At 65.3% G+C, this 57671-nt stretch carries 39 protein-coding genes (1 of these 39 running past the window's edge); 15 read left to right on the top strand and 24 right to left on the bottom strand.

The window, feature by feature from the left end; all coding sequences use genetic code 11:
• The 8 genes from F6X61_RS10540 to F6X61_RS10505 all read right to left on the bottom strand — a co-directional run.
• On the bottom strand, positions 1 to 112 hold the 5' portion of the coding sequence (locus tag F6X61_RS10540; RefSeq protein WP_153786592.1) for a YkgJ family cysteine cluster protein. It extends 143 nt beyond the left edge of the window; only the first 112 of its 255 coding nucleotides appear in the window; the start codon lies at positions 110 to 112; its stop codon lies off the left edge, out of view.
• Positions 113 to 219: 107 nt separating this feature from the next.
• Positions 220 to 714 (bottom strand): hypothetical protein, encoded by a 495-nt coding sequence (locus F6X61_RS10535; RefSeq protein ID WP_153786591.1) that lies wholly within the window; start codon positions 712 to 714, stop codon positions 220 to 222.
• Positions 715 to 775: 61 nt separating this feature from the next.
• A complete protein-coding gene (locus F6X61_RS10530) occupies positions 776 to 2218 on the bottom strand; it encodes a PLP-dependent aminotransferase family protein (RefSeq protein WP_153786590.1) in 1443 nt (480 codons plus the stop codon).
• A 207-nt stretch (positions 2219 to 2425) separates the two neighbouring features.
• Positions 2426 to 3235 (bottom strand): OmpA family protein, encoded by an 810-nt coding sequence (locus F6X61_RS10525; RefSeq protein ID WP_153786589.1) that lies wholly within the window; start codon positions 3233 to 3235, stop codon positions 2426 to 2428.
• Complete coding sequence (locus tag F6X61_RS10520) at positions 3232 to 3585, bottom strand: DUF4398 domain-containing protein (RefSeq protein WP_153786588.1); 354 nt, start codon at positions 3583 to 3585, stop codon at positions 3232 to 3234. The genes F6X61_RS10525 and F6X61_RS10520 overlap by 4 nt, the downstream gene beginning before the upstream one ends.
• A gap of 9 nt (positions 3586 to 3594) precedes the next feature.
• Positions 3595 to 4416, bottom strand: coding sequence for an ABC transporter substrate-binding protein (locus F6X61_RS10515; RefSeq protein ID WP_153786587.1), 822 nt, complete (start codon positions 4414 to 4416; stop codon positions 3595 to 3597).
• Positions 4417 to 4498: 82 nt separating this feature from the next.
• Entirely contained in the window at positions 4499 to 5428 is a 930-nt protein-coding gene (locus F6X61_RS10510; protein WP_153786586.1) for an electron transfer flavoprotein subunit alpha/FixB family protein, read from the bottom strand.
• Entirely contained in the window at positions 5429 to 6178 is a 750-nt protein-coding gene (locus F6X61_RS10505) for an electron transfer flavoprotein subunit beta/FixA family protein (protein WP_153786585.1), read from the bottom strand.
• A gap of 528 nt (positions 6179 to 6706) precedes the next feature.
• Here F6X61_RS10505 and F6X61_RS10500 point away from each other — a divergent pair.
• Positions 6707 to 8389 carry an electron transfer flavoprotein-ubiquinone oxidoreductase gene (locus F6X61_RS10500; RefSeq protein ID WP_153786584.1) on the top strand — a complete coding sequence of 561 codons (1683 nt, stop codon included), beginning with the start codon at positions 6707 to 6709 and terminating at the stop codon, positions 8387 to 8389.
• 59 nt (positions 8390 to 8448) lie between these two features.
• On the opposite strand, the gene F6X61_RS10495 is transcribed toward F6X61_RS10500, so the two are convergent.
• From F6X61_RS10495 to F6X61_RS10475, 5 genes are all read right to left on the bottom strand, one after another.
• Complete coding sequence (locus F6X61_RS10495) at positions 8449 to 8850, bottom strand: type II toxin-antitoxin system MqsA family antitoxin (protein ID WP_153786583.1); 402 nt, start codon at positions 8848 to 8850, stop codon at positions 8449 to 8451.
• Between the two features lie 2 nt (positions 8851 to 8852).
• Positions 8853 to 9149, bottom strand: coding sequence for a type II toxin-antitoxin system MqsR family toxin (locus F6X61_RS10490; RefSeq protein ID WP_153786582.1), 297 nt, complete (start codon positions 9147 to 9149; stop codon positions 8853 to 8855).
• Between the two features lie 94 nt (positions 9150 to 9243).
• Positions 9244 to 10569 carry an MFS transporter gene (locus tag F6X61_RS10485; RefSeq protein WP_153786581.1) on the bottom strand — a complete coding sequence of 442 codons (1326 nt, stop codon included), beginning with the start codon at positions 10567 to 10569 and terminating at the stop codon, positions 9244 to 9246.
• 61 nt (positions 10570 to 10630) lie between these two features.
• Entirely contained in the window at positions 10631 to 11116 is a 486-nt protein-coding gene (locus tag F6X61_RS10480) for a histidine kinase (protein WP_153786580.1), read from the bottom strand.
• A 168-nt stretch (positions 11117 to 11284) separates the two neighbouring features.
• A complete protein-coding gene (locus F6X61_RS10475; RefSeq protein ID WP_153786579.1) occupies positions 11285 to 11761 on the bottom strand; it encodes a sigma-70 family RNA polymerase sigma factor in 477 nt (158 codons plus the stop codon).
• Positions 11762 to 11979: 218 nt separating this feature from the next.
• Here F6X61_RS10475 and F6X61_RS10470 point away from each other — a divergent pair, with 218 nt between their 5' ends.
• From F6X61_RS10470 to F6X61_RS10460, 3 genes are read left to right on the top strand one after another with little or no spacing between them, the layout of a single operon-like run.
• Positions 11980 to 13155: an efflux RND transporter periplasmic adaptor subunit gene (locus F6X61_RS10470; RefSeq protein WP_125859471.1), complete on the top strand. Its 1176-nt coding sequence runs from the start codon at positions 11980 to 11982 to the stop codon at positions 13153 to 13155.
• A 1-nt stretch (position 13156) separates the two neighbouring features.
• The gene (locus F6X61_RS10465; protein ID WP_153786578.1) at positions 13157 to 15121 is read left to right on the top strand and encodes a MacB family efflux pump subunit; all 1965 of its coding nucleotides are present in this window, start codon (positions 13157 to 13159) and stop codon (positions 15119 to 15121) included.
• A gap of 3 nt (positions 15122 to 15124) precedes the next feature.
• Complete coding sequence (locus F6X61_RS10460) at positions 15125 to 16546, top strand: efflux transporter outer membrane subunit (protein ID WP_153786577.1); 1422 nt, start codon at positions 15125 to 15127, stop codon at positions 16544 to 16546.
• Positions 16547 to 16682: 136 nt separating this feature from the next.
• Here the strand turns inward: F6X61_RS10460 and F6X61_RS10455 are convergent, their stop codons facing one another.
• A complete protein-coding gene (locus F6X61_RS10455) occupies positions 16683 to 18305 on the bottom strand; it encodes a twin-arginine translocation signal domain-containing protein (protein WP_153786576.1) in 1623 nt (540 codons plus the stop codon).
• Positions 18306 to 18427: 122 nt separating this feature from the next.
• Between F6X61_RS10455 and F6X61_RS10450 the strand changes: the two genes are divergently transcribed.
• The gene (locus tag F6X61_RS10450) at positions 18428 to 19360 is read left to right on the top strand and encodes a siderophore-interacting protein (protein WP_153786575.1); all 933 of its coding nucleotides are present in this window, start codon (positions 18428 to 18430) and stop codon (positions 19358 to 19360) included.
• 49 nt (positions 19361 to 19409) lie between these two features.
• Here the strand turns inward: F6X61_RS10450 and F6X61_RS10445 are convergent, their stop codons facing one another.
• The 6 genes from F6X61_RS10445 to F6X61_RS10420 all read right to left on the bottom strand — a co-directional run bounded on the left by F6X61_RS10445 (position 19410) and on the right by F6X61_RS10420 (position 33117).
• Entirely contained in the window at positions 19410 to 20810 is a 1401-nt protein-coding gene (locus F6X61_RS10445; protein WP_153786574.1) for an aspartate aminotransferase family protein, read from the bottom strand.
• Between the two features lie 213 nt (positions 20811 to 21023).
• Positions 21024 to 22346, bottom strand: a complete 1323-nt coding sequence (locus F6X61_RS10440; RefSeq protein ID WP_153786573.1) for an ATP-binding protein — start codon at positions 22344 to 22346, stop codon at positions 21024 to 21026.
• Complete coding sequence (locus tag F6X61_RS10435) at positions 22343 to 23026, bottom strand: response regulator transcription factor (RefSeq protein ID WP_153786572.1); 684 nt, start codon at positions 23024 to 23026, stop codon at positions 22343 to 22345. Before F6X61_RS10435 ends, F6X61_RS10440 begins: the two co-directional genes overlap by 4 nt.
• 240 nt (positions 23027 to 23266) lie before the next feature.
• On the bottom strand, positions 23267 to 23635 hold the full coding sequence (locus F6X61_RS10430; RefSeq protein WP_153786571.1) for a hypothetical protein: 369 nt from the start codon (positions 23633 to 23635) through the stop codon (positions 23267 to 23269).
• Positions 23636 to 23644: 9 nt separating this feature from the next.
• Complete coding sequence (locus F6X61_RS10425) at positions 23645 to 31396, bottom strand: DUF637 domain-containing protein (protein ID WP_153786570.1); 7752 nt, start codon at positions 31394 to 31396, stop codon at positions 23645 to 23647.
• Between the two features lie 23 nt (positions 31397 to 31419).
• Positions 31420 to 33117: a ShlB/FhaC/HecB family hemolysin secretion/activation protein gene (locus tag F6X61_RS10420; protein WP_371923685.1), complete on the bottom strand. Its 1698-nt coding sequence runs from the start codon at positions 33115 to 33117 to the stop codon at positions 31420 to 31422.
• 316 nt (positions 33118 to 33433) lie between these two features.
• On the opposite strand from F6X61_RS10420, the gene dsbD reads away from it, so the two are divergent.
• From dsbD to dsbG, 3 genes are read left to right on the top strand one after another with little or no spacing between them, the layout of a single operon-like run.
• The gene (dsbD, locus tag F6X61_RS10415; protein ID WP_153786568.1) at positions 33434 to 35152 is read left to right on the top strand and encodes a protein-disulfide reductase DsbD; all 1719 of its coding nucleotides are present in this window, start codon (positions 33434 to 33436) and stop codon (positions 35150 to 35152) included.
• Positions 35152 to 35982 carry a TlpA family protein disulfide reductase gene (locus F6X61_RS10410; RefSeq protein ID WP_153786567.1) on the top strand — a complete coding sequence of 277 codons (831 nt, stop codon included), beginning with the start codon at positions 35152 to 35154 and terminating at the stop codon, positions 35980 to 35982. The genes dsbD and F6X61_RS10410 overlap by 1 nt, the downstream gene beginning before the upstream one ends.
• A 1-nt stretch (position 35983) precedes the next feature.
• Positions 35984 to 36742, top strand: a complete 759-nt coding sequence (gene dsbG / locus F6X61_RS10405) for a thiol:disulfide interchange protein DsbG (RefSeq protein ID WP_153786566.1) — start codon at positions 35984 to 35986, stop codon at positions 36740 to 36742.
• Between the two features lie 84 nt (positions 36743 to 36826).
• Here dsbG and F6X61_RS10400 read toward each other — a convergent pair whose 3' ends face one another.
• Positions 36827 to 49771 carry a non-ribosomal peptide synthetase gene (locus F6X61_RS10400; RefSeq protein WP_153786565.1) on the bottom strand — a complete coding sequence of 4315 codons (12945 nt, stop codon included), beginning with the start codon at positions 49769 to 49771 and terminating at the stop codon, positions 36827 to 36829.
• A 321-nt stretch (positions 49772 to 50092) separates the two neighbouring features.
• Here F6X61_RS10400 and F6X61_RS10395 point away from each other — a divergent pair, with 321 nt between their 5' ends.
• Entirely contained in the window at positions 50093 to 50620 is a 528-nt protein-coding gene (locus F6X61_RS10395) for an RNA polymerase factor sigma-70 (RefSeq protein ID WP_153786564.1), read from the top strand.
• 78 nt (positions 50621 to 50698) lie between these two features.
• Here F6X61_RS10395 and F6X61_RS10390 read toward each other — a convergent pair whose 3' ends face one another.
• Together F6X61_RS10390 and F6X61_RS10385 are read right to left on the bottom strand one after the other, a co-directional pair.
• Complete coding sequence (locus F6X61_RS10390; RefSeq protein ID WP_153786563.1) at positions 50699 to 51709, bottom strand: GNAT family N-acetyltransferase; 1011 nt, start codon at positions 51707 to 51709, stop codon at positions 50699 to 50701.
• A 63-nt stretch (positions 51710 to 51772) separates the two neighbouring features.
• Positions 51773 to 52573, bottom strand: a complete 801-nt coding sequence (locus F6X61_RS10385) for a transporter substrate-binding domain-containing protein (RefSeq protein WP_153786562.1) — start codon at positions 52571 to 52573, stop codon at positions 51773 to 51775.
• Between the two features lie 178 nt (positions 52574 to 52751).
• On the opposite strand from F6X61_RS10385, the gene F6X61_RS10380 reads away from it, so the two are divergent.
• On the top strand, positions 52752 to 53303 hold the full coding sequence (locus tag F6X61_RS10380; RefSeq protein ID WP_153786561.1) for an exonuclease domain-containing protein: 552 nt from the start codon (positions 52752 to 52754) through the stop codon (positions 53301 to 53303).
• 73 nt (positions 53304 to 53376) lie between these two features.
• A complete protein-coding gene (locus tag F6X61_RS10375; protein WP_153786560.1) occupies positions 53377 to 53661 on the top strand; it encodes a pyrimidine/purine nucleoside phosphorylase in 285 nt (94 codons plus the stop codon).
• Positions 53662 to 53722: 61 nt separating this feature from the next.
• Here the strand turns inward: F6X61_RS10375 and F6X61_RS10370 are convergent, their stop codons facing one another.
• Positions 53723 to 54415 (bottom strand): alpha/beta family hydrolase, encoded by a 693-nt coding sequence (locus F6X61_RS10370; protein ID WP_153786634.1) that lies wholly within the window; start codon positions 54413 to 54415, stop codon positions 53723 to 53725.
• 49 nt (positions 54416 to 54464) lie between these two features.
• Here F6X61_RS10370 and ccoN point away from each other — a divergent pair, with 49 nt between their 5' ends.
• Genes ccoN through ccoP form a run of 4 tightly spaced genes read left to right on the top strand, consistent with a single transcriptional unit; the run spans position 54465 to position 57646 of the window.
• On the top strand, positions 54465 to 55889 hold the full coding sequence (gene ccoN, locus F6X61_RS10365) for a cytochrome-c oxidase, cbb3-type subunit I (RefSeq protein ID WP_153786559.1): 1425 nt from the start codon (positions 54465 to 54467) through the stop codon (positions 55887 to 55889).
• A 13-nt stretch (positions 55890 to 55902) separates the two neighbouring features.
• The gene (gene ccoO / locus F6X61_RS10360; RefSeq protein WP_153786558.1) at positions 55903 to 56511 is read left to right on the top strand and encodes a cytochrome-c oxidase, cbb3-type subunit II; all 609 of its coding nucleotides are present in this window, start codon (positions 55903 to 55905) and stop codon (positions 56509 to 56511) included.
• A 5-nt stretch (positions 56512 to 56516) separates the two neighbouring features.
• Complete coding sequence (locus F6X61_RS10355; RefSeq protein WP_110994031.1) at positions 56517 to 56708, top strand: cbb3-type cytochrome c oxidase subunit 3; 192 nt, start codon at positions 56517 to 56519, stop codon at positions 56706 to 56708.
• Positions 56705 to 57646, top strand: coding sequence for a cytochrome-c oxidase, cbb3-type subunit III (gene ccoP / locus F6X61_RS10350; RefSeq protein ID WP_153786557.1), 942 nt, complete (start codon positions 56705 to 56707; stop codon positions 57644 to 57646). Before F6X61_RS10355 ends, ccoP begins: the two co-directional genes overlap by 4 nt.
• Positions 57647 to 57671: the final 25 nt, after the last annotated feature.

Raw genomic sequence — 57671 nt, 5'->3', positions numbered from 1 at the left:
CGGACAGGTGCAGGCAGCGCTCGCCAGCCGGCTTGCCTTGCGGCATGCCCGGGATGGCTGAACTGATGGACGGGGCGATGCAGCAGGCACCGCAGCCCTCACGGCATTTCATGACAACAGGACTCCCAGGAGCAAAGCGGGACGAACATCCCTGGATACTAACCGCTCAAACATACGTTTGAAATTGCCGAGCCGATGAAATCACCAGTGACCCGGCAGTCAGTTGCGGAATTCGAATTCGATGGCCGCGCCCTCTACATCGCGACGGCTGTCGTTGCGCAGCTGCAGCTGCATTTCATTGCTGATCAGCCGGCCATTGAGCTGGAACGGGCTGTCATCGGTGACCGGTTTTCCGCTGAACATGGAAGGCAGCAATGGCTTGCGGGGCGACGGCGCATCGCCAATGTCCGGCTTGAGGTGCTTGACCATGTCGGTCGGCAGACTGAGGTCAAGCTTCGCGGCGGGCACAGGTTGACTGGCCACCTTGCTCACGCCCTTGCTGCGAGTGACAGACTTCTGCTTGGGCTTGGGCTTGACCGCCGACTTGGCTGGCGCTTTGGCAGCAGGTTTCGCCGCCTCCTTGCTCACCGGCTTGGCAGCCTTGCCCTGCTGTACCTGCTCCTTGGCCGGCGGCTGCGCGGCGTGCGCCAAGCCCCCCGAATACCAGGGTAAGGATAAGGACAGAATCAGTGCCAGAGGGCGAAGCGCGTTCATGAATACCGGGAGCAGGCTGGGAAAACGCGTATGCTCCCTGTTCCCCGCTCTTCTGACAAGCCTACATGAGCGAACCAGCCGACTCCCGGCACAGTTGCTGAGCCAGCAAGCCCAGGGTCATTACCGCTCGCTCGGCTTCCTTGTTCCATGGAATACCGCAGTTGAGGCGGATGCAGTGGTTGAATTGCTCGGTATTGCTGAAGATCAGCCCCGGCGCAATGCTGATGCCCTGCTCCAGCGCACGCACGTGCAACTCTTGCGTATTGACCCGCCCAGGCAGGCTGACCCACAGGATAAAACCGCCTGTCGGCCGGGTCATCTGCGTGCCCTCCGGGAAATGCTGCTGCACCGCCAACTGGTAGGCACTGAGGTTCTTGCGATACTCCTGACGGATGTAACGCAGGTGGCGGTCGTAGCCGCCATTTTCCAGGTAGGCCGCCACCCCCATCTGCGTCACGCTGCAGGCCGAGTGCGTGGTGAAGGTCTGCAGGCGCTGGATCTCGTCCTGATAACGGCCGGCGATCATCCAGCCGACCCGAACCCCCGGCGACAGCGTCTTTGAGAAGCTCGAACAGTAGATCACCCGATCGAGGCGGTCGAAGGCCTTGAGCGCCTTGGTCCGCCCCTGCTCGAACATCAGCTCGCCATAGATGTCATCCTCGACGATCTGAATATCGAAGTCCGAGGCCAGGCGCAGCAACTGCTTCTGTCGCTCTTCGGGGATGGTGCCACCCAACGGGTTGCTCAAGCGCGCAGTCAGCACCAATGCCTTGATCGCCCACTGATTGGCAGCCAGCTGCAACGCTTCAAGGCTGATACCGGTGGAGGGATCGCTGGGAATCTCGATCACCTTCAACCCCAGCAAATCGGCCAGCTGCAGCAAACCATAGTAGGTTGGCGACTCGGCGGCGATCAGGTCACCCGGACGCGTCAGCACCCGCAACGACATCTGCAACGCATCGACACAACCATGGGTCACCACCACTTCGCGCGGGTCAACCAGCACGCCGGCATCACGCATGCGAATGGCAATCTGCCTGCGCAGCGGTTCGAAGCCAGGGCTGAACATGTAGCTGAAGGCACGCGGGCTGTGGAAGCGGGTCACCTTGGCGATCTGCTGGTGCAGGGCACGCACCGGCAGGTAATCGACATGGGGCACCGCCGCACCGAAGGGGAACACGCCGTCGCGCCGCGCTTCGGTCAAGACCTGCTGGATGATGCTGGCGCGAGTAACCAGCCCGGGGCGTTCGACCCGGGCGATATCCGGCGTCAGCGCAGTAAGGGCCGGCGTCTGGTGCACATAGTAGCCCGACTGCGGCCGCGCACGAATGAGACCCTGGTCCTCGAGATTGGCATACGCCTGCAGCACGGTGGCATGACTGACGTTGAGCTGGGCGCTCATCTTGCGCACCGAAGGCACCCGCTCACCAGGCTGATAGACACCACGGCGGATGTCATCGGCCAGTTGCTGGGCGATGCGCTGGTACAACAGCAGGTTGGTCATGGCGTGTTCTCGAAGCGCGGACGGGATCGTTGTTCTTGTGCGACTCACAGCTGAGCCAGAATACCGTAACAGTTGCAAAGTGTACTGGGACAGATCGCAGGATAGTCAACAATACAGTTGCGTGACAGCTACAAGATGAACAACAACAGCCGCGCGTCGACGAACGCAGGGAATACAGGGCCGCATCGCGACCCTGTGGGAGCTGGCTCAGCGCGCTGGAGCGAGCTTGCCCTTGTCATCGGAGAAAACGATCTCGACCCGGCGATTCTGCGCCCTGCCCCGCTCCGAGGCGTTGGCCTCGACCGGATACTGGTCGCCATAACCCTCGACTTCGATTCGCTTCTCGTCGATACCCAGGTCAACCAGCATGTCGGCCACCGACTGAGCACGATCGCGCGACAGCTTGAGGTTGTCCTCGGGTGTGCCGGTGCTGTCGGTGTAGCCCTCGATCCGCACCACACGGCGCGGGTTGAGCTGGAGGAACTGCACCAGCTTGAGCACGGTGCGGCTGGCCGAGCTCTTGAGCTCTGCCTGGCCGGTGTCGAACAGCACATCGCCCAGGGTCATCACCAGGCCTCGGTCGGTCTGCTCAGAGGCCAACGCAGCAATCTGCGCCTCGACGAACTTGCCCTGCTGCTGAACGCTGGCCAGCTTGGCCTCACGCAAGGCCAACTGCAGGCGCTGGCGCTCGAGATCAAGCTTGGTCAAGCGCTCCTGATTCGTGGCCAGCTTGGCGTGCTCGGTAGCGATCTGACTGTAACGCTGGCTCAGATAGGCGTAATGACGCACATCGCTGCCAGTACCGATATAGCCGGCCAGGCGCTCTGCCCGACCCAGCGACTCACCGGCGCGGATCACGTCACGCGGCGCACTGCGCAGTACAGCTGAGTCATCCTTGACCTTCTGGAACGCAACGGTGGCGTCATCCAGCGCCGATTCGCTGCGCTGGCTGGCACACCCCTGCAACCCGACCAGTGCCAGCAAGGTCAGCGCGGCCATTGGCTTGAGGCGGCTCATGGCTGCACCTCCAGCTGCTTGCGCAGGCGCTTGACCCGCATCTGCAACAGCTGCAACTGCTCTTCGCTTTTTTGCGTCAGCACAAGGGCCTCGGCCAGGCGTGCATCAAGCTCGGCCTGCTCGGCACGCATGCGCGCATCACGGTAGCTTTCGCTGGCCATATTGGCCTTGGCACGGGCCAGCTTGTCTTCGGCCAGCTTGAACTCCGGCACCTGCTCGGTGGCGCCGACCGCCTTGGCCTGCTGCAGCGCCTGTTCGGTGAGGCGCAGTTGTTCATGGGGCACCGGATCACTGGCACACCCGGCCAGGCCAAACACGGCCAAGGCAAGAATCAGGGGTTGGCTTCTCACACACTCTTCCTACTGTTTAGGGGCGTCCAGCGGCGCCTGCATCTGCGCTTTCCAGCGCTCGACATTGCGCTGCAACACTGCCTCACTCGCCCCGGAGATCGGCAATTCTGTCAGCTTTTTCGCCAGTTGTCCGCGCAACCAGCTGTCGTTGCACGCCGAGTTGTGCGACACCGCCAGGTACAGGCCAGGCCGGTCCACTGGCAGGCCGCGGGCGATCAGGTCGTTGCCCACCCCCAGACTCTGGGCCATGGCCATGCCGGCGTAGCGCCCTGCAAGCACATAGTCGACCTGGCCAAGCACCAGCTTCTGGAACGCCTGGGTCAGGTTCTGCGCGGGCACCAGCTTGAGCTGGGCCTTGGTAAAGGCTTCGAAGGCCGGGGTCAGGCGCGCCTTCTCCGACACGCCGCCCTGGTAACGGGCAAGGTCTGCCGGGCCGTTGAACTCCAGCACCGCGTCGTGCCGGGTCCACACCAGGTATTCGTTAAGCTGCAAAGGGGGATGAATGTAATCCAGCGCAGTGAGCTGGGTAACCTGCATGGGCGTGTCGAGCAGCAGGTCCATGCGCCCGCTGCGCACTTCCTCAAGTGCCTGCTCGCGCTTGCCGGCGTACAGTACTTCGACCTTTACGCCCAACTCCCCCGCCACTTCGCGCAACAGGTCGACATTGGCGCCGATCAGGTGCTTGGGGTCGCTTGGGTCCTGCCAGGAGTAAGGCGGCGCATCCGGACTACCGGTGACCACCAGGCGTTCACACTTGCCGGCTGCCAGCAGCGGTGCCGACAGCAGCGTCAGCACACCGACCAAGATCCCTTTGCTTGCGCGAAACGCCATGCCACCTCTCCCACAACCTTGAAATCAAAAAAAGCCCGACCCCCATGAGGGGCCGGGCTTCTTTATAGGTGAAGCAGACGGATCAGACCAGCTTTTCCAGCTCCGGAACCGCTTCGAACAGGTCGGCGACCAGGCCGTAGTCGGCGACCTGGAAGATCGGCGCTTCTTCGTCCTTGTTGATCGCAACGATCACTTTCGAGTCTTTCATGCCGGCCAGATGCTGGATCGCGCCGGAGATACCAACGGCGATATACAACTGCGGCGCGACGATCTTGCCGGTCTGGCCGACCTGCATGTCGTTAGGCACAAAGCCTGCGTCGACTGCGGCGCGCGAGGCACCGACGGCGGCGCCGAGCTTGTCGGCCAGGCTGTACAGGTGCTTGAAGTTGTCACCGTTGCCCATGCCACGGCCGCCGGAAACGACGATCTTGGCAGCGGTCAGCTCTGGGCGATCGGACTTGGCCAGCTCTTCGCCGACGAAGGCCGATTTGCCGGCATCGTGAGCGGCGGCGACTGCTTCGACAGCAGCCGAACCGCCTTCAGCGGCCACGGCGTCGAAGCCGGTGGTACGCACGGTGATGACCTTGACCGCAGCGCTCGATTGCACGGTGGCGATGGCGTTACCGGCGTAGATCGGGCGCTTGAAGGTGTCGGCGGATTCAACCGAGATGATCTCGGAAATCTGATCGACGTCCAGCAGCGCGGCAACCCGCGGCAGGATGTTCTTGCCGTTGGTGGTGGCCGGGGCCAGCACGTGGCTGTAACCCTTGGCCAGCTCGACGATCAGCGGCGCGACGTTTTCCGGCAGGGCGTGGGCGTAGGCGGCATTGTCGGCAACCAGTACCTTGGCAACACCGGCGATCTTGGCAGCGGATTCGGCAACGCCACCGACGTTTGCGCCTGCGACCAGCACGTGGATATCACCACCGATCTTGGCAGCGGCGGCAACGGTGTTCAGGGTGGCCGGGGCTACGGCACCGTTTTCGTGTTCAGCGACAACCAGGATAGTCATTTAGATTACCTTCGCTTCGTTCTTCAGCTTCTCGACCAGTTCGGCCACCGACTTGACCTTGATGCCAGCGCTGCGGGCAGCAGGCGCTTCGACTTTCAGGGTTTTGGTGGTGGAGGCGATGGACACGCCCAGCGCGTCTGGAGTAACGGTCTCCAGCGGCTTCTTCTTGGCCTTCATGATGTTCGGCAGCGACGCGTAGCGCGGCTCGTTCAGACGCAGGTCGGTGGTGACGATCGCTGGCAGATTCAGCGCAACGGTCTGCAGGCCGCCGTCGATTTCACGGGTGACGTTGACCTTGTCGCCGGCCAGCTCCACCTTGGAGGCGAAGGTGCCTTGGGCGTAGCCAGTCAGCGCAGCCAGCATCTGGCCGGTCTGGTTGTTGTCGCTGTCGATCGCCTGCTTGCCGAGGATGACCAGCTGTGGCTGCTCTTTATCGACAACGGCCTTGAGCGCCTTGGCCACGGCCAGGGAGTTCAGCTCATCGGCAACTTCGACCAGAATGGCGCGGTCGGCACCCAGGGCCAGGGCGGTACGCAGTTGCTCCTGGGCCGTGGTCGGGCCGACGGAAACGACGACGATCTCGCTCGCCACGCCTTTTTCTTTCAGGCGGACGGCTTCTTCCACGGCGATTTCGCAGAAGGGGTTCATGGACATCTTGACGTTTGCAAGGTCGACGCCGGAGTTGTCCGCCTTGACGCGAACCTTGACGTTGTAGTCGACCACTCGTTTGACAGCTACAAGAACCTTCATGGATTCCTCGTTACTCTCCGGTGAAAAGAATGTCGCCTGGGGGCTGCCCGGCGAATGCGCGTGGGTACAAGGGCACCTCTAAAAACGTTCCGGAGCCGGCAGAATTCAGATGACCGATCAGTCCTGTTTCGACCCTCAAGGGTAAAACCCGCGGGTCATTTTCTGTCGTGGCGTGTAGACTCCACTACAAAACCTGATTCGGCCCGTAAACCCTGCTCCACGCCTGGTCTTTAGGGGTGCACCTGCGCCCGACGGTCAGCCTACGGCGAGCGTAAAAGCGCTCGTATCTTGACCGTAACACCCCATCCGGTCAATACGCCAAATTGGCCAGCCTTCAGCCGCGTACCAGTGATTTTACTGGGTTCCGGCAAATTCAAACAAACGTTTGTATTGGACCCGCCAAGTGGTGTAGATATAATGCGCGGCCAAGACAAAACGGTGTAGTCCGTCATTCCAGCAGCTACAGCACCAGCCGCTACGCATGACCGCCCCAGCACCCAATAAGACCAAGCAACAGCACGAGCCTTGATGAGTAGGAGAGAACCAGTGGAACGCGAATACATGGAATTCGACGTGGTCATCGTCGGCGCCGGCCCGGCAGGCCTGTCCGCCGCCTGCCGCCTGAAGCAGAAGGCCGCCGAAGCCGGTAGCGAGATCAGCGTCTGCGTGGTCGAGAAAGGCTCCGAAGTCGGCGCCCACATCCTCTCTGGCGCGGTATTCGAGCCGCGCGCCCTGAACGAACTGTTCCCCGACTGGAAAGAGCTCGGCGCGCCGCTGAACACCGAAGTGAAGCGCGACGACATCTATGTGCTGAAAAGTGCCGACAGCTCGACCAAGGTCCCCGACCTGTTCGTGCCCAAGACCATGCACAACCAGGGCAACTACATCATCTCGCTGGGCAACCTGTGCCGCTGGCTGGCCCAGCAGGCCGAGAACCTGGGCGTCGAAATTTATCCGGGCTTCGCCGCCCAGGAAGCACTGTTCGACGACAACGGTGTGGTGCGCGGCATCATCACCGGTGACCTCGGTGTCGACCGTGAAGGCAACCCGAAAGAAGGCCTGTACACCCCGGGCATGGAACTGCGCGCCAAGTACACCCTGTTCGCCGAAGGCTGCCGTGGCCATATCGGCAAGCAGCTGATCAAGCGCTTCGACCTGGACAACGAATCCGACGTGCAGCACTACGGCATCGGCCTCAAGGAAATCTGGGAAGTCGACCCGGCCAAGCACGAGCAAGGCCTGGTGGTGCACACCGCTGGCTGGCCGCTGGATGTGGTGAGCGCCGAGAACACTGGCGGCTCGTTCCTCTATCACCTGGAAAACAACCAGGTGGTGGTTGGCCTGATCGTCGACCTGTCCTACGCCAACCCGTACCTCTCGCCGTTCGACGAGTTCCAGCGCCTTAAGCACCATCCGGTGATGGCCCAGTACCTCGAAGGCGGCAAGCGCATCAGCTACGGCGCCCGCGCCATCTGCAAAGGCGGCCTGAACTCGCTGCCGAAAATGGTCTTCAACGGCGGCGCGCTGATCGGCTGCGACCTGGGCACCCTGAACTTCTCCAAGATCAAGGGCAGCCACACCGCGATGAAGTCCGGCATGCTCGCCGCCGAAGCGGTAGCCGATGCATTGATCGCCGGCAGCGAAGGCGGCGACCAGCTCAACGGCTATGTCAGCGCGTTCAAGGCCAGCTGGCTGCATGAAGAACTGTTCGCCAGCCGCAACTTCGGCCCGGCGCTGCACAAGTTCGGCCCGCTGCTCGGTGGCGCGTTCAACTATGTGGACCAGAACTGGTTCGGCGGCAAGCTGCCGTTCACCCTGCACGACACCAAGCCGGACTATGCCTGCCTGAAGCTGGCCGCCGACTCGCAGAAGATCGACTACCCAAAACCAGACGGCAAGCTCAGCTTCGACAAGCTCAGCTCGGTATTCCTCTCCAGCACCAACCATGAAGAGGAACAACCCTGCCACCTGAAGCTGGCCGACCCGAACATCCCGATCGCCAGCAACCTGCCGCTGTACGACGAACCGGCGCAGCGTTACTGCCCGGCCGGCGTGTATGAGGTGATTACCCAGGAAGACGGCAGCAAGCGCTTCCAGATCAACGCGCAGAACTGCGTGCACTGCAAGACCTGCGACATCAAGGACCCGGCCCAGAACATCACCTGGGTCACCCCTGAAGGCGCCGGCGGGCCGACCTACCCGAACATGTAAGGCCTGCCCTCGCAGCAATGAAAAGCCCCCTGGCCGCAAGGCCAGGGGGCTTTTTCGTATCAGGCGGTCCTGACTTCCTCGAACAGCTCGGGGTGGCGGTCGAGCAGCTTGAGCAGCTTGATCAACGCCACTGGCGGCGTGGTTTTACCATTTTCGTAGCGGGAAAAGGCGTTGACCCCACCACCGAAAATTTCACCTGCCTCACGCTGGTCGAGGTCGAATTTCTTACGCACGGCGCTGATGAAAGCTGGATCGACCAGGGCGGTATTGATCCGACGCTCAAAGGCCGACATCTGCTCACTGACACGCATGGCTTCGTCGTGGCTCAGCACCGCCTCACCACAGGCAGAGCAGTAATCGCCACTGACACCCTGGATCAGAGTCAACTCTCCTTTGTAGCGATAGGGCATGTCCTGAGTATCTGGCGCAAGCTCCGCACCACCGCAGATCGGGCATCTCATGATTACAGCTCCTTGAAGGACACGATGAGCACGTCATCGACCACTGACAATTTCAGGTAAACGTAGCCGACTGCCGTGAGCGGACGGTATACGTCCTGCCAGACGCGGTGTTCCGTATAGCAGGTCATGCTTTTGTAAAAATCAGTACGTTCCAGACTGCTGATCACTTCGAGCATTCCTGGGAAATCCAGGCCCAGCGACCTGGCACCTCTTAGTGCAGCAGAAGTCGGACTGACCCGCTGCACAGCAACCAGCGCTTTTACCCGCTCCAGCGGACAATGCGGCATTCTCTTTTCCATGAGAAATTAACCTTTCAGGTTAAATTTAGCTAATAGGGATTCCCAATAGCCACCACCCGAAAGTCTGCCTAACCACCCACCAGCCGGTGTCGGCTCATTTGTCACCACACATGATGGGCATGGGCTCCGCGCCGAATGCCAACGGCTCACGACGCCCGAAATACAGCGACGTCAGCACCCCGACCATGCCCATGATCAGACAAAAGCCGACACACACCCACGGGCTCCACGGCATCAGCGCAATCAACGCCAACGGTGTGGTACTGGCCCACAGGGCATAGGCGATGTTGTAGGTGAACGAAATCCCCGACACCCGGATCTGTGCCGGGAACAGCCCGACCATCACCGACGGCACCACCCCCACCACCCCGCAGGACAACCCGGCCAGCGCGTAGGCCAGCCAGGTCATGCCCCACTGCCCCACCAGGCTTGCGTACAGCGCGCCGATCCCCAGCGGCAGCGCCAGGCTGTAGATCATCAATGCACGCCAGGCACCGATGCGATCGACCAGCAACCCGGCCAGCACGCAACCAATGTTGAGAAAGACGATGCCCACGCTGCTCAAGGCAAAGGTGTGCCCGGCCGTCATGCCGAAACGCTGCTGCATCACCGTCGGCGTGATGACCACCAGCACCACCACTGCCGAGGTGAGCACGCAGGTCAGCAACGCCGCTGGAATCAGCGCCCGGCGATGCTCGCCAAGCACACTGCGCAGCGGGAAGGCCACCGGCTGCTGCCGCTGTTCGCGCAGGGCGAGAAACACCGGCGTCTCGCTCAGCCAGCGGCGCAGCCACACACCGATCACGCCGAACACGCCGCCCAGCAGGAACGGGAAGCGCCAGGCGTAATCGAGTATTTCCTGGGCGGTATAGAGCTGCGCCAGCAGCGTCGCGGTCAGCGCGCCAAGCAGATAGCCAAAGGTCAGCCCCGCCTGAAGAAAGCCCAGCGCATAGCCTCGCCGCCCTGCTGGTGCATGCTCGGCCACGAAGGTCCAGGCACTCGGCACCTCGCCTCCCACCGCAGCCCCTTGCAGGATGCGCAGGGCCAACAGGATCAGCGGCGCGGCGTAGCCGATGTCGGCGTAGGTCGGCATCACACCGATCAACAGGCACGGCAATGCCATCATCAGGATGCTCAGGCTGAACACCCGCTTGCGCCCCAGGTGGTCGGCGAAATGCGCCATGAGAATGCCGCCCAAAGGCCGCGCCAGGTACCCGGTGACGAAAATCCCGAAGCTTTGCAGCAAACGCAACCACTCTGGCATCTCGGGCGGGAAAAACAGCTGGCTGAGGGTCAGCGCAAAAAACACGAAGATGATGAAATCGTAGATTTCCAGGGCGCCGCCCAGCGCCGCCAGGCCCAGGGTCCGGTGGTCGCCGCGGCTGAAGCCGGGTACGCGGGCGTTATCGATGGCAGTCATGGCAGGTCCGCAGATCGGCAAAAGGCCAAGAGGATAGCAAATGCCGATAACCCGGGCCGAGTCAGGAACTGCGGCTGAAAACGGTCTGGCCGAAATTCATGCGCTGCTTGCCGTAACCGGCTGCGCCGCAAAGGCTGGCCGGCAAGGGTACCTGTCCGATCACCACCGGCAGGTCGATGATCGCCATGAACGACCCCAACGCCTCGCAATCAGGCACCCTTGGCAGGCTGATGCTCACCGCCTGACGCTCGCTCTGCGGCACGGCAGGCACCTTCAGTTGCTGCGAGTGATACAACAAGGCGTGCTGGATCTGCGCACTGACCCGGCAGAAGCGCGCCAGGTCGACGCCCGCATGGCTGGCCAGTTCGATGTTGCCGACCAGCAGGTTGAACGGCAGCAGGGCACTGTGCACCAGACGCTGCAGATCGTCGAAGCTCTCCACCGGGGCGATGCGGTAATACCCCAGGCCATTGAGCAGCCGCTCCAGCTGCAGGCGCTGGTCGGGGTGTTCGTCAGCGATGAGGATGCGCAGGGATTTGTTGGGCATCGTCTGCACCTGGCCGCAAGGTGATGAATGGGCTCCATGACCGTACTGCGCCAGAACAGGCAAACGTCAGGCAGGCCGCCTGATCGGGTCTTTATTGATAGTTGTCTTGAAACAACTGGAAATCAAGTTGCCAGCACAGGAAATTTTCACCTGCACTTCACAAAGTATTCACGACTCCCACTGACGCATGCGCAAGCGACAATGCTTCATGGCATTGACGATGTGCTTCTCCACCAGGCTGCGGGAAATCCCCAGGCGCTCGGCAATCTGCGGGTGCGACAGGCCATCTAGCTTGCGCAACAGGAAACAGTCACGGCACACCACGCTCAACTCATCCAGGGCTTGCTGCATCAAGGCCAGGCGCTGGTCCTGCTGCATGCTTTGGGTCAGTGCCGGGCTATGCCAACGCTCGTCGCTGTCGAGCACCTCCAAAGGCTCGGCCTGGCGCACCAGGTGGCGCCGGTGGCGGTCGACCACCAGGTTCAGCGCGGTGCGGTACAAAAACGCCCGCGGGTGCTCGATCTGCTCGCCCTCAGTACGCTCCAGCACCCGCAGGTAGGCGTCATGGGCCACATCTTCCGCCGCCTGGCGATTGCCCAGGCGTGCCGAGAGAAAGCTCACCAATTCGCGATAGTAGTGTTCCACGACGGTACCTGGCCTTTCCCTGCGCAAACGCTGACATGGCATGGGCAGCGGGTAGGAGTGAAGTAAGCGAACGATCTTACAAATTATAATTATTCTCAGCAACATGGATGCTGGCCTTTAGCCCGGTTAAATCGGCATGCCGCAGGTTCGTTTAACTGGGACCCCCGAGCGCGCCGTGCATGGCCGCGCCCGGCCACTCCCTTCGGCTGGAAGCCCGCATGACACGCACAACCGCCCCCCGTCGCCGTCTGCTTATTGCAGCCCTGGGCCTGCTTGGCCTGGGCAGCCTGCTGGCCTGGACCACCCTGCCCCTGGGCGGTGCGCCGGTCAGCACCGTGCCGGTGACCCGCGCCGATATCGAAAGCAGCGTCACTGCCCTCGGCACCCTGCAACCGCGCCGCTATGTCGACGTCGGTGCCCAGGCGTCCGGGCAGATCCGCAAGCTGCATGTTGAGGCCGGCGATGAAGTTCGCGAAGGCCAGTTGCTGGTGGAGATCGACCCCTCCACGCAAAAGGCCAAGCTCGACGCCGGCCGCTACTCCATCGAAAACCTCAAGGCGCAACTCGCCGAGCAACGCGCCCAGTACCTGCTGGCCCAGCAGCAGCACCAACGTCAGCGCGACCTGGCCGCCGCCGGCGCCAGCCGCCAGGAAGACCTGCAAACCGCCCAGGCGCAGCTGAAAGTGACCCAGGCACGCATCGACATGTACCAGGCCCAGATCCTCCAGGCCCAGGCCAGCCTGCGCAGCGACGAGGCGGAACTTGGCTACACGCGCATCTATGCCCCCATGAGCGGCACCGTAGTGGCCGTGGACGCCCGCGAAGGCCAGACCCTCAATGCCCAGCAACAAACCCCGCTGATCCTGCGCATCGCCAAACTGTCGCCGATGACCGTCTGGGCCCAGGTATCCGAAGCCGACATCGGCAAGGTCAAACCCGGCATGACCGCCTACTTCACCACCCTGGCAGGCGGCAAACGCCGCTGGGCCAGCACCGTGCGCCAGATCCTGCCGATCCCGCCCAAGCCGCTGGATCAGAGCGCCCAGGGCGGCGGCAGCCCGGCCAGCGCCACGGCCGGCACCACCGGCAGTAAGGTGGTGCAGTACACCGTGCTGCTCGACGTCGACAACCCCGACGGCGCCCTGATGGCCGAGATGACCACCCAGGTGTTCTTCGTCGCCGGCCAGGCCAGCCAGGTACTCAGCGCCCCGCTGGCTGCACTTGAAGACACGCCTGACGACGGCCTGCGCCTGGCCCAGGTACTCAAGGCCGACGGCAAGGTCGAGGCGCGCCAGGTACGCATCGGCCTGAGCGACCGCCTGCGCGTGCAAATCCTCGACGGCCTGCACGAAGGCGAACGCCTGGTGATCGGCTCGCCGACCAGCGGAGGTTGAGATGAGCACGCCCCTGATCGAATTGAGCGACATCTACAAGGCCTACGGCGGCATCGACTCACCGAAGGTCGAGGTGCTGCGCGGCATCAGCCTGAGCATCCACCCCGGCGAGTTCGTCGCCATCGTCGGCGCTTCGGGCTCCGGCAAGTCGACCCTGATGAACATCCTCGGCTGTCTCGACCGCCCGACTTCCGGCAGCTACCGCTTCGCCGGCCGCAACGTCGCCGAGCTGGACAGCGACGAACTGGCCTGGCTGCGCCGCGAGGCGTTCGGCTTCGTGTTCCAGGGCTATCACCTGATCCCTTCGGGTTCGGCCCAGGAAAACGTCGAAATGCCGGCCATCTATGCCGGCACGCCGCCGGCCGAACGCCATGCGCGGGCCCATGCCCTGCTCGAACGCCTGGGCCTGGCCAGCCGCACCGGCAACCGCCCGCACCAGCTCTCCGGCGGGCAGCAACAACGCGTGTCTATCGCCCGGGCGTTGATGAACGGCGGCCATATCATCCTCGCCGACGAACCCACCGGCGCCCTGGACAGCCACAGCGGCGCCGAAGTGATGGCCCTGCTCGACGAACTGGCCAGCCAGGGCCACGTGATCATCCTGATCACCCACGACCGCGAAGTCGCCGCCCGCGCCCAACGGGTGATCGAGGTACGCGACGGCCAGGTGGTCAGCGACTCGGCCACAGAACAACCCGCCGACGCCCCCGCCCGCCACCTGCAGGCCGACGACCTGCGCCAACGCCTGGACAGCGGCGCCAGCCATAAAGGCGCCTGGAAAGGCGAAATGATCGAGTCGCTGCAGGCCGCCTGGCGGGTGATGTGGGTCAACCGTTTTCGCACCGCGCTCACCCTGCTCGGCATCGTCATCGGCGTGGCTTCGGTGGTGGTCATGCTGGCGGTCGGCGAAGGCAGCAAACGCCAGGTGATGGCACAGATGGCCGCCTTCGGCTCGAACATCCTCTACCTCAACGGCAAACGTGCGACCGAGCGCGAGCCCGCAGGCATCGTCACCCTCGACGATGTGGCCGCCATCGCCGAGCTGCCCCAGGTGAAACACGTCATGCCGGTGATCGGCGACAAGCTGATGGTGCGCCAGGGCAACAACAGCCAGCAGTTCTATGTGGGCGGCAACAACACCTGGTTCCCCGAGATCTTCAATTGGCCGGTGGTCGAAGGCAGCTTCTACAGCGAGGCCGACGAAGCCAGTGGCGCCGCCGTGGCGGTGATCGGGCAGAAGGTCCGCAACAAGATGTTCGGCGAGCAGAGCAACCCGCTCGGCCAATACCTGCTGATCGGCAACGTGCCGTTCCAGGTGATCGGCGTGCTGCTCGCCAAGGGCGCCAGCTCCGGCAGCGAGGACAGCGACGAACGCATCGTGGTGCCCTACTCGGCCGCCGCCATCCGCCTGTTCGGCAGCGGCGACCCCGAATACATCGCCATCGCCGCCCAGGACTCCAGGCGCGTACACGAGACCGAACAGGCGATCGAGCACCTGCTGCGCCAGCGCCACCAAGGCAAGCATGATTTCGAGCTGACCAACGACGCCGCGCTGATCCAGGCCGAGGCGCGCACCCAGAACAGCCTGTCGCTGATGCTCGGGGCGATCGCCGCGATTTCCCTGCTGGTCGGAGGCATCGGCGTGATGAACATCATGCTCATGACCGTGCGCGAACGCACCCGCGAGATCGGCATCCGCATGGCCACCGGCGCCCGCCAGCGCGACATCCTGCGCCAGTTCCTCACCGAAGCGGTGATGCTGTCGATGGTCGGTGGCGTCACCGGCATCATCCTCGCCCTGGCCATCGGCGGCAGTCTGCTGCTGGCCGATATCGCCGTGGCCTTCGCCCTGCCCGCGATCATCGGTGCCTTCGCCTGCGCCGTGGTGACCGGCGTGGTGTTCGGCTTCATGCCGGCCCGCAAGGCCGCCCGCCTAGACCCGGTCAAAGCCCTTACCAGCGAATAATCCATGACGATCCCCAGCCGCATCAGCCTGTTGACCCTGAGCCTGTTCCTGGCCGCCTGCAGCACCCCGCCGCCACCGGCGTCGGGTATCGACGCCCCACCCGCCTGGCAAGGCGCCAGCGAAACGACGCAACCCTGGCCGGACAGCCACTGGTGGAGCGCCTTCGCAAGCCCTGTGCTTGACCAGTTGATCGAACGCGCACGGCAAAACAGCTACGACCTCGCCGCCGCCACCGCCCGGGTGCGCCAGGCCCAGGCCAGCGCGGTGATCGCCGGCGCCCCCTTGCTGCCAGAGCTGCAACTGGGCCTGGATGCCAGCCGCCAGCGCCTGCTGCGCGGTGACGGCAACGACCAGCTCGACGCCAGCAGCAGCGAACGCACCAGCACCTCGTTCGGTACACGCTTGAGCGCCAGCTACGAGATCGACTTCTGGGGTGGCCTGCGCGCCGCCCGTGACAGCGCCCTGCGCAGCCTGGACGCCAGTCGCTTCGAGCGCCAGACCGTCGAACTGACCCTGGTCAGCGCCGTGGCCGACAGCTACCTGCAGGGCCTGGCCCTGGATGAACAACTGCGCATCGCCCGCCTCAACCTCGACAACGCCCGCGACGTGCTCGGCCTGGTCGAGAGCCGCGAGCGCGCCGGCTCCGCCACCCGTCTGGAACTGGCCCAGCAACGCAGCCTGGTGGCCGCCCAGGAACGCCAGTTGCCGTTGCTCGAACAGCGCCGCCAGGACAACCGCATCACCCTGGCCACCCTGCTGGGTGACCCGGTGCAGGCACTGCCCGGTGGCAACGAGGTGATTGGCGCGCTGCGCTGGCCGGTGATCGGCAGCGGCGTGCCCAGCGAACTGCTGAGCCGACGCCCGGACATCGCCGCTGCCGAAGCCCGCCTGGCCGCCGCCAGCGCCGACGTGCAGGTAGCCAGGGCTGCCATGCTGCCGCGCCTGGTCCTGGGCGCCAACCTTGGCAGTGGTTCCAGGACCTTTGCCAACATTTTCGACAGCCCCTACTACACCCTCACCGCCGGCCTTACCGCGCCCATCTTCAACAACGGCCGCCTGCGCGCCCAGCGCGAGCTGGCCAGCGCCGAGCAGCAGGAACTACTGGAGGCGTACCGCAGCAGCATCCTGGCCGGTTTTTCCGATGTCGAGAAAGCCCTCAACGCCATCAATGGCGTGGAGCGCCAGCGCCAGTGGCAAGACCAGGAAGTGCAGCAGGCGCGCATCGCCTTCGACCTCGCCCAGCAGCGTTATGCCGCCGGTGCCGAAACCTTGCTGAGTGTGCTGGAAACCCAGCGCACCCTGTACCTGGCCCAGGATGAGCAGGCGCAACTGTACCTCGCACGGCTGCAGGGCAGCGTGGCGTTGTACAAGGCGTTGGGTGGGGGTTGGCAGGCGCCGCAGGCGTTGGCCGAAACTCGGCCATAAAGACAGCGCCGCCCCCCTGTAGAAGCGGCCTTGTGCCGCGATAGGGCCGCGTAGCGGCCCCAGGATTTCAGCGTAACCGCACAAATCGCCGGGGCTGCTGCGCAGCCCTATCGCGGCACAAGGCCGCTCCTACACATCAAGTCGCGATGTTCTTCATCGACAGGTGCCGCGCATACCAGGGCCGTTGCGGCACCTTGCGCAGCAACCCGTCGATCTTGTCGTCCTCACCGAAGGTGATGCGCAACGCCAGCTTCATGACCTCCACATCCATCTCCACCGACTTGCCCGGGCGCGTGCCCGGCTCGGTGCTGCAGCCATGGGTATCCGGCCCCAGCCACGGGTCATCGACCTCCACCCAACGGCCAGGGGCGAACCAGGCCACACCATTGACCTGCTGGCGCCGAACCTGGCCAGGGTGATAGCGCTCGTGGGCGCGGAACCAGTCGTCGATGCGGTCGTCGATCCAGCCATGGAAGGCCCAGAACACCGGGTTGACGTGGGACGAGAACGGGTCACCGAGAAAATCGTTTTCACGCTCGAACCAGCGCGCGGCGAAGTCCGCAGGGTCGCGGGCGAAGGGCACCGGCGCGCTGTTGATCGGGTCACGCGGCACCGACGCCCAGCACATGTGCAACCAGTCGTGCAGATTCATCTCAAGCTCGGAGCCGAAGGCCCCCAGCGATAGCTTCGACAGGTACTGCGGGTCCTGGTATTGCGACTCCCACACCTGGAAGTTGCTGCAGAACGTTTCACCCGCCTTGATCGCCGCCACCCACTGGCCGTAGGCCTCGTCCTCGGGCGCCTGCCAACTGGGCGGCACGCGGTGGCCGTCGTGGTTGTCGTGGTAGCGGGCAAAGCCTGCGCGGTCGAACTCCACGCTCGGTTGCGGCAGCGGGAAACGCTGCCAGGACGGCAGGTCCTGCAGGGTGCGGGCATGCATCAGCATGTGCCGATGCATGAACAAGAAGTCGATGCCTGAACCATTGCGGTGCTTGCGCGGGCCACGGGCATCGCGCTCGCGGTCGCGCGGGCCGGGCTGCCAGCCCAGGCCACGCAGCGCGTTGTGCTTCTCCACGGGCAGCTTGTGCCACTGATCGCGGGTCGCGTGCCAGAGCTGGTGGAACAGCCGATGCTCGGCGCCGATCACCCAATCCTGCATCTGCGCGGTGTAGGGCAGGCGCTCGCGCGCTTCGGGGAATGGGCGCTTGACCGCGACGAAGCGGCTGTCCTGCAACGGCAGCGTCAGCGGGCGGTCCAGGCGCTGGATGCGGCCACTGAGGGTGCCTGGGCCGGCATTGGCAAAGGTGCCCCACACCTCATCGAGGCTGGCCACGCATTCATAGCCCGGGCCGCCGTGCTGGCCGATCAAGCGCCAGCGCACCTGGCCGCTGCTGGCACCCACCAGGTCGCCAAGCACCCGGTAGGCCGCCTCGCCGTCGCCACGCAGGCGCTCGCCGGTATCGACGAAACCCCGTAACCCGCGACCCTTGGTGGCGACATCGAGGAACATCTCCACCCCTTCCTTGGGCAGGCCGTCAAGGCCACCATCGGCGCCGGCAAAGCGGATGTCCCAGACCCCACGCAGCAAGTCTGCCAGCACCTGCCCGGCAGCGTCGGCCAGCTCGACGCTGGCCTCGCCCGGCGTGACCACATCGTCCTGTGGATCGTGGGTCAGCTCCTTGTGCGCGTAATAGGCCGCCGTGCCGGCAGCGCCCGCTACCGCCAGGCCTGCGATGAATCCTCGTCGAGAAATTGTCATTGCGCCTCAATCCGTCTCCGCGTGCCGCGGCTTCTATCCAAGCTAGGACGGATCTCGGCCGGGTAAATTTAGCGGCCAAGGCGCTCGTCTGTTGAGTATCTCCCGTTGCCAGAGGTACCCCCATGACCTCCCTGCTTGCCCGCCTGATCCGCCCCAGCAAGGCCACTGCCTACCGGATCTTCGACATCGAGCTCAAGGCCATCGTGGCCCTGAGCCCCTCGCTGTGCCGCTTCGTCTTCAGCGGCCCTGACGTGGCCCAGATGACCACCCTGGCCCCCGACCAGCGCATCAAACTGTTCTTCCCCACCCCTGCGGGCGCTGCGCCCAACCTGCCCAAGGACGGCCAGTGGCAACAGGCGCGCCGCCACCTGGCGCCGCAGGACACGCCGCCGATGCGCACCTACACCATTCGCGCCCTGCGCCGAGAAACCTGTGAAGTGGATGTGGACTTCGTCCTGCATGGGGTGAACGGCCCGGCGTCGGCCTGGGCGACCACCGCCAGCATCGGCGACCGCCTGCAGATGGTCGCCCCCAACCTGGCCTATGCCGGCGACCCAGGCGGCTATGAATGGAAGCCTCCGCACAACGCCCGGCACATTTTGCTGGTGGGCGACGAAACCGCCCTGCCGGCCATCGCCGGTATCCTCGAACAGCTGGCCGATACTGCCCCCGAGCTGGCGGTCGAAGCCTTCATCGAAGTGCCCCTGGAAGACGACTGCCTGCCCCTGCGCCACAGCCCGGCGACTCGCCTGCACTGGCTGCCCCGCGACCTGCTGCGCAGCGAGCACGGCCAGGCCATGCGTCACGCCGTACAGGAGCTGGCCAGCCTGCCCGCTGCGCGCAGCACAGTGTCGGGCACGCTGGAGGACGTTGACATCGACACACAGCTGCTCTGGGAACTGGCCAGTGGCGAGAGCAATGGTTTCCATGCCTGGATCGCCGGTGAATCAGGAGCGGTGATGGATATCCGCCGACACCTGATCAAGACGCGCGGCCTGCCACGCGAAAGCCTGACGCTGATGGGCTACTGGCGCGCCGGGCGGGTACTGGACTGAAAACCACTGGGGCCGCATTACGCGGCCCCAGTGGTTGTCATGGTTCACTTCAACCTGCAGCAACCGCCGCCCGCACCGCTTCGGCAAACCGCCCCGCCACTTCGTCGATCTGCTCGGCGCTGATGATCAACGGCGGCAGGAAGCGCACCACCGCGCCATGTCGCCCGCCCAGCTCGAGGATCAACCCACGGCGCAGGCATTCACGCTGCACCTTCGGCGCCAGGGTGCGACAGGCCGGCGGATGGCCCTGGGCATCGAGTTTGCCGGCCGGGTCCACAAGCTCCACCCCCAGCATCAAGCCACGACCACGAATGTCGCCCAGCTGCGGATAATCCTGCTGCAGGCGTTGCAGGTGGCCACGCAGGCGTTGGCCCATGGCCTCGGCGTGCTCGCACAGACGGTGCTCGACCAGGTAGTTGATTACCGCCGAGCCTGCGGCCATGGCCATCTGGTTGCCGCGGAAGGTGCCGGCATGCGCGCCCGGCAACCACTGGTCGAGCCAGTCACGGTAGACCATCACCGCCAGCGGCAGGCTGCCACCGATGGCTTTCGACAGCGTGACCACATCCGGGACGATGCCGGCATGCTCGAAGGCAAACATCCGCCCGGTACGGGCAAAGCCGCTCTGGATCTCATCGACGATCAGCGCCACTCCGGCCTGCTCGGTGATACGGCGCAGGCCACGCAGCCACTCGATGTCCGCCGGGATCACGCCGCCTTCGCCCTGCACCACCTCGACGATCACCGCCGCAGGCAGCGCAACGCCGGCCTCGGGATCGTTCAGCAGGTTTTCCAGATAGTGCAGGTTGGCGCGCACGCCCGCCTCGCCGCCCAGGCCGAACGGGCAACGGTAGTCGTAAGGGTATGGCAGGAACTGCACGCCATTGTTGAGCAGTGCGCTCAGCGGCTTTTTCGGCCCCAGGCTGCCCATCAGGCTCTGCGCGCCCTGGGTCATGCCGTGGTAGGCCCCCTGGAACGCCAGCACCGTGCTGCGCCCGGTGGCGGTACGCACCAGCTTCAATGCAGCTTCCACCGCATCGGTACCGGTCGGGCCGCAGAACTGGATCTTCGCCTCGCTGCGCAGCGCCTCGGGCAGCACCCCGAACAGGTCCTGGACGAAACGGTCCTTGACCGGGGTGGTCAGGTCCAGGGTGTGCAGCGGCAGCTCATCGGCCAGCACACGTTGGATCGCCTCGGTCACCACCGGATGGTTGTGCCCCAGCGCCAGGGTGCCGGCGCCGGCCAGGCAGTCGATGAACTGGCGGCCCTCGACGTCCTCGACGAAAAGGCCACGGGCGCGCTTGAGCGCCAGCGGGATGCGCCGCGGGTAGCTGCGCGCGTTGGACTCCTGCTGCTGTTGGCGCAGCAGCAGCGGCGAGTCGTTGAATTCATACAGGGCCTGCGGCGCGTTGGCCGGCAGGACCTGAGCAAGGCTGGAAGCGGTCGACATCGGAAAAACCCTCGCAAGCAAGCGAATGTGCCCGCCACGCCCCTGTAACCGGATGTGTGTCGGGTTGTTATCGCTTGGAAAACGCTTGGGCGAGGGACGGATTTAGCGCTTGCCGTGGGATTTGTTGTGGCAATGCCGCTCTGATTCCAGTGTAGGAGCGGCCTTGCAAGTTCATTGTGGGAGCCGGCTTGCCGGCGATGAAGCCAACGCCGCTCAGCTGGCCGAGCGCGCCGGCACCTTCAACCACACCCGCAACCCATCAGCCTGGCTGTCGAAACGCAGGCTGCCCGCGCAACGCTGGGCAATGGCCTGGACAATCGCCAGGCCCAGGCCGCATCCACCACTCTGGCTGTTGCGCCAGAAGCGTTCGGTGAGGTGCTCGAGGTCTTCCTGGGCAATCCCTGGGCCATGGTCGCGCACCATGAAACCCACCTGCCCATCCTGCGTCTGCACTTCCAGCTCCACCGCCGCATCGCCACCGTGACGCAGGGCGTTGTCCAGCAGGTTACGCAGCGCCGCCACCGCCAAGGGCGCCGGCATGCCGAGGTAGACCTTGGCCGCCTCCTGGGGCAAACGCAGCAGGATGCGCCGGTTATCACCACCGCCTGCGTCCTGAACCGCCTGCAAGGCCACCTGCTCGGCGCTGCACTGTACGCCGTCGTCGAACGATAGGCTGCCCTCGACCCGGGCCAGCATCAGCAGTTGTTCCAGTGTGCGGTGCATGCGGTCGGCGCCTTGCTCGGCATGCTCCAGCGCCTGCTCGCGTACCGCGCCGTCGGTCATGCGGGCCACTTGCAGGTGGGTCTTGATCGCGGTCAGCGGGCTGCGCAGCTCGTGGGCGGCATCGTCGGTCAGGCGCCGCTCGCGCTCGAGGGTCTGGGCAATGCGCAGGAACAGCTGGTTCTGGGTGTCGAGCAACGGCTGCAGTTCGCTGGGCAGGCCCGCCACCTGCAACGGCTCGACACTGTCGGCGCGCCGCCTGCGCAACGCGTCGCGCATGCGGTTGAGCGGTTCCAGGCCTTTGCCCAGGCCGATCCACAGCAGCCCCAGGCTACCCAGCAAGGCCATCAGCACTGGCGCCGAGGCGGCCAGCAGGATCGACTGGTTCAGCGCCTCGCGCTCCTGGTGGCGGTCAGCCGTGGTGATCCGTACATCGCCGTGGTTGTAGGTGAAGGTGCGCCAGGAGGCGCCCTCGATGGTCTGGTCACGGAAGCCGCTGCGCTGATCGTCCATCGCCCCGTCGTGCTTGTGATTACTGGCCAGCACCTCACCGCGCAGCGAGCTGACCTGGCAGGCCATGCCGTCCGGCACGCTCAGCTGGTCGGCGGCAAAATGCGCCTCCTCGCCCTTGGCCGCCAGCGGCTGCGGCAACTGGTCGATGAGCCCGGCGACCATGCGTGCCGAGGCCACCAGGCGTTGGTCAAGGGAAAACATCATCTGCTGACGCAGGTCGCGCAACATCCACGCCGCCGCCAACGCCCAGATGATGATGAACACGCTGCCAAGAATCAGCGACAGCCGCACCCGCAAGCTCATGACGAAGCCCCCTCCGGCGCCTGCGCCGGCCCCAGCCGATAGCCCAGCCCGCGCACCGTCTCGACGATGCCATTGCCCAATTTGCGCCGCAGGTGGTGGATATGCACGTTCAACGCATTGCTCTCGACCTCGTCGCTGAAGCCGTAGACGCAGTCCTTGAGCTGTTCGCTGGACAGCACCCGCCCGGGGTTCTGCAACAGCGCCTGCAACAGTGCCTGCTCGCGCCGCGACAAGTCGACCGGCTGCCCGGCCAGGGTAGCCATGCAACTGCTCGGGTCATAACACAGCGGGCCATGCTCGATCACGTTGACCGCCCGCCCCGCCACCCGCCGCACCAGGGTGTGCAGGCGAGCCGCCAGTTCTCGCAGGTCGAACGGCTTGAGCAGGTAGTCGTCGGCGCCGGCCTGCAGCCCGTCGACCCGGTCGCTGACCGCATCCCGCGCGGTCAGCACCAGCACCGGCAGCGCCTCGCCCTGCTGGCGCAGGCGACGCAGCAGCTTCAGGCCGTCCTCGTCGGGCAGGCCCAGGTCGAGGATAATCACATCGAACTGCGCAGCCTGCAGCATCTGCCGCGCCTGTGACGCATTGCCCACCCGGTCGACGGTGAAGCCCTGGGCCGTGAGCCCGGCGCAGATGCCGCTGGCGATCAGGTCGTCGTCCTCGCAGAGTAGAACGTGCATGGTGGGGGCTCCTGGGGTGGGGAAGCGGGTATTGCACAGGATGGTGATTAAGGGGGGATTATGAGGGAGGGGGCTGAGTGAATGTTAGTAACATAATTCCTCGGGAGCGGCCACGTCGTTCGCAGACTGCCGACAGCATTATTTACTGATTCAGTTGCTTTGAGATCTAGTTTCAATCCAGCATATCTGCCGGCATTATGCACTGCATTATCTATAGCTCACCTGCGGCTTTCGCACCAGCTAACCGGTAATAACGACCTCTATATCTCCTCCTCTAATAACAACCGCCCCCCAATCGCCTGACAAAGCATACCAGCCATCCCCACCATTAAATTTGTCTATATTTCCATAATCAGACTCACCGGACGAGTCTGAAAAAACTAAAAACCTTCTATCTAGCCACTCAAAAGCGCCTACATTTAGAAAGCGTAACGAAACCCTTCGATAGCAATAATATTCCCCCTCTTGAGGCTTCTCATATTTCGAGTGCTTTTCAGTAAGCACAGCCTCTAACTCAAAGACCAGCGAATTCACCCCTTCATCAATGGCCAATACGTAGCTATCTTCGAGGTAAATATCTGAAAGCAAAGGCTCTTCATAATAATTCATATAAAAACCTCACAAATCAAAATCAATTGAAGTGTGATTTCCCGGGCTTTTCCTAGTTACCGGATTGCCAAAAGCATCTATTCTTTGGCCTGTTGCGTCTTTGAACTCTACATGCGGACCAGCACTTCCCGGAGCACGTGAGCTACCTTGTTTAATTGTTACACGAGGAACGCCATTTTCGTCAACGTATTTTAGAGGCCCCCCATCGGTCTGGGTGGCTTTCCAGCCCTTGTTTTCCGCATATTGCCTCAGCTCACTAGCCTTTGGCGTTCGACCAGCTTCAAAAAGCTTATCAACGCCTTTTACACGCCCCTCCGACGCAGAAGCTCTAATATCGATAACATGATCGAAGCGACCGATTACCCTGGAAAACGATAACCCGGTCCGCTGAATCAGCTCAGACGGCGTTGGGGAGGACGGAGTTATCGCCCCCGAATCCCCCTTGAAGACAGTACTAGCCCCGTTCTTGACACCCAGCGTGGCCATACCCAATAGGCCAAATACCATGTTGCCGGCCGCATTCCACTTGTCCCCCTCGAAGGCCTGTTTGGCCCCTTGCGTGGCTTGCAGAGCGCCGTTGGTAGCCGCTGTCGCCCGAATCGCACTGCCAATCGATCCACCCAGGAAATAGATGGCTGGATCGCCAAGGCTGGCCATTCCCTGAAGCTCTTGGCCAATGCGCAACGCATGTTTAGCGTCCAGGTAAGTCCGCTCGTCGATGCTCCTCTCGTGCGGCCAAAGCGCCCCCAACAACCCCAACTGACTGCGCTGCGCATCGGCCCAGACCAGTTTGTGCTCCTTGCTCCCGGCGTAGGGGTAGCCGTAACCGAACACCTGATCGCCTGTGAGCAGACTGGTCAGGCTGGCTTGGGCCTTCTCGGGCCCCGCCGCCTTTAACCGCTCGTAGGCGTATACCTGCAAATAGGCGGTGAACTCGGCCAGTTCATTCTGCGAAAGCGATGAAGGATCACGCTTGTAAGCCTCCCGCAGCTCGTCACTTCGTTGGTCCGCACCTTCCAGCCTGATCAGTTCGCGTGCAGCGTTCAGATCACCGGTCTGACGAAATTTTTCCCTCGCCTCGTCCCGCAGCTTGGCCGAATGGTCTCCCAGAAGGTTGTACCGTGTACCGTTCTCAGCCACCTGCGCCGCAAGATCAAGGTCACCCTTGGTAGCTGCCGCCCCCAGCACACCGACAATTTTCGACAATGCGACCAGGTTGGCCTGGGCCTGGACATGCTCGGGTGTACCCGGTGTCAGGTTCGCCGGCAGGAGCTTGTTGCCGAGCACGCCCACCAGCACCTCGTTGGCACCGCCTGCGATGGCCCCGGTACGGAAGTCACTGCCCATGACCTCGGCCATCAGGCCGCCCAGAGCGGCGTGCAACAGGACTTTGTCGAGGCTGCCGTCGACCCACCCCAGATCGCCAATCTTGCCAGCAGCGACTGCACCACCGGCGCTGGCGGCGGTGTTCAACAGCGCGCTGCCGAGGTTGTCCTTGAAACTGCCACCGTAGACTGCGGTCTTGATCGTCGCGTCCGCCGCCGCCTTCAGCATCACGGTTTTCAGGCTTGCGCTATTGAAACCCATGGCGCCTGGGTCATACCCCAGGCTTTGGGCTGCGCCGGCAGTCGCGACCGAGACTGCATAACCCTTGATGCTGTCACTTGATGTGATGTCCTTGAACGTCGCGCCCAGGTTGCCCCGGTTGTCGATGGTGCTGACCGTCGCCTTGGTGGCGACACTGATCGCTCCCGCCTGCACCATGGTGCCCATGCCGGCCATCATCGGCCCCATCACCGCCGCCAGCGCGATGGCGATGATCAGCTGCGAGGCCGGCCCCAGGCCCGAAGTGTCGTACTTGAAGGATTCGTGGACTTCCCTGACCAGGCGCCAGTCAACATCCCCGCGCTGCTGCGCGGCCTTGATCCAGGCCATCTGGGGGTCAGCGGCGACCATCGCGTCGATGGCCTGGCTGACCGTCTGCTGGTCAACCTGCTTCAGGTCAATGCGCAGCCCTTCGACGGCCTTGATGGTGATGGCGCCAGCGGCCCGCATCTGTGTCTGGCGCAGCGTCTCGTCGGTGCTGCCTTTGCCTTTGGCGGAGATCCAGAATGCGTTGTTGCTGGATTTGGTATGGCTCTGCTCATGCAGGTCCTTCACTCCTTCGAAGGTGATCGCGCCGCCACTGACCAGGTTGATGTCTTTGCCACTGTCGAGCTTGGCCATCTGGTACAACTGGTCCCGCCCACTCTCCAGCGTCAGGTCGCCACCGCTGGTGATTTCGGTGCCGACATGGGTGATCTGGGTGACTTCGTCGCGCCGGGCCTGCTTGCTGCCCCAACTACCCTTTTTCTTCATGTCGTAGAGCGTGTAGTCACGCTCCTGGCCGGCAATCAGGTTGAGGTCGTTACCGGCGTAGAGATAGGCCTCGTCACCGGCCTTGAGCTTGCTGGCGACCAAGTTGACGTCATGACCGGCCCTGATCTCCAGATCCTCGCCGGCAGTCAGGCTGGCGGCGACCTGGCGGCTGTGTCCATCGACTTCGTGGACCTTCTTGGCGCCCCGCTTGTAACGGCTCTCGACGTTGTGCACCTCCTCGTCGGCAATGACATTGATGTCGCCTTGCGCGCTGGCATCGAGGTTTTTGCCGGCCTTGGCACTACTGGCCACGACATTGAGGTTGCCGCCGGCCTTGAGCGTGACATTGCCGGCGGCTTCCAGGCTGGACCCGAGGTGGGTCACAGTCTCTTCGGTGCGCAGCCCACGGCGCAGGGCTTCGCGGGTGACGGTACGGTCCTGTACCGCGAGCAGGTTGAGGTCGCCACCGGCCTGCGCGGTCAGGTCACCCCCGGCGCTGATTCGACCTTTGTTGGTCAGGTCACCGGCGGCATTCATCGTCAGACCTCCGCGCGCGCTGACCAGCGACCCGGTATCCACGCGGGTCAGGCTGCCAGAACCGACTGCAGCTTCAAGGGCAGTGCGGTCATTGAGGATGTCGCCCTTGAGCGCCACCAGGTCGACCTGGTTGCCACGGATCTCGCCCGCCAGGGCATTACGAATACTGTCCTGGGCCATCAGCGACAGGTGTTCATTGGCCTGGGCCAGGCCGCCTTGGTACAGGCTGCCGCCAGCCACGGCCATCAGGTGATTGCTCGCCCGCAAGGTGCCGACGTTCTTCAGGTCGTGGCCGGTAACCAGTTGCAGGTCACGCCCCTGGACCAAGCTACCGCCGCGCAGGTTGCGCGAATCGACCTTGGCCAGGTAAAGCACCGGAGCGAGTACCTGCTCGCCCTCGACCTCGCGCGCTTCCATCCACACGATGTCATGGCTCAGCGCGGCGACCTGCTCTTCACTCAAACGCACGCCCACGGCCAACCCAAGGGCATCCTTGCTGGCCACGGCGTTGTCCATCAGGTACTTGAACTGCTCGTAGTCGCTGCTCAGCCCGTCGGCGAGGAAGCGCTGGCCGGTCTGTGCACGCACCGCATCGGCGACCAGGCGGGTTTCGTAGCGGCCGTCACCGAGACGGCGCCAGGCCTGGTCGGAGTCAAAACCAAGCTGGCCGAGCAAGTAGTCCGAGGCCATGAAACGGCCCGGGTCGGTGAGTTCGGGGTTGGTCTCGATCAGGTAACTGGCGGTTGGATTCTGGTTACGGACGAACAGGCCGTACTCGCCCTGGGGCAGGCGGAAGCTCGGCAGCGCGGTCGGGTCGACGCCAACGAAAGGCGTGCCGCTGAAATCGACCGGGACAAAGCTGACCTGGGTACTGCCGTCGGCAGCGAGGGTTTCGACCCGCTTGACGTCGGTGGGCAGGCCCGGATCGCCAGCCTGGGTGCCCAGGGTGACCTGTATGTCGCCCGCACCTGTTGCCGCGCTGTCCAGCGCCTTGCCAGTGAGCTGGATATGGCTATGCGCATCAAGGGTGCCGTTGACCAGTTCGTTGCTGACGTTCAGCGCCAGTTTACCGCCAGCCTGGATGCTGCCAGCGTAGGCAGTATCGGTACCTGGCAGTACCTGGCTGGTCCTGCTCGACACCGGGTACTGGGTGACCTCGGTAGGGAGCGGCGTCTGCTGCTCGATGGGTAGCCCGGCGTATAGCGCGTTCCAAGCGTGGGTGGCGGCTTCGGCGGCGCGGTAGGCGCTCTGGCTGACACCCGGCAGCCAATGGCTGACTTCCTCGATCCGGTTGTCCAGCGTCAGGCCACGGTTATAGAAGTTCCGGGCCTCGGCCGTAAGATTGCCGTTGGCCGCCAGCAGGCTCTGGCGGTTGTCCACCGTGGTGGCCTCAAGGGTCAGGTCACGGTTGGCCAGCAAGCGTGCAGCGGGAGAGTCGCTGGCCACTGTGCCTTTGTAGGTCGTCGTAACGATGTAGGTGCCCGTGTGGCGGCCACCGCTGCAGTCGGTGCAGTTGATGCGGATGAAACGGCTGGCGATGGTTTCGCCGTGGACGAATTTCGCCTTCGCGTTCTCCAGGTAATCGACTTTGATGTCGATGTTGCCCTCGCTCTCGATGCTGCCCGAGAGGTTCCTCAAGCTGGCAGCCTTGCCACCGTCGAGTGCTGCAAAACTCAGGTCGCCCTTGCTGTAGATGTCGCCGTAATGGTTAAGCAGGCTCACGCCGCGCAGCTCCATCGAGCCGCCGGCGAACAGCAGGCTGTCCTGCTGGTTGCTGATCGCCCCACGGGCATGCAGGGTGGTCTTGCCCTGGGCGCCGAGGGTGCCCTGGTTGTCGATGCTGGCGGCGGTGATGTCCAGGGTCTGGCGGCTGGTCAACCGGCCACGGTTGCTCAACGCACCGTCCAGCGTCAGCGCCATCGCCTCCTTGCTGGCGATGCGGCCACCGTCTTGGGTCAGGTTGTTGCCGCTGATGCCCATGGCCTTCAGGCTGGAGAACAGGCCCTGGTTGAGCAGGTCACCAGTCATTTCCAGGGTCAGCTTGCCGTCGCTAACCAGCTCTCCGGCATTGGTCAGTTGCACGCCGGCCAGGCGCAGGTCGCCGGCGCTGGCGATGCGCTCGCCGTTGTTCAGGGTCAGGTGCTGCAGGCCGCTGATGTCCAGGCCGGCATTGGTGTGCCAGGTGCCGACGCCGTCGACGCTGCCGAAGGTCCAGGTGCCGCTGCCCAGGCCACTGACCGTTCCCTGGTTGCTGCTGAAGCTGGCCGCCTTCATCAGCAGGTTGCCCTGGGCCACGTGTTCGAGGGTGCCGCCCTGGTTCAACAGGCTGGCGGCCTTGACCTCAAGGTCGGTGGTGGCGCTGGCGATGCGCCCGCCGCGGTTGTCCAGTTCGCCGCCCAACTCGATGCGGGTCTTGTCGCCGGCATGGGCGATAACTCGCCCGCTCTGGCTGTTGTCCAGGGTCAGGCCATCGAGCTCGACGGCCTGACTGGCTTCGATCAGACCGCCACGGTTGATCAGGCGCTGCACGGTCAGCTGCTGGTTGCCCGCCAAGCTGGCCAGGGTACCGCCGCTGTTGTCGGCATCGCCGGCCACCAAGGTGATGGCGCTGGCGGTCAGGTTGCCCTGCTGGTTCTCCAGGCGACCTGACCCGAGCAGCAGCTCGGCCAGCGAGCCACCGGCCAACAGCTTGCCTTGCTGGTTGCGCACGGTGCTGGCCTTGATCAGCAGGCCCTCGCTGCCGGCCAGCACCTGCCCACCGACCCGGTTGTCGACGGTGTCGGCGGTCAGCTCCAGGCGGCTGCCCAGCAACTGGCCGGCGCGGTTGTCGAGGGTGCCGTTGCTGGCAGTGACCTTCACGGCCTTCTGCCCGACCACCACGCCGCTCTGGTTATCCAGGCTGGCGGCGCTGATGTCCACGTTCGCGACAGTCGCCTGCAAGCGCCCGCCACTGTTGTTCACGGCCCCGCTGGTCTTGACGGTCAACGCCCCGTCTTCGGCCACCACCCGGCCTTTCTGGCTGTTGTCAAGGGACGTGCCATCGAGGCTGACGCTGGCGCCCAACAGCACGCCGCCCTGGTTGAGCAGCTCGCCGCCGTTGACCCGCAGGTGGGTCTTGGCCTGCAGCGTACCGCCGCCGTTGTTCAGCTGCTGGCGGGCGGTGACGGTCGCCTCACCCTCGCGGGCGACCAGGCTGCCGCCCTGGTTGTCGAGTCGGTCGAAAGTGGCCTCGACGGTGTTGCCCACCACGCTGCCGCCCTGGTTGTTCAGGCCTCCGCCCTTGAGCTGCTGCTGGCTGGCGGAGAGCGTGCCGCCTTGGTTGTTCAGTTGCGCGACGTCAACGGTCAGTTGCCCATCACTGCCGATCAGCCCCTTGGCGCCATTGTTGACTTCGCCGCCGATTACCTGCAATTCGCTTACGCCGACCACCCGGCCGCCCTGGTTGTCCAGGCGCTCGCGCGCGGTCACCGTGGTGCTGCCGTCGCTGCTCAGGGTGCCGCCGACGCGGTTGTCCAGCACCCGGTTGGTGACCTTCAGCTCGCGGTCCGCCAGCACCTTGCCGCCGCGATTGTCCAGCGTGTCGGCCACCACGGTCTGACGCTGGCCCTGGAGACCGCCGCTGTTCACCAAGGTGTCGCTGACTTTCACCGTCAGGTCACGGCTGGCCACGATCTGGCCGGTGTTGACCAGGCCGCTGCTGGTGAGGCTCAGATCGGCGCTGTCGTTGCGGCGCTTGTCCGCCTCGACCCCGGCCTCGATCACCCCTTGGTTGCGCACCTGCGCACCGTCCACCGTCAAGTGCTGGCGCGCCGCCAGGCTTTGGCGCACCTCTACATCACCTGCGCTGCTCACACTGGCGTTGCGCCCGGCATAGGTATTGCCGGTCAGCTCCACTTCGTCGGCCTTGATGTTCACGTCGCGGCCAGCACTGGCGTTGGCCATGGTCAGCTTGCCGCTGGCGTCGATGTCCAGGTCGCCGGCATCCACCGCCATGTCGCCGGCCAGGCGTACACCCACGCCTTGCTCGGTGCCCACCAGGCGGATCGCCCCGGCATACATGCCGCCCAGCGCCGTACTGTCGATGGCCAGGCTCGACGCCGCGCTGCCGTCGCTGGTACGGGCAGTGGCCTTGAGGGTGTTGGCATCGACGTCGTTGCGCCCGGTAACGATGTCCAGCTGTTTGGCGTGCAGCTTGGCGTTGACCTTGGCACTGCGGGTGATCAGTTCGAAGCGGTCGACGTTGCGCGCATCCAGCCCGCGGCCTTCGATGGCGATGGCGCCGCCATCGACCTGGTAGCTGCGTACCTGGCCGTTGCCGTCAAGGACCGGCTTGCCGGTGCTCAGGGTCACCCGCGGGGTATTGATGAAGCCACAGCCGTCGCAGGTGATGCCGTGGGGGTTGGCGACGATGACCCGGGCGCCCTGCCCGGCCACTTCGGTGAAGCCGCGCAGCTGGCTGGGGTTGCTGCCGGTGACCTCGTTGAGGATGGTGCTCGCCGCCATGCCCTGCAGGTTGGGGTTGCCGAGGATGATCCCGCCCAGCTGCGTGCTCTGGGTGCGCCCGGTGGCGTTGTTGAGGATCAGGCCTTCGCGGCCGACGTTGTAGTCGCTGAACTGGTTGTGCGACAAGCCGCTACCGTTGGGCGCGGCGATGTTGACGATGGGCACGCCGTTACCGGCCTGGCCGAAGCTGGTGCCCGGCCCGCTTACCGCGATGCCGTCGGCCTGGGCCCACAGCGGCTGCCAGAACATGACGTTGGCCAGCAGCAAGGCCAGGGCACGCTTGGGCAAGCCGCAGAACTGCTCACGGGGCTGAATGACGGCCGAGGGGCGGCCAGCCAGGAAGGCAAAGAAGCGAACGTCCATGTCAGGTCTCGCGAATCAGGGTTTCAGATGAGGAAGTCGAGGCGGAAGAACACCGGGCGTTCTTTCTCGGTCAGCACGCCGGGGCGCTCCAGGGTGTGGGCAAAGGTCACGCTGGCGCCGACGTGCTCGCCCCGGGCGAACAGTTCCAGCGCATGGCTGCTGGCACGGCCGTGGAATTCGCCGTTGTAGCGGTCATTGCTGATCACCCCGACGTCGTAGCCCAGGCCCATCCCGTACTGGTTGAACACCGCACGCAGTGGCTGCCGATCCAGCGGGCGGGTCCAGCGCAGGTCGCTGCGCCAGTAACCGCCGCTGTCGCCCGCCAGCGACTGCTCGCGCAGGCCGCGGATCGAGCCCAGCCCGCCCAGGCTGATGCGCTGCGGGCTGAACAGCACGTCCTCGCTGTGCTGCCCGGTGGCCAAGCTGCTGAAGCTCAGTTGCTCGCCCCATAGCTTGAAGCCCTGGATGAAGCTGACGGCGGCGCCGTACTTGCGATAGCGCGCCACCGGCTCGCCCGGCCGCGGGTGGCCGTTGTCCTGGGCATCGAAGGCGCCGGTGCCTTGCTGCAGGCCCAGGTCGAGGTTGACGAAGGCGTTGCCCAGGCGCCGGCCATGGTTGATGCCGAACTGCGCTTCACTGAGGCGGTTGCTGCTGCCACGCAGGCGGCTGACTTCGATGTAGTTGTTGGTGCGCAGGTGGGACACACCGGCACTGAGCGAGGTCTTGCTGGTGGCGTCGCGGTGCACCACGCGCTCGGCGCGCAGCTGGTGGCTCTGGCTGTCGCCGCTCTGCTTGAAGGCAAAGCCCTGGGCGAAGATCGGCGAGCGGTATTCGCTCTCGCTGTAGCTGTAGCTGAAGTTCCACCAGCCCCAGGGCAGGTTGTACCAGAGCATGCCGTTCTTCGAACCCTGGGTATGGTCGCTGACCACGTCGTGGCCGCCACGCAGCACCAACTGGTCGGCCAGGCCCAGCGGGCTGTCCCACTCCAGGCCTAGGTTGAGCATCTGCTCGCCGGTCGGCTGGCCTTCGTTGTTGCGCGACAACGAGGCGCGCCAGGGCTTTTGTGGCTGGTTGCGCACCAGCACCTCGGTGCCGCCGACCGCCTTGCCGGGGGCCAGTTCCATTTGCGCCTGGTTCGACGGCAGCCGGTTGAGCTGGTCGACCATCTGCTCGATCTCGCGCAGGTTCAGCGACTCGTCACGGCTGCCGGGGAAGGTCATGCCCAGCTCGCGGGTGGACAGGCCACTGCCCTCGGCCGGGCGCAGGCCTTCGAGCCGGCCTTCCACCACCAGTACCTGCAGGTGGCCGGCGGAGAGGTCCTGCTGCGGCAGGTAGGCACGGCTGGTGACCATGCCGCGCTCCAAGTAAAGGTTGGTGATGGCCTTGAGCAGGTCGTTGAGTTGGCTGACGCCCAGGCACTGGCCAATGAAGGGCTTGAGTAGCTGCGCACGGTCGGCCGCCGACAGGCTGTCGGCGCCCTTGAAGTCGATGCTGCGGATATCAAAGCAGCGCTGCGCCGTTGCGCGCTCCAGGGGTGCCGGGCCTTCGGTCTTGCCGGGCAGGCTGCGCAACTCTTCGAGGCGCCGATGCTGCTCTTCGATCAGGCGGTTCTGCCGTTCGCGGATCAGTTCCTGGTCGCCGGACGAGGCCCAGGCCAATACGCTGCCAAAGCTGCCCAGCAATGTGCAAAACACCAAACGCCATGCAGGTAGATCGTTCATACCCATCCCTCAAACTGCATTCACTTCCATGATTGGCATCTCCAGCACCCCCGAATTACAGGTGGGTTGGAAACTTGTGAAAGCGAAGCTAGAGGAACGATCCCAAGCTCGATAGAGGGAAAGCGGCGTGAAACTGGCATTAGAGAAACCGGCTACCAATATCGACGAACACGGCTACAAGCGGGGCTGGGAACATACAAAATGCTGCATGAAACCAGCGGGTAGTTCATCCCTGCCCCCCACAATCCCGTTTTAACCTTCAGTTAATACCCCCCAGCCAGCATGGCCGCATTCCAAGTTCTGCCAAGGCGTCGACATGCGTGTGCTCCTGCTCTTCCTGACATTCCTGCTCGCCGGCCCGCTCCAGGCCAACCCGTTTGCCGCCAAACCGGACTTCCTGCCGGTTAACCAGGCCTTCGTGCTGACCCACGACCGCCTCGCCAACGGCCAGGTGCGCCTGCATTTCCAGATCCAGGACGGCTATTACCTCTACCAGAAGCGCCTGAAGTTCGACGGCCTGCCGCCTGAGCAGCACCCGCCACTGCCCCAGGCCGAAAACCATCACGACGAGTTCTTCGGCGACAGCGCGGTGTACCGCACCGAGCTGGAGCTGCTGTTGCCGGCCAACGCCAGCGGCGAGCTGCGCCTGGGCTGGCAGGGCTGCGCCGACGCCGGGCTGTGCTACCCGCCGCAAACCACGCCGATCGCCCTGGGTGGCACGCAGGCGCCGACGCCGGGCGCTGAACAGGCCAGCGACCAGGCCCTGGCCGGCACGCTGCAGCAGAGCACCCTGGCCTGGAGCCTGCTGGCATTCTTCGGCCTGGGCCTGCTGCTGGCCTTCACCCCGTGTTCGCTGCCGATGCTGCCGATCCTCGCCGGGCTGGTCATGGGCAATGGTGCCAGCGCCCGCCGCGGCTGGGTGCTGGCCGGCGTGTATGTGCTGAGCATGGCGCTGGTGTATGCCGCGCTGGGGGTGGTCGCCGCGCTGCTGGGCGCCAGCCTGCAGGCCTGGTTGCAGCAGCCATGGCTGCTGGGCAGCCTGGCGGCGCTGTTCGTGCTGCTGGCCCTGCCGATGTTCGGCGCCTTCGAGTTGCAACTGCCGGCGGCGCTGCGTGATCGCCTGGACCGCGCCGGGCAAGGCACCCGCGGCGGCAACCTGTATGGCGCGGCCTTGCTAGGCGCCTTGTCGGGCTTGCTGATGGGCCCGTGCATGACCGCGCCGCTGGCGGGTGCGTTGCTGTATATCGCGCAAAGCGGCGATGTACTGCACGGGGCGCTGGTGCTGTTCAGCCTCGGGCTGGGCATGGGCGCGCCGCTGTTGTTGCTGGTGACCCTGGGCAACCGCTACCTGCCGCGCCCAGGCGCCTGGATGAATCTGGTCAAGGGCCTGTTCGGCTTCGTGTTCCTGGCCATGGCCCTGTACACCGTGCGCACCCTGCTGGCCGAGCCCTTGCTGCTGGCCCTGGCCGGCGCCTGGCTGATCGCCCTGGGCTGGGCCGCCTGGCCGGCCCTGCAGCGTTTGCCCGCCCTGCGCGCGGTGCCGCTGCTGGGAGCCCTGTGGGGCGGCCTGCTGCTGGTCGGTGCGGCAGCAGGTGGCAGCAACCTGTGGCAGCCGTTGCAGCCCTTCGCGGGCAAAGCTAGCGACACTGCCCAGGCCAGCGCGCATGACGCCTTCGTCACGGTCAGCAGCCCCGTCGACCTGCAGCGCGAGCTCGATGCCGCCAAGGCCCGTGGCCAGTGGGTGCTGGTGGACTACTATGCCGACTGGTGCATGTCGTGCAAGGTCATGGAGAAACAGGTGTTCGGCCGTGCCGATGTCCTGGCCAGCCTCGACGGCGTGCACCTGCTGCGCCTGGACGTCACCGCCGACACGCCGGCCAGCCGCGAACTGCTGCAGCGCTACCAGGTACCGGGCCCGCCCAGCCTGATCTGGATCGGTCCGGAAGGCGACGAACGCCGCGCCCGGCGCATTACCGGCGAAATCGACGCCGCCGGTTTCCTGCAACACTGGGCCCAGACCAGGAGCCAAGGCTGATGCTGACCGTCACCCTCGGGCCGTTGACCATGGCCCTGAACCACCTGCTGTTGCTCGCGGCGCTGGGCATCGCCTGCCTGGTCGGCTGGCGCGTGGCCAAGCGCGGTGGCGAGAACCCCGAGTCGGCGTTGTTCAATGTGTTTCTGCTGGGCTTGCTGGGTGCCCGCGTGGGCTTCGTCCTGGCCTACTGGCCGATGTACCGCGACGAGCCGCTGCAAATCATCGATATCCGCGACGGTGGTTTCCTGCTCTGGGGCGGCCTGTTCGGCATCGTGCTGGGCGCGCTCTGGCAAGGCTGGCGTCGCCCCGGCCTGCGCCGCCCACTGGGCTGGGCGCTGGCCAGCGGCGCGCTGTTCTGGGTGCTCGGCAGCCTGGGCAGCCACCTGTACAGCAAGGGCACCGAGTTGCCCCAGTTGACCCTGCGCGACAACCGCGGCCAGGCAGTGGCGCTGCAGGACTACCGCGGGCGCCCGCTGGTGATCAATATCTGGGCCACCTGGTGCCCGCCGTGCCGCCGCGAAATGCCGGTGTTGCAGCAAGCCCAGCACGACTACCCCCACGTGACCTTCCTGTTCGTCAACCAGGGCGAAACCCCGGAGAACGTCAGCACCTTCATGGCCACCACCGGCCTGATGCTGTCCCATGTGCTGTTCGACGGCACCGGCGAGCTGGCGCGCAAGGTCGGCTCCATGGCCCTGCCCACCACCCTGTTCTACAACGCCGAAGGGCGGCTGGTCGGCAGCCACCTGGGCGAATTGTCGCGAGCCAGCCTGCGCCACGCCCTGGAACCCTTCGACCGCGCCGACGCGCGCGCCCCACAAGGAAACTGACATGCAATTGAAAGCCCTGCTGCCCCTCACCCTCGCTCTGCTGGCCGCCCCCACGCTGCAGGCAGAAGAACTGCCCAAGGCGATCCAGCAACTGCAAGCCAAGGGCGCGGTGATCAAAGGCAGCTTCGATGCCCCCAATGGCCTGCGCGGCTACGCCGCCGAGTACCAGAACAACGGCATCGCCCTATACCTCACGCCCGACGGCAAGCACGTGCTGGTCGGCAGCCTGTTCGACGAGCAAGGCAAGGACCTCAGCGCCGAGCCGCTGGAGAAGCTGGTGTATGCGCCGATGAGCAAGGCCATCTGGGCGAAGATGGAAAAGACCGCCTGGATCGCCGACGGCAAGGCCGACGCGCCGCGTATCGTCTACCTGTTCAGCGACCCCAACTGCCCGTACTGCAACATGTTCTGGCAGCAGGCCCGGCCGTGGGTGGAGTCGGGCAAGGTGCAACTGCGCCATATCATGGTCGGCATCATCCGCGAGGACAGCCCGGGCAAGTCCGCCGCCCTGCTGGCCGCCAAGGACCCGAGCAAGGCCTTGCTGGCCCATGAGTCGGCGGGCAAGGCAAGCACGCTCAAGCCACTGGAGAAAGTGCCCGAAGCGGTGCAGAAGAAGCTCGACGCCAACCAGGCGCTGATGGAAGAGCTGGGGCTGGCGGCGACGCCGGCGATCTTCTTCCAGGATGAGCATGGGCAGTTGCAGAGCCAGCAAGGGGCGCCGCGGCCGGAGCTGCTTGGCAAGATCCTCGGCAAGCGCTGAAAACGATCGCGGGGCAAGCCCGCTCCCACGCCAAGAGTCAGCGTGGGAGCGGGCTTGCCCCGCGATTGCATTGCCTGGATGTAGTTAAAGCGCCTCCAGCTCCGCCATCAGATCACTCAACCGATCCACCTTGTCCTCATCCAGCGCACTGCCCTGCAGCCCCTGCACATAAGCCGCCAGTTCCTCCACCGTGCTGCACTCGAACATCGCCCGCAGCGGCACATTGAGTGACAACGCCTTCTGCACCCGCGAAGCGATCTGCGTGGCCAGCAGCGAATGCCCGCCCAACTCGAAGAAGTTGTCGCGCACACCCACGCGTTCGGCCTTGAGCACGTCGGCCCAGATGCCGGCCAGGGTCTCTTCCAGCTCGCTACGCGGCGCCAGGTAGTCCTGGCTGTGCTGGCCGCCGATATCGATGGCCGGCAGCAGCTTGCGGTCGAGCTTGCCGTTGGCGTTGTGCGGCAGGCTTTCGAACCAGCCCCAGTGCAGCGGCACCATGTACTCCGGCAGTTCGGCACGCAGGCGTTGCTTGAGCTGGTCGAGCAGCGCGGCATCGGCTTCGACACCTTGATGGGCCACCAGGTAACCGACCAGGTGCTTGCCGTTGACGCCTTCCTGCACACCCACGGCGGCATCGCGCAGCTCGGGCTGTTCGTGCAGGCGCGCCTCGATCTCGCCCAGCTCGATGCGGTAGCCGCGGATCTTCACCTGGTGGTCGATACGGCCAACGTACTCCAACACCCCGTCCGGGCGACGACGCGCCAGGTCACCGGTGCGGTACAGGCGTTCGCCCGGCGCACCGAACGGATGTGGGATAAACGCCTGCGCCGTGCGCACCGGGTCGCCGACATAGCCGCGGCCCACCCCGGTACCGGCGACGCACAGCTCGCCTACCGCCCCCAGCGGTACCAGTTCCTGATCCTCGCCCAGCAGGTACAGGCGGTTGTTGTCGGTCGGCGTGCCGATCGGCAGGTAACTGCCCTGGGTCGATGCGAGATCGACGCGGAAGAACGCCACGTCGTCCGAGCACTCCGCCGGGCCATAGGCGTTGACCAGGCCAATGGCCGGATAACGCTGCAGCCACTGCGCGGCCAGTTCCGGCGGCATCGCCTCGCCGGTCGGCAGCATCCAGCGCAGGCCGTCCAGCGCCTGGTGATCGTTGGCCAGCATGCCCTGGATCAGCGATGGCACGCTTTCCAGCACGGTGATGCCGGTGGCCTGCACATGTGCCAGCAAACCTTGCGGATCATGCGCGATGGCGTTGGGCACAATCTCAACCGTGGCGCCGAACAGCGGCGCGGCAAGGAACTGCCAGACCGAGATATCGAAGCTCTGCGAAGCGGTCTGGGCGATCACGTCCTGCTCGTCCAGCACCAGGTACGGCACCTTGCTCAGCTGGTTGTTGAGCATGCCGCGCTGCTCGACCATCACGCCCTTGGGCAGGCCGGTGGAACCGGAGGTGTAGATCACATAGGCCAGGTTGTCCGGCGCGCTGTGGATGCCCGGGTTGTGGCTGGCCACATTGCTCGCCTGCACCTCTTCCCACACCAGCAGTGTCGGCCGTACCGCGCCCGCCACTTCGTCGAGCAACTGTCGCGCCTGTTCGGCACAGGCCGCGCTGCACACCAGCACCGGGGTGCGGCTCAGTTCGACGATGCGTTGCAGGCGTGCCGATGGCAGGCCTGGGTCCAGCGGCAGGTAACCGGCACCCGCCTTGAAGCTGCCGACGATCATGCCCAGCAGCGCCAGGCCACGCTCGGCCAGCAGTGCCACCGGCTGGTCGATGGCCACACCGGCCGCGACCAGGGCGTGACCCAGGCGGTTGGCCGCCAGGTTGAGCCCGGCGTAGTCGAACGACGCCTCCAGGCAACGGGCGACGGTGCGCTGCGGATGCGCGGCGAGCCGCGCTTCGAACAGTTCGATGTAGCTCTGTTCCAGAGGGTAGGCGTGCTCGGTGCGGTTGCAGTCGTCCAGCAGGAAGCGCTGTTCATCCGCGCCCAGCAGCGGCAGTTCGCCTACCTCGCCTTCGAAGCCGTCCACCAGCGCCAGCAGCAGGCGCTTGAACTCGCCCAGCAGGCGCTCGACGCTCGGGTAGTCGAAGTAGCGCTGGTCGAACGACAGGTGCAGGCCAAGGTCATCGCCCGGGTAGCACACCGCGGTCAGCGGGAAGTTGGTATGGGTACGGCCCGAATCGGAGCTGGCGTTCAGATGCTGGGCGTGATCGAGCACGGCGGTTTCCACCGGGGCGTTCTCGAACACGAACAGGCTGTCGAACAGCGGCTGGCCCTTGGGCAGTTCGCTGCACTCCTGGATCGCCACCAGCGGCAGGTATTCGTACTCGCGCAGCTGCATATTGCGGTCGAGCAAACCTTGCAACCACTGGCGCACGCTACGCCGTTCGCCCGGCTGCGGCAACTGCACACGCAGGGCGATGCTGTTGATGAACAGCCCGACCGTGCGCTGCATTTGCGGCAGGCTCACCGGGCGCCCGGCCACGGTGACGCCGAACACCACGTCGCGCTCGCCGCTGCAGCGGGCCAGGGTCAGGGCCCAGGCCGCCTGGGCGAAAGTGTTGACCGTCAGTTGGTGGGCTTGGGCCAGTTCACGCAGGCGGGCACCTTCAGTGACGTCCAGGCGGGTGTAGCAGTCGCCGACCACCATGCCGTCACCGGCGTGGTCATGGCGCAACGGGCGGTCGCTGGGGATTGCCGTGGCACGTTCGAAACCGGCCAGGTTGGCCTGCCACCACTGGCGCGCCTCGCCCAGGTCCTGGCGTTGCAGCCAGCCGATGTAGTCGCGGTAGCGCGGCGGCACCGGCAACTGCGCCTGGCGGCCTTCACCGAGGGCCTGATAGAGCTCGAAGAAGTCGTTCATCAGCAGCGAACGGCACCAGGCATCGATGAGGATGTGGTGGTTGCTCATCATGAACCAGTAGCGCTCATCGGCCACGCGCACCAGGCGCAGGTGGAACGGTGCCTCGCGCAGCAGCTCGAAGCCGGCCTCGCGTTCCTGCTTGTGCAGGGCCTGCAGGCGCGCCTCCTGGGCGTCGTCGTCGAGGCCGCGCCAGTCCTGGTAGTCCACTGGCGTGTTGCCGGCCTTGTGAATGATCTGCAGCATCGCCTCGCCGGCGTTCCAGCTGAACGACGCGCGCAGCGCTTCGTGGCGGGCGACCACAGCCTGCCAGGCCTGGGCGAAGCGCTCGGGGTCGAGGGCGCTGTTGATGCGATAGCGGTCCTGCATGTAGTACAGGCCGGTGCCCGGCTCCAGCAGGGTGTGCAGCAGCAGGCCTTCCTGCATCGGGGTCAGCGGGTAGACGTCCTCGATCTGCGCGGCGGGCACCGGCAGTGCGTCGATCTGCTCCTGGGTCAGTTGCGCCAGGGGGAAGTCCGACGGGGTGAAGCTGCCGTTGCCATCGGCCAGGCAATGGCCGACCAGCGCCAGCAGTTCCTGGCGATAGGCTTCGGCCAGGCTGGCGATGGTGGCCTCGTCGTAGCGCTCGGCGCTGAAGCTCCAGCGCAGTTGCAGGGCACCGCCGTACACCTGGCCATCCACGCTGAGCCAGTTCGGCAACGGCGCGTCCAGATCATGGGCCAGGCCCGCCGGCTCATCCAGCGGCTGGAACAGCGCGGCCTGGTCGAACTGCTGGTCGAACTGGCCGAGGTAGTTGAAGGTGATGCGCGCCTGAGGCAGCGCCGCCATGCGCTCACGGCCGGCGTCATCGGCCAGGTAGCGCAGCACGCCGTAACCCTGGCCTTTGTGCGGCACCTGGCGCAGTTGCTCCTTGATGCGCTTGATCGACGCCGCGCGGGCCACCTCGCCTTCGGCCATGTCCGGGCTCAGGCTCAGCGGATAGGCGTTGGTGAACCAGCCGACGCTGCGGGTCAGGTCCATGTCCTCGAACAGCCCGTCGCGACCATGGCCTTCCAGTTGCACCAGCACCTGCTCGTCACCGGTCCAGCGGCACAGGGTGCGCGCCAAGGCGGTCAGCAACAGGTCATTGACCTGGGTGTGGTAGGCCGCCGGCGCCTGTTGCAGCAACTGGCGGGTCTGCTCGACATCGAGTTCGATGGCAAGGCTCTGGGCATGGCGATGCAGGTTGCCGCCCTGGGGGTGATCGCAGGGCAGTTCATGGCGGGCGCTGCCCAGCTGGCGTTCCCACCAGCCCAGCTCGTCGCGCAGCGAATCGGAGCCCGCATAGCTGGCCAGACGTGCAGCCCAGTCGCCCATGGCGTGGGTCTTGGCGGCCAGGGTTTCACCGCGATACAGCGCTTGCAGGTCTTCGAGCAGCACACGCCAGGACACGCCATCGACCACCAGGTGATGGATCGCCAGCAGCAGGCGCTGGGCGCCCTGGCCGTCGCTGACCAGCAAGGCGCGCAGCAGCGGGCCCTGCTCCAGGTCGAGGCTGCGTTGCACGTCGCTGTACAGCGCCTGGCAGTCGTTGAAGTCGGCCACGGTGGCGGTCCACAGCAATGGCTGGGTGCGCGGCTGGGCATACTCGCCCTGCCAGCGGCCCTGGGCCTGGCGGAAGCGCAGGCGCAGGCTGTCGTGGTGTGCCACCAGCGCGGCCAGGGCCTGTTCCAGTTTTGCCGCCTGCAGCGGCTGGCGCGCTTCGAGCAGCACGGCCTGGTTCCAGTGCTGGGGTTGCGGTACTTCGCTGTCGAAGAACCAGTGCTGGATCGGCGTCAGGCCGCTGCGCCCCTGGCGCGGGCCCTGCTCGATGTCGCTCGGTGCCGCGCTGCGGGTGACCACGGCGGCCAAGGTCTGGATGGTCTGGTGCTGGAACAGGTCGCGCGGGGTGAACTGCAGCCCCAGCTGGCGGGCGCGGCTGACCACCTGGATCGACAGGATCGAGTCGCCGCCCAGTTCGAAGAAGTTGTCCTGCACGCCGATGCGCGAGACGTTGAGCACGTCGCGCCAGATCTGCGCCAGTTGCGTTTCCAGCTCGTTGGCCGGGGCCTGGTAGTGCTGGCGCGCCTGCTCAAGGTCCGGCGCCGGCAGCGCACGGCGGTCGAGCTTGCCGTTGCCCATCAGCGGCAGGCTGTCGAGCAGCACCAGGTGCGCCGGGACCATGTAGTCCGGCAAGTGCTGACGGGCGTCGGCCTTGACCGCCTCGCGCAGCGAGGCCTGGGCATCGCTGTCGGCCTTGGCCTGCGCGCACACCAGGTAACCCACCAGCTGCTTGCCGCCCGGCAGGTCCAGGGCCAGGACCACCGCCTCGTCGACATCGGCGTGTTCCTGCAGACGGCTTTCGATTTCGCCCAGCTCGATGCGGAAGCCGCGGATCTTCACCTGTTGGTCCGCGCGGCCGACGTATTCCACCAGGCCATCGGCGCGCAGGCGCACCAGGTCGCCGGTGCGGTACAGGCGCCCGCCGTCGTGGCTGAACGGGTCGGCGACGAAGCGCTCGGCGCTCAGGCCTGGGCGATCGTGGTAACCCTGGGCCAGGCCGGCGCCGCCGACGTACAGCTCGCCGATGCCGCCTTGCGGCAGCAGCGCCAGGTCGTCGTCGAGGATGTAGGCGCTACGGGCACCGATTACCCGGCCGATCGGCACGCTGCCGGCGTCGCCTGGCAGTTGCTCGGGGGCCAGGCAGGCCAGCGGCATGACCACGGTTTCGGTCGGGCCGTAAGCGTTGAAGAACTGCTGCGGGGTAAACGCCTGGCGAATGCGTTGCAGGTGCTCGCCAGTCAGTGCTTCGCCGCCGGTGATCACCAGGCGTACCGGCAACTGCTCGCCCTGCCCGGCCAGGTACTGGGCCAGCTGGCTGCCGTAGCTCGGGGTGAAGCCAAGGATGCTCACCTGTTGCTCGCGCACCAGCTGGCAAATCTCTTCGGCGCCCCATTGGCCCTGGGCGCGCAGCACCACGCGGGCACCGCACAGCAGCGGCGTCAGCAGGCGTTCGCTGGCGGCGTCGAAGTTGATCGAATAGAAGTGCAGCTCGCAGTCGTCGCTGCGCATGCCGAACTCGGCGATCACCGCCTGGCAGTGCATGGCGATCTCGCCATGGCTGACCACCACGCCCTTGGGCTTGCCGGTAGAGCCGGAGGTGTAGATCAGGTAGGCCTGGTGCTGCGGCAGGTTGAGGTTGTCCAGCGGCGCGTCGCTGTAGGCGGACAAGCGTGCGGCATCGTCCTCCAGGCTCCAGCTGGCCACCCCTGCGGGCAACTCGCCCAGGGTTTCGAGCAAGGCGCGCTGGCCGATCAGCAGGCCCAGGCGGCTGTCTTCGATCATGTAGCGCAGGCGGTCGAGCGGGTATTCCGGGTCCAGCGGCACATAGGCGCCACCGGCCTTGAGGATGGCCAGCAGGCCGACCACCATCTCCAGCGAACGCTCCAGCGCCAGGCCCACCCGCACCTGCGGGCCGACACCGCGCTCGCGCAAGGCGCGGGCCAGGCGGTTGGCCTGCTGGTCGAGTTCGGCGTAGCTCAGGTGTTGGCCTGCGAAGGTCAGCGCCAGCGCGTCGGGCGTGCGTTCAGCCTGGGCGGCGAACAGGCCGTGGAGCGTCTGGTTCAGCTCGAAGTCCTGCTGCCCCTGCAACTGGCCCACCAGTACTTGTTGCTCGGCCTCGGCCAGCATCGGCAACTCGCACAGGCGCTGCGCCGGGTTGTCCAACAGCGCTACCAGCAACTGCTGCCAGTGCTCGGCCATGCGTGCGATGCGCGGTTCGTCGAACAGGTCGCGGCTGTAGGTGAAGCAGCAGCCCAGGCGGCCATCGAGGTCGGTGACCTCCAGGTACAGGTCGAACTTGGTGGCACTGGCGTCGTTGACCAGGTAGTCCACCTGCATGCCCACCAGCTCACGGCTTTGCTGGAAGGCCCAGCGCTGCACGTTGCACATCACCTGGAACAGCGGGTTGTAGGCGCTCGAACGCGGCGGCTGCAGCGCTTCGACCAACTGGTCGAACGGCAGGTCCTGGTGCGACTGGCCGTCGATGATGGCGCTACGCACCTGATCGAGCAGCGCGCTGGCGCTCATCTGCCCGTCCATCTCGCAGCGCAGCACCTGGGTGTTGAGGAAGGCGCCGATCAGCCCTTCGCTTTCCGGGCGGATTCGGTTGGCCACCGGCGCGCCGATGCGCAGGTCGCGCTGGCCGCTGTAGCGGTGCAGCAGGGCGGCCAGGGTGGCGGTCATGGTCATGAACAGGGTCAGGCCGCGCTGGCCATTGAAGGCATGCACGCGCTTGACCAGCGCAGGGTCCAGGTCGAAGCGGTACAGCTCGCCGCGGTGGCTCTGCACCGCCGGGCGCGGGCGGTCGGCCGGCAAGGCCAGCACCGGGTGCTCGTCACCCAGGCGGTCCTTCCAGTAAGCCAGTTGGCGCGCGCCCTCGCCGCTTTCCAGCCACTGGCGCTGCCACACGCTGTAGTCGAGGTACTGCACCGGCAGCGGCGCCAGCGGTGATTCGCGCTCGTCGACGAAGGCTTCGTACAGCTCGCCCAGTTCGCGGGCGAAGATGTCCATGGCCCAGCCTTCGGTGACGATGTGGTGCAGGGTCAGCACGAAGTAATGCTCGCGCTCGCCGGCCTTGACCAGGCAGGCACGCAGCAGCGGGCCGCGCGCCAGGTCGAACGGTTGGTGCGCCTGGTCGTCGGCCAGTTGCTGCAGGCGTTGCTGGCGGGCAGCGTCGGACAAGGCACTGTAGTCATGCCACTGCAGTTGCAGGTGGCTGTCATCGTCCACGCACTGGTAAGCCTTGCCGTCGATGCTGGGGAAGGTGGTGCGCAGGGTTTCGTGGCGCACGATCAGCGCCTGCAAGGCACGCTCGAAGGCGTCCACATGCAGCACGCCCTGGAAGCGGGCCATGCCGCCGACGTTGTAGGCCGGGCTGTCCGGCTCCATCTGCCAGAGGAACCACATGCGCTGCTGCGAGTACGACAGCGGCACCGCCTGACGGCGATCGACCCGGGCGATGGCGCCTTGCAGGTTGCGCTCGCCGCTTTCACGCAGGCGGGCGATCTCGGCGCAGAACGCGCCCAGCTCGCTGGCCTCGAACAAGGCCTTGAGCGGCAGTTCGACATCCAGTGCCTGGCGGCTGCGCGAAACGATCTGGGTGGCCAGCAGCGAGTGGCCGCCGAGGGCGAAGAAGTCGTCGTGCAGGCCGACCTGGGGCAGGTTCAGCACCTCACGCCAGATCGCCGCCACCTGCTGTTGCAGTTCGGTTTGCGGCTCGACGTGTTCACGCTGCTGCCACACCGGCGCCGGCAGTGCCTTGCGATCCACCTTGCCGCTTGGGCCGAGAGGCATCTGCGCCAGGTGGATCAGTTGCGCCGGCACCATGTAGGCCGGCAGGCGCTCGGCCAGGGCCCCGAGCACGGCGTCGGTCTGTTCGATGCCGCTGTAGTAGCCGACCAGCTGGGCGCCAACGGCGTCCTTGTGGATCAGCACCAGTGCCTGCTCCACACCCGGTTGCGCCAGCAATACCGCCTGCACTTCCTCGGGTTCGACGCGGAAACCGCGCACCTTGACCTGCTGGTCCAGGCGCCCAAGGTACTCCAGGGATTCACTGCGCACGTGCCAGCGGGCACGGTCGCCACTACGGTACAGGCGTGCGCCTTCGCCGTCGGGCTGCGGCACGAAACGCTCGGCAGTCAGGCCAGGACGGCCAAGGTAGCCACGGGCCAGGCCTGCGCCACCCAGGCACAACTCGCCCGGTACGCCTGGCGGGGTCAATTCGAATTCATCGTCCAGCACCCGGCACAGCACGTTGCCCAGCGGGCGGCCGATCGGCGAGCGTTCGCCGTCGCTGGCCTGGCTGTGCCAGTGGGTGACGTTGATCGCGGTTTCGGTCGGGCCGTAGCGGTTGTGCAACTGCACCTGGGGCAGCAGTTGCAGCACGCGGTCGCGCAGGGCCGCGCTCAGCGCCTCGCCCCCGGAGAACAGCCGGCGCAGGCTGGTGCAGGCAGCCGCCAACGGCTCTTGCACGAACACCTGCAGCAGCGGCGGCACGAAGTGCAGCGTGGTCACGCCGTGCTGCTGGATCAACTGCGCAATGCGCTGCGGATCGCGGTGCTCGCCGGGGCCGGCCAGTACCAGCTTGCAGCCGGTGATCAACGGCCAGAAGCACTCCCACACCGACACGTCGAAACTGATCGGAGCCTTCTGCATCAGCACGTCGCTGTCGTCCAGCGCGTAGGCCTGCTGCATCCACTGCAGGCGCTCGGCCAGGGCCGCGTGGGTGTTGCCCACGCCCTTGGGCTGGCCGGTGGAGCCGGAGGTGTAGATCACGTAGGCGAGGTTGTCACCGTGCAGGTGCAGGCCCGGGGCCTGGCTTGGCCAGCTGTCCAGGTGCAACTGGTCGAGGGCGATGGCGCTGACGCCGTCAACTACCGGCAGGGTTTCGAGCAGGCTGCTGTGGCTGAGCAGCAGGCCGGCGTTGCAGTCCTTGAGCATGTAGGCCAGGCGTTCGGCCGGGTAGTCCACGTCCAGCGGCACGTAGGCGCCGCCGGCCTTGAGGATGGCCAGCAGGCCCACCAGCAGCTGCGGCGAACGCTCGAGGGCGATGGCTACGCAGGTGTCCGGGCCGACGCCTTTGTCACGCAGGTAGTGGGCCAGGCGGTTGGCCTGCTGGTGCAGCTCGGCGTAAGCCAGCTGGCCGCCGTCCCACACCAGCGCGGTGCGCTCGGGGGTCAGGCGGGCCTGTTCGTTGAGCTGCTCGACCAGCAGCTGTTGCGGCTGCGCGGCCGGGGCCTGGCCCCAGTGCAGCAGTTGCGCGCGGCTCGGTTCATCGAGCAGTTGCACCTCAGCCAGCGCCAGCTGCGGCTGGGCGCAGACTTGTTCGAAGAACGCCAGCAGATGGTTGGCCAGGCGCTTGACGGTGGCCGCCTCGAACAACCCGGCGGCGTAGTCGAAGGCCAGGGTCAGGCGGCCCTGGTGGTCTTCCTCGCTGTGCAGTTGCAGGTCGAACTTGGCCTCGCGGCTGTGCCATGGCAGCTCTTCGGCCAGCAGGCCGGGCAAGCGGCGCAACGCCGAAAGGTCGCGCTGCTGGTGGTTGAACATGACCTGGAACAGGCCCTGCTCGCGGGCCTGCGGCAGCGCCTCGACCAGTTGCTCGAACGGCAAGTCCTGGTGGGCCTGGGCTTCAAGGGTGGCCTGGCGCACCTGGCTCAGCAGTTGCGCGAACGGCAGGCGGCCATCGAGCTTGGCGCGCAGCACCTGGGTGTTGATGAAGAAGCCGACCATGCCCTGGGTTTCCAGGCGCGGGCGGTTGGCATTGGGCACACCAACGCGGATCTCGCCTTGGCCGGTATAGCGGTGCAGCAGCGCCTGCCAGCCGGCCAGCAGCACCATGAACAGGCTGGCCTGCTGGTCGCGGGCCAGGTCCTTGAGCGCCGCACCCAGTGCGTTCGGCACCTTGACGCTGTGGCGCGCGGCGCGGGTGTGCTGCTGGCTGGCGCGAGGCTGGTCGGTGCACAGGTCGAGCACCGGCAGTTCATCGCCCAGCTGCTGCGTCCAGTAGTCGAGCTGGCGGGCGCTTTCGCCGTCGGCCAGCCACTGGCGCTGCCAGGTGCCGTAGTCGGCATAGCCCAGTGGCAACTCAGGCAACTGCACCTGCCCTTGCGCCGCGTACAGGCGGGCGAACTCGTCGAGCAGGATGTTCAGCGACCAACCGTCGGCGACGATGTGGTGCAGGGTCACCCACAGCTGGTGCTCTTCGTCATCCAGGCGGGCCAGGGTCACCCGCAGCAGCGGGCCTTGGCGCAGGTCGAACGGTCGCTGCGCTTCGTCCTCGCGGCGCGCGGCCACCTCGGCGGGTTCCAGCCCTTCGAGGTCGCAGTGCTGAAGGCTGAAAGCAAGGCTCGGCAGGATGCGCTGCACGGCTTGGCCGTCGACCTCGTCGAACACCGTGCGCAGGGATTCGTGGCGCGCCACCAGGGCTTGGAAGCTGGCCTGCAGCGCGGCCTGGTCCAGCTCGCCGCGCAGGTGCAGACCGGCGGGGATGTTGTAGGCGGCGGACGCAGGCTCCAGCTGCCACAGCAGCCACAGACGGTTCTGCGCCAGCGACTGGGGCAAGGCCCGGTCGCGGCCTTGGGTTGCGATAGCGCCGGCAGCCTTGCCACCTTCGGCGAGGATGGCCGCCACCGCGGCACTGTATTCAGCCAGGGTCGGTGCTTCGAACAGGGTACGCAAGCTCAGCTGGATGCCCAGCTCGTCGCCAAGGCGCGCGGTAACCTGGGTGGCAGCGATCGAGTTGCCGCCCAGCAGCAGGAAGTGATCATCCGTCGCCACGGCTTCGACCTTGAGCAGTTCACGCCAGATACCCGCGATGCGTGCTTGCAGGTCGCTGCCGGCAACGTCCGTGCTGTGCTGCGCTGCGGCGGACGGGAAGCGTGCGTAGCAATCCAGGCTGCCGTCGTTCATGCGCAGGCGGCAGGCCGAGCGCTGCAGCTTGCCGCTGGAGGTCTTGGGCAGCGCGCCGGGGTTGAGCAGCAGCACCGCCGCCGGGGCCTGGCGACAGGCGTCGGCGATCACCCGGCGCAGGGTGTTGATCAACGCCTCGGGCGTGTGCGCCTTCTGCACGTTGCGGCTGATCTCCACCGCCACGCCGATGCCCTCCTCGCCCTGGTCGTCGACGGCGAACACCGCCACCCGGCCTTTACGCAGCACGTCCACTTCACGCTCCAGGGTCTTTTCCAGATCCTGCGGGTAGAGGTTCTGGCCACGGACGATGAGCATGTCTTTCAGGCGCCCGGTGACGAACACTTCGCCGTCACGCATGAAACCCAGGTCGCCGGTACGCAGCCAGGTCTGGCCATCCATTTCGACGAAGGTGCGTGCGCTGGCTTCGGGGTTGCGCCAGTAACCATGGGCGATGCTCGGGCCGCCGGCCCAGATCTCGCCCACCAGGTTGTCGCCCAGCACCTGCAGCTGCTGCGGTTCGACGATGCGCACGGCGTGGCCTGGCTGCGGGTAACCGCAGCTCATCAGCACACTGCCCTGGCCCGGCTCGGCGCGGTTGGCGGCAAACGCCTCGGCGTCCAGCTCCAGCGCACCGATGCCCTGGCCACGGCGGCTGCCGCTGACGAACAGGGTGGCCTCGGCCAGACCGTAGCTGGCGAAGAAGCTGCTGGCCTGGAAGCCGCAGCGGGCGAATTTATCGGCGAAGGTGTCGAGGCTGTCCTGGCGGATCGGCTCGGAGCCGGAATAGGCCACGCGCCAGCGGCTGAGGTCGAGCCCGGCCAGGGCGGCTTCGCTGACCCGTTCGCTGCACAGGCGGTAGGCGAAGTCCGGGCCGCCGCTGATGGTGCCGCCGTACTCGCTGATGGCCTGCAGCCAACGTTGTGGCCGGGCGAGGAAGTAGCCGGGCGACATCAGCACGCAGGGCACGCCGCTGAAGATCGGTTGCAGCAGGCCACCGATCAGGCCCATGTCGTGGTACAGCGGCAGCCAGCTGACGATCACGTCGTCGGGGTTCAGGTCGATGCCGAAGCCCTGGCGGATCAGTTGTTCATTGGCCACCAGGTTGCCATGGCTGACTTGCACGCCTTTGGGCAGCGCGGTGGATCCGGAGGTGTACTGCAGGAACGCAATGTCGTCATTGGCCAGCGCAGGTTCACGCCATTGTTCGGCCAGCTGTGGGTCAAGGCTGTCCACGGCCAGCAGCACCGGGGCATTTTCCCCGACCAGCGCTTCCAGGCCCTGCAAGCTTTCACACAGCGCCCCTACCGTCAGCAACAGGCGCGGCTGCGCGTCGTCGATGATCGACAGCAGCCGTTCCTGGTGGTGCTGGCGGGCGGATTCCGGCGGGTAGGCCGGCACCGCGATCACCCCGGCATACAGGCAGCCGAAGAACGCCGCGACGTAGTCCGGGCCGCTGGGGAACAGCAGCACGGCACGCTCACCGAAACCGGCACGGGCCTGCAACGCGGCGGCAATGATGCGCGCGCGCTGGTCGAGGTCCCGGTAGCTGAGCACGGCCTGCTCGCCTGGCGCATCGGCCAGAAAGCGCAAGGCGATGCGCTCCGGGGTCTGCTCGGCGCGTTGCGCCAGGGCCTGGACCAGCGAGTGCGGGAGTTCGAAGGCGTCCGTCATGGAATGTTCCTGCCAGTGTCTGGTTGAGTCGTGCCGGGGCTGTACCGCGCCAAGCTGGCGGGCAGCGCTGGGCAGCCGGATGTACACAGGGGAACGGATGGACAGGGGAAGAAATTAGCCCCGCCGGGCAGCGGGTAGAGGCGCTGGGGCCTGCGACGGTTTGAAGCAGTTCACAGTGTTCGGCTTAGAACCATATGGAATGCTAAATCATTAACTTTCGTATTTGACAATCATTATCATTATGAATAGTTTGTCGCACGTCGTAGGAAGCCTCCCCATGGGATGTGCTCCCTTTCCCCTCTGAGACAAGGTGAAAATTCCATGGCGGAACAACTGTCCACAAGTAAGTGCGATTCACCGCTGCTCCAGGCGTTCGTCGACAACCGCAGCATCCTGGTCAAGATCGCCGCGCGCATCACTGGCTGCCGTTCGCGCGCCGAGGATGTGGTGCAGGACGCGTTCTTCCGACTCAGCGCCGCGCCGCAGATCACCTCTTCGTTCAAGGCCCAGCTCAGCTACCTGTTCCAGATCGTGCGCAACCTGGCCATCGACCACTACCGCAAGCAGGCGATGGAGCTGAAGTACTCCGGCAGCGAGGAGGAAGGGCTGAACGTGGTCATCCAGAACGCCTCGCCCGAAGCCACGCACATCAACCTGGCCACCCTCGAACACATTGCCGAAGCGCTCAACGAGCTGCCCCAGCGCACCCGTTACGCCTTCGAGATGTACCGCTTGCATGGCGTGCCGCAGAAGGACATCGCCAAGGAACTGGGGGTGTCGCCGACGCTGGTCAACTTCATGATCCGCGATGCCCTGATCCATTGCCGCAAGAGCAGTCGCCAGGTCTGATGCCGTCATCGCGGGTCAAGCCCGCTCCCACGCATGCACCACCAGCAGCGTGGGAGCGGGCTTGACCCGCGATTGCTTTCACGAAAGCTTGCACCGATCGAAGAACCGCTCCCGCCCCAGGATCATCAACGCCGCCCGCTTGTGCGGGAAATCGAACTCTTTCTCGCAGTGGAAGCACTGATCGTGCATGTAGCCGATCATCTTGCCGTTGTCGGCACGCGGCTCGGCCACCACTCGCTGGGTGCGCGGATCGTCGAGGAACAGGTAGTGCACCAGCGCCGACAACCAGCTGGCCACTTTGTGCGGGCCGCGATGCGTCTCTTCGCCCACCAGCATGTGGATGCCACGGTCGTAATCGTCAGCCGGGTAGAACGGCGCGATGCGATCTTCCTTGGCCCAGTACGCCTCGAAATAGGCGAACGGCTCGTCGTCGAAGCAACCGATCAAGGTCAGGGTGTGCGGGTCCTGCTCAAGCTTGGTCAGGTACTCGCGGTGCTGTTCGAGCGAGCCGCCCTCCTGCCAGAACTGCTCCACGCGCGGATTGTTCTGCCAGCGGTTGAAACGCTCCAGGTCCTGGCCGATTTCCAGGGTGCGCAGCGAAACCCAGGCACCCAGACGCGCATCGAAGCGCCGGTACACCTCACCGCGTGGTTTTGGCGCACGGCGCGGGTGACGCTTGCCGTTGCTCAACTGCATCTGCTGCGGATACACCCCGGCCAGCGACTCGCCGAGCCACGGCTGGGGCAGTTGCCAGAACAGCGTGCGCTCGCACAGGTAACGACCCGGCGCCTCGTCGGGCAGCAGCAAGCCGCTGGCGACGGCCTGCGGTATCGGTTGCGGCAGGTGCCAGGCCAGGCGCTGACAGGCCGGGTCGCGTGACAGCAGCCAGTAGCAGGCGGCCCACAGGGCCTGCTCGGGGCGCTCGGGGCAAATCTGTTGCAGGTGGGCTTCAAGGGTTTCGCCCGGCACCAGGCGCAGGCTGATGAGGGGGCGCCCTTCCAGGGTCAGGCTCAGGCGGCAATCGCCTTCGTCGGCCTGCAGGCTGCGCCAGCGTGGCGCGCAAAGGGGCGTAGCGGCATCTAACGGCATGTCAGGGCTCACAGGAAATGAAAGAAAGGCTCACTCCTGAAAACGTCTTCATGCCCTGCCAATTTAGTCGTGAGGCGCTTCGACCGTGATCTTGTAGGGCTGGAAGATGCGCACCAGCTCACCGTTTTCGCGCAGCCGGCGCAACAACGCGGTGAAGCCTTCGGGGCTGATCGGCGCATCCGGGCGCAACAGTGCGTAGTGGTGGTAGATCTGGTCGACCCGCTGCGAGGCCATCAGTTGGCTGATGCTGGATGGGTTGCGCTTGAGGAAGTCACTCAGGTAGGAGCGCGTGACCAGGGCGATGTCGGCCCGCCCGCGCTCGACCATGGACAGGTTGCTGTCGTGGGAGTAGGTCAGGGTCGCCTGATAGCGCTGCCTGAGCAGGACCGGGTCGGGCTCGAAGTCGGCGAAGGCATAGTGGTAGCCGTTGAACAAGGCCAGGCGCTTGCCGTGCAGGTCATCGAAATAGTGCTGGTCACGCCCCGGCTGTTGGCGCGTGACGAAGATCTCGGCATCTTCCAGCCCCATGTCCACAGTGGTGTGCGCGATGCCCTGCCAGCCCCACTGCGGGTTTTCGAAAATCGCCATGTCGGTGCGGCCTTGCTGGAAATCGCCAAAGCGCCGGGGGATCGAGGTGGGCACGAGCACGAAGCGGTAGTCGGCCTGCAGCTCGTTCAACGCCTCCACCAGTTGCGGCAACAGGCCGGTATCGGCGCCCTGCTCGGGGCGCACGGTGTAAGGCGGGAAATGCGCCGCACCGATCTTCACCTCGACCGCCTCACCCGCCCAGGCTGCCGCCGTCAGCGACAATGCGGCGAACAACAGCACAGAGCAACAGAGCTTGAGGCTGGGCAGAGGGATCAAGTCGAGACACTCGTCACGGGTAGTGGCCTGGATGCACCTAAGCTAGGCGTTTTCCCAGGCGTGCACAACCGCCGGATATGCCAAAGTGCCAGTGGATGTCGCGCGCCCCGACATTGGCTACCCTTTACGGGCCCGCCTGTGAGAAGGCGGGCTACCGCGTATTGATAGGGAGCCTGGCATGGGCCACTGGTTGGTGATCGACCTGGAAGCCACCACCGACAACGGCGGCTGGCCGGTCACGGAGATGGAAATCATAGAAATCGGCGCGAGCCTGGTCACCCGTGAGGGGCGCGAGGTGGACCACTTCCAGCGTTTTGTACGGCCCCGGCGGCGGCCGCAACTGACGCCGTTCTGCCGCGAGCTGACGCACATAAGCCAGGCCGATGTCGATGCCGCCGAGCCCTTCGGCACGGTGTGGGGCGCGTTCGAGCGTTGGCTGGGTGATTACCAGGCGCAGTTGCAGGCCTGGGTCAGTTGGGGCGACTACGACCGAAAACAGCTGCTGCAGGAGTGGCAACTGCATCACCAGCGCAGCCTGCTCGAACAGCTGCCGCACATCAACCTCAAGCAGCGCTTTGCCAAGGCCCGCCACCTGCAGCGGCCGGCGGGTCTCAACAGCGCCTTGCAACTGGCCGGGCTGCAGTTCAGCGGCCAGCAGCATCGCGCGCTGGAAGACGCGCGCAACACCGCCCGGCTGCTGCCGTTGAGCCTGCCGGTGGGCGGCGCCTGAAACAGATGACGCAAGGGCGGGCCTTGGGCATACTGGCCAGCCCTTTTTTCATCCCCTTTTTCAGGAGTCGCCCATGTTCAAGGTCAATGAGTACTTCGATGGCACCGTCAAGTCGATCGCCTTCGAAGGCAGCGAAGGTCCGGCTACCGTTGGCGTGATGGCCCCGGGCGAATACGAGTTCGGCACCGCCAAGCGCGAAATCATGCACGTGGTTTCCGGTGCGCTGATCGTCAAGCTGCCAGGCAGCGAAAACTGGGAAACCTTCAACGCCGGCGACAAGTTCAATGTTGCCGCCGACAGCAAGTTCCAACTGCAGGTGAAGGTCGATACCGCCTACCTGTGCGAGTACCGCGACTAAGCTGACGCCCTCATCGCGGGGCAAGCCCGCTCCCACGTGGGAGCGGGCTTGCCCCGCGATTTCAATCCCGCAGGAATCTCGCTACATTCTCCGCCGCCGCCTGCAAATGCTGCGCATGGCTGAACCCCGAAGCCTTCAACGGTTTCAGGTCATGGTCCGCCGCCACCAGCCAGCTCACTTCGATCGCTGGCGATAGTTCATACCCCTGCACCGCCTCCCGATTGCCCAGGGCATCTCGCTCCCCCTGGACGATCAGCGTGCGCGTGCGCAACCCGGCCAAGTGCTCGACGCGGGGCTTTTCCGGCTTGCCCACGGCATAGAACGGATAGCCCAGACACACCAGCGCATCGGCACCAAGCTCGTCCGCCAGCAGGCTGGCCATGCGCCCGCCCATGGACTTGCCACCGACAGCCAAAGGCCCCGCGACCAAAGGTCGCACCTGGTTGTATACATCACGCCAGCAGTCGAGCAGGACCTTCTGCGGATTGGGCGGGCGCCGGCCGCCGTCGACACGCCGCTGGGCCATGTACGGAAACTCGAAACGCACCACCCCGACCCCAAGCCCTGCCAGCCTTTGCGCCATGTCGTCCATGAAGCCGCTGTCCATCGGCGCGCCCGCGCCATGGGCCAGGATCAGCCAGCTGTTTTGCCCTCGTTCGCCCGCAATTCGCGGAGGATCGCAGCGCAAGCCTGGGGCATTTGCAATCTGCGCCCATTGATCCCCGTCAATACCGGCACTTTGCCCATTAATCATGCTTGCCTCGCTGTCTAGCCTGCCTATAACCGTGGATGGGAACCCATACATGAACACAACCAGCAGTACCGCCTACAACTATCAGGTGGTCCGCCAATTCGCCATCATGACGGTGGTGTGGGGCATCGTCGGGATGGGGCTCGGCGTCTTCATTGCCGCCCAGCTCACCTGGCCCGCCCTCAACCTTGACCTGCCGTGGACCAGCTTCGGCCGCCTGCGACCCTTGCACACCAACGCGGTGATCTTCGCCTTCGGCGGCTGTGCCCTGTTCGCCACCTCGTATTATTCGGTGCAACGCACCTGCCAGACCACCCTGTTCGCACCGCGCCTGGCCGCGTTCACGTTCTGGGGCTGGCAATTGGTGATCCTGCTGGCGGCGATCAGCCTGCCGCTGGGCTACACCAGCTCGAAAGAGTACGCCGAACTGGAATGGCCGATCGACGTCCTGATCACCATCGTCTGGGTCGCCTACGCCGTGGTGTTCTTCGGCACGCTGATGAAGCGCAACACCAAGCACATCTACGTGGGCAACTGGTTCTTCGGCGCGTTCATCCTCACCGTGGCGATCCTGCACATCGTCAACAACCTGGAACTGCCGGTCAGCCTGACCAAGTCGTACTCGGTGTATGCCGGGGCCACCGACGCCATGGTGCAATGGTGGTACGGCCACAACGCCGTGGGCTTCTTCCTCACCGCCGGCTTCCTCGGGATGATGTACTACTACGTGCCCAAGCAGGCCGAGCGCCCGGTGTATTCGTATCGCCTGTCGATCGTGCACTTCTGGGCACTGATCACCCTGTACATCTGGGCCGGCCCGCACCACCTGCACTACACCGCGCTGCCGGACTGGGCGCAGTCGCTGGGCATGATCATGTCGTTGATCCTGCTGGCGCCGAGCTGGGGCGGCATGATCAACGGCATGATGACCCTGTCGGGGGCCTGGCATAAGCTGCGCAGCGACCCGATCCTGCGTTTTTTGGTCGTCTCGCTGGCGTTCTACGGCATGTCCACCTTCGAAGGCCCGATGATGGCCATCAAGACGGTCAACGCCCTCTCCCACTACACCGACTGGACCATCGGCCACGTGCACGCTGGCGCCCTCGGCTGGGTGGCGATGATTTCCATCGGCGCGCTGTACCACACCATCCCCAAAGTGTTCGGCAAGGAGCGCATGTACAGCCTCGGGCTGATCAACGCGCACTTCTGGCTGGCGACCATCGGCACCGTGCTGTACATCGCCTCGATGTGGGTCAACGGCATCGCCCAGGGCCTGATGTGGCGCGCGGTCAACAGCGACGGCACGCTCACCTACTCGTTCGTGGAAACCCTGGTGGCCAGCCACCCCGGCTTCGTCGTGCGCTTCGTCGGCGGTGCGATCTTCCTCAGCGGCATGTTCCTGATGGCCTGGAACACCTGGCGCACGGTGCGTTCGCCAAGCGTCGTGGAAGCCCCTGCCAACGCCCAGCTGGCTTGAGGAGTAGAGCCTGATGAATCATGAAGTCGTTGAGAAAAACATAGGCCTGATGGCGCTGCTGATGGTGTTTGCCGTGAGCATCGGTGGCCTGACCCAGATCGTCCCGCTGTTCTTCCAGGACGTCACCAACAAGCCGGTCGAGGGCATGAAGCCTTACACCGCCCTGCAGCTCGAAGGCCGCGACATCTATATCCGCGAAGGCTGCGTGGGTTGCCATTCGCAGATGATCCGCCCGTTCCGCGCCGAGACCGAGCGCTACGGCCACTACTCGGTGGCCGGCGAAAGCGTGTGGGACCACCCGTTCCTGTGGGGTTCCAAGCGCACCGGCCCGGACCTGGCCCGCGTAGGTGGCCGCTACTCCGATGACTGGCACCGCGCGCACCTGTACAACCCGCGCAACGTGGTACCGGAGTCGAAGATGCCGTCCTACCCCTGGCTGGTGGCGACGCCGGTCGACAACAGCCACACCGACGTCAAGCTGCGCACCCTGCGCACCCTGGGCGTGCCGTACACCGACGAGGACATCGCCGGAGCCCGCGACGCGGTCAAGGGCAAGACCGAGATGGACGCGCTGGTCGCCTACCTGCAGGTGCTTGGCACCTCGATCAAGAACAAGAGGTGAGTGCGATGGAAATGGACATCGGCATGATCCGTGGCCTGGGCACCCTGGTGGTGATGATCGCCTTCATCGGCTTGTCGCTCTGGGTGTTCAACCGTCGCCGCGACCGTGATTTCGCCGAAGCGCGCCTGCTGCCCTTCGTCGACGACCGCCTGCCCCCTGCCGGGCAGGAACCCGCCATGAGGAGTAATGGGCAATGACCACCTTCTGGAGTACGTATATCAGCGTACTGACCATCGGCAGCCTGATCGGCCTGACCTGGCTGCTGCTCGGCACCCGCAAGGGCCAGAGCAGCGACACCACCGACCAGACCATGGGCCACAGCTTCGACGGCATCGAGGAGTACGACAACCCGCTGCCCAAGTGGTGGTTCTGGCTGTTCGTCGGCACCCTGGTGTTCTCGGTGGGCTACCTGATCCTGTATCCGGGCCTGGGCAACTGGAAAGGCATCCTGCCCGGTTACGAGAACGGCTGGACCGGCGTCGACGAGTGGAAAAGAGAGATGGAAAAGGCCGACGCCAAGTTCGGCCCGATCTTCGCCAAGTACGCCGCCATGCCGGTGGAAGAAGTGGCCAAGGACCCGCAAGCGCTGAAGATGGGCAGCCGGCTGTTCGCCTCCAACTGCTCGGTATGCCACGGTTCCGACGCCAAGGGCTCCTACGGCTTCCCCAACCTGACCGACAAGGACTGGCGCTGGGGCGGCGAGCCGGAAACCATCAAGGCCTCGATCATGAACGGCCGGCACGGCGTAATGCCGGGCTGGGCCACGGTGATCGGCGAGCAGGGCGTGGCCGATGTGGCCGCTTACGTGCTGACCAACCTCGATGGCCGCAGCCTGCCGGAAGGCGTCAAGGCCGACCCGGCCAAGGGCCAGGAGATCTTCGCCAGCAACTGCGTGGCCTGCCACGGGCCTGAAGGCAAGGGCACCCCCGCCATGGGCGCGCCGAACCTGAACCATCCGCAGGCGTTCATCTACGGCTCGAGCTTCGCCCAGCTGCAGCAGACCATCCGTTACGGCCGTCAGGGCCAGATGCCGGCGCAGCAGGACATCCAGGGCAATGACAAGGTGCACCTGCTGGCGGCGTATGTGTACAGCCTGTCGCAGGATCAGGCCGCTGAAACAGTGACCGCCAAGTAACAACACGTGGGAGCGGGCTTGCCCC

Source organism: Pseudomonas sp. EMN2 (assembly GCF_009650555.1).
GTDB classification, from domain to species: domain Bacteria; phylum Pseudomonadota; class Gammaproteobacteria; order Pseudomonadales; family Pseudomonadaceae; genus Aquipseudomonas; species Aquipseudomonas sichuanensis.
Note: the sequence above shows the minus strand (reverse complement) of the source record. Positions and strands in the feature narration are given on the sequence as shown.

Bases quoted from the DNA above. Each gene is read 5' to 3' on its own strand.
- dsbG (WP_153786566.1), top strand. From the start codon at position 35,984: ATGCAATTGAAAGCCCTGCTGCCCCTCACCCTCGCTCTGCTGGCCGCC.
- F6X61_RS10370 (WP_153786634.1), bottom strand. From the start codon at position 54,415: ATGATTAATGGGCAAAGTGCCGGTATTGACGGGGATCAATGGGCGCAG.
- F6X61_RS10495 (WP_153786583.1), bottom strand. From the start codon at position 8,850: ATGAGATGCCCGATCTGCGGTGGTGCGGAGCTTGCGCCAGATACTCAG.
- F6X61_RS10440 (WP_153786573.1), bottom strand. From the start codon at position 22,346: ATGAGCTTGCGGGTGCGGCTGTCGCTGATTCTTGGCAGCGTGTTCATC.
- F6X61_RS10430 (WP_153786571.1), bottom strand. From the start codon at position 23,635: ATGAATTATTATGAAGAGCCTTTGCTTTCAGATATTTACCTCGAAGAT.
- F6X61_RS10410 (WP_153786567.1), top strand. From the start codon at position 35,152: ATGCTGACCGTCACCCTCGGGCCGTTGACCATGGCCCTGAACCACCTG.
- F6X61_RS10425 (WP_153786570.1), bottom strand. From the start codon at position 31,396: ATGGACGTTCGCTTCTTTGCCTTCCTGGCTGGCCGCCCCTCGGCCGTC.
- F6X61_RS10485 (WP_153786581.1), bottom strand. From the start codon at position 10,569: ATGACTGCCATCGATAACGCCCGCGTACCCGGCTTCAGCCGCGGCGAC.
- F6X61_RS10375 (WP_153786560.1), top strand. From the start codon at position 53,377: ATGTTCAAGGTCAATGAGTACTTCGATGGCACCGTCAAGTCGATCGCC.
- ccoO (WP_153786558.1), top strand. From the start codon at position 55,903: ATGAATCATGAAGTCGTTGAGAAAAACATAGGCCTGATGGCGCTGCTG.
- F6X61_RS10500 (WP_153786584.1), top strand. From the start codon at position 6,707: ATGAGTAGGAGAGAACCAGTGGAACGCGAATACATGGAATTCGACGTG.
- F6X61_RS10525 (WP_153786589.1), bottom strand. From the start codon at position 3,235: ATGAGCCGCCTCAAGCCAATGGCCGCGCTGACCTTGCTGGCACTGGTC.
- ccoN (WP_153786559.1), top strand. From the start codon at position 54,465: ATGAACACAACCAGCAGTACCGCCTACAACTATCAGGTGGTCCGCCAA.
- F6X61_RS10460 (WP_153786577.1), top strand. From the start codon at position 15,125: ATGACGATCCCCAGCCGCATCAGCCTGTTGACCCTGAGCCTGTTCCTG.
- F6X61_RS10455 (WP_153786576.1), bottom strand. From the start codon at position 18,305: ATGACAATTTCTCGACGAGGATTCATCGCAGGCCTGGCGGTAGCGGGC.
- F6X61_RS10355 (WP_110994031.1), top strand. From the start codon at position 56,517: ATGGAAATGGACATCGGCATGATCCGTGGCCTGGGCACCCTGGTGGTG.
- dsbD (WP_153786568.1), top strand. From the start codon at position 33,434: ATGCGTGTGCTCCTGCTCTTCCTGACATTCCTGCTCGCCGGCCCGCTC.
- ccoP (WP_153786557.1), top strand. From the start codon at position 56,705: ATGACCACCTTCTGGAGTACGTATATCAGCGTACTGACCATCGGCAGC.
- F6X61_RS10535 (WP_153786591.1), bottom strand. From the start codon at position 714: ATGAACGCGCTTCGCCCTCTGGCACTGATTCTGTCCTTATCCTTACCC.
- F6X61_RS10395 (WP_153786564.1), top strand. From the start codon at position 50,093: ATGGCGGAACAACTGTCCACAAGTAAGTGCGATTCACCGCTGCTCCAG.
- F6X61_RS10450 (WP_153786575.1), top strand. From the start codon at position 18,428: ATGACCTCCCTGCTTGCCCGCCTGATCCGCCCCAGCAAGGCCACTGCC.
- F6X61_RS10480 (WP_153786580.1), bottom strand. From the start codon at position 11,116: ATGCCCAACAAATCCCTGCGCATCCTCATCGCTGACGAACACCCCGAC.
- F6X61_RS10420 (WP_371923685.1), bottom strand. From the start codon at position 33,117: ATGAACGATCTACCTGCATGGCGTTTGGTGTTTTGCACATTGCTGGGC.
- F6X61_RS10465 (WP_153786578.1), top strand. From the start codon at position 13,157: ATGAGCACGCCCCTGATCGAATTGAGCGACATCTACAAGGCCTACGGC.
- F6X61_RS10505 (WP_153786585.1), bottom strand. From the start codon at position 6,178: ATGAAGGTTCTTGTAGCTGTCAAACGAGTGGTCGACTACAACGTCAAG.
- F6X61_RS10445 (WP_153786574.1), bottom strand. From the start codon at position 20,810: ATGTCGACCGCTTCCAGCCTTGCTCAGGTCCTGCCGGCCAACGCGCCG.
- F6X61_RS10530 (WP_153786590.1), bottom strand. From the start codon at position 2,218: ATGACCAACCTGCTGTTGTACCAGCGCATCGCCCAGCAACTGGCCGAT.
- F6X61_RS10380 (WP_153786561.1), top strand. From the start codon at position 52,752: ATGGGCCACTGGTTGGTGATCGACCTGGAAGCCACCACCGACAACGGC.
- F6X61_RS10515 (WP_153786587.1), bottom strand. From the start codon at position 4,416: ATGGCGTTTCGCGCAAGCAAAGGGATCTTGGTCGGTGTGCTGACGCTG.
- F6X61_RS10490 (WP_153786582.1), bottom strand. From the start codon at position 9,149: ATGGAAAAGAGAATGCCGCATTGTCCGCTGGAGCGGGTAAAAGCGCTG.
- F6X61_RS10470 (WP_125859471.1), top strand. From the start codon at position 11,980: ATGACACGCACAACCGCCCCCCGTCGCCGTCTGCTTATTGCAGCCCTG.
- F6X61_RS10400 (WP_153786565.1), bottom strand. From the start codon at position 49,771: ATGACGGACGCCTTCGAACTCCCGCACTCGCTGGTCCAGGCCCTGGCG.
- F6X61_RS10390 (WP_153786563.1), bottom strand. From the start codon at position 51,709: ATGCCGTTAGATGCCGCTACGCCCCTTTGCGCGCCACGCTGGCGCAGC.
- F6X61_RS10510 (WP_153786586.1), bottom strand. From the start codon at position 5,428: ATGACTATCCTGGTTGTCGCTGAACACGAAAACGGTGCCGTAGCCCCG.
- F6X61_RS10435 (WP_153786572.1), bottom strand. From the start codon at position 23,026: ATGCACGTTCTACTCTGCGAGGACGACGACCTGATCGCCAGCGGCATC.